General features: G+C 25.8%; 55 protein-coding genes (1 of these 55 running past the window's edge). 29 read left to right on the top strand and 26 right to left on the bottom strand.

The window, feature by feature from the left end; all coding sequences use genetic code 11:
- The 11 genes from atpA to CQA44_RS05820 form a co-directional block, all read right to left on the bottom strand.
- A protein-coding gene (atpA, locus tag CQA44_RS05870) for a F0F1 ATP synthase subunit alpha (RefSeq protein WP_115546351.1) crosses the window boundary here: on the bottom strand, window positions 1-993 show its 5' portion. Its footprint begins 522 nt before the window's first position; 993 of the gene's 1,515 nt are visible here — the first part of the coding sequence; it begins with the start codon at window positions 991-993; the stop codon falls past the left edge of the window.
- Window positions 994-1,008: 15 nt separating this feature from the next.
- Window positions 1,009-1,542, bottom strand: coding sequence for a F0F1 ATP synthase subunit delta (locus CQA44_RS05865; protein ID WP_115546350.1), 534 nt, complete (start codon window positions 1,540-1,542; stop codon window positions 1,009-1,011).
- Window positions 1,542-2,072: a F0F1 ATP synthase subunit B gene (locus CQA44_RS05860; protein WP_115546349.1), complete on the bottom strand. Its 531-nt coding sequence runs from the start codon at window positions 2,070-2,072 to the stop codon at window positions 1,542-1,544. The genes CQA44_RS05865 and CQA44_RS05860 overlap by 1 nt, the downstream gene beginning before the upstream one ends.
- A 14-nt stretch (window positions 2,073-2,086) precedes the next feature.
- On the bottom strand, window positions 2,087-2,512 hold the full coding sequence (locus CQA44_RS05855) for a F0F1 ATP synthase subunit B' (RefSeq protein WP_115546348.1): 426 nt from the start codon (window positions 2,510-2,512) through the stop codon (window positions 2,087-2,089).
- Between the two features lie 67 nt (window positions 2,513-2,579).
- Window positions 2,580-3,437, bottom strand: coding sequence for a ParB/RepB/Spo0J family partition protein (locus tag CQA44_RS05850; RefSeq protein WP_115546347.1), 858 nt, complete (start codon window positions 3,435-3,437; stop codon window positions 2,580-2,582).
- The gene (locus CQA44_RS05845; RefSeq protein ID WP_115546346.1) at window positions 3,437-4,225 is read right to left on the bottom strand and encodes a ParA family protein; all 789 of its coding nucleotides are present in this window, start codon (window positions 4,223-4,225) and stop codon (window positions 3,437-3,439) included. The genes CQA44_RS05850 and CQA44_RS05845 overlap by 1 nt, the downstream gene beginning before the upstream one ends.
- Window positions 4,226-4,356: 131 nt before the next feature.
- Window positions 4,357-5,538, bottom strand: coding sequence for a glycosyltransferase (locus CQA44_RS05840; protein WP_115546345.1), 1,182 nt, complete (start codon window positions 5,536-5,538; stop codon window positions 4,357-4,359).
- Window positions 5,539-5,540: 2 nt separating this feature from the next.
- Window positions 5,541-6,416 carry a glycosyltransferase family 2 protein gene (locus tag CQA44_RS05835; RefSeq protein ID WP_115546344.1) on the bottom strand — a complete coding sequence of 292 codons (876 nt, stop codon included), beginning with the start codon at window positions 6,414-6,416 and terminating at the stop codon, window positions 5,541-5,543.
- A 54-nt stretch (window positions 6,417-6,470) separates the two neighbouring features.
- Complete coding sequence (locus CQA44_RS05830; protein WP_115546343.1) at window positions 6,471-7,562, bottom strand: glycosyltransferase family 2 protein; 1,092 nt, start codon at window positions 7,560-7,562, stop codon at window positions 6,471-6,473.
- Window positions 7,540-9,558: a methyl-accepting chemotaxis protein gene (locus tag CQA44_RS05825; protein WP_115546342.1), complete on the bottom strand. Its 2,019-nt coding sequence runs from the start codon at window positions 9,556-9,558 to the stop codon at window positions 7,540-7,542. Before CQA44_RS05825 ends, CQA44_RS05830 begins: the two co-directional genes overlap by 23 nt.
- Before the next feature lie 258 nt (window positions 9,559-9,816).
- A complete protein-coding gene (locus CQA44_RS05820; RefSeq protein ID WP_115546341.1) occupies window positions 9,817-10,833 on the bottom strand; it encodes a cytochrome-c peroxidase in 1,017 nt (338 codons plus the stop codon).
- Window positions 10,834-11,313: 480 nt separating this feature from the next.
- On the opposite strand from CQA44_RS05820, the gene CQA44_RS05815 reads away from it, so the two are divergent.
- Entirely contained in the window at window positions 11,314-11,697 is a 384-nt protein-coding gene (locus CQA44_RS05815; protein ID WP_115546340.1) for a RidA family protein, read from the top strand.
- A 36-nt stretch (window positions 11,698-11,733) separates the two neighbouring features.
- On the opposite strand, the gene CQA44_RS05810 is transcribed toward CQA44_RS05815, so the two are convergent.
- From CQA44_RS05810 to CQA44_RS05790, 5 genes are all read right to left on the bottom strand, one after another.
- Entirely contained in the window at window positions 11,734-12,942 is a 1,209-nt protein-coding gene (locus CQA44_RS05810; protein ID WP_115546339.1) for a hypothetical protein, read from the bottom strand.
- A 286-nt stretch (window positions 12,943-13,228) separates the two neighbouring features.
- Window positions 13,229-15,832 (bottom strand): HD domain-containing phosphohydrolase, encoded by a 2,604-nt coding sequence (locus CQA44_RS05805; RefSeq protein ID WP_147289757.1) that lies wholly within the window; start codon window positions 15,830-15,832, stop codon window positions 13,229-13,231.
- Window positions 15,833-16,068: 236 nt separating this feature from the next.
- Window positions 16,069-16,875, bottom strand: coding sequence for an amino acid ABC transporter ATP-binding protein (locus CQA44_RS05800; RefSeq protein WP_115546379.1), 807 nt, complete (start codon window positions 16,873-16,875; stop codon window positions 16,069-16,071).
- Window positions 16,862-17,563 carry an amino acid ABC transporter permease gene (locus tag CQA44_RS05795; RefSeq protein WP_258864916.1) on the bottom strand — a complete coding sequence of 234 codons (702 nt, stop codon included), beginning with the start codon at window positions 17,561-17,563 and terminating at the stop codon, window positions 16,862-16,864. The genes CQA44_RS05800 and CQA44_RS05795 overlap by 14 nt, the downstream gene beginning before the upstream one ends.
- Before the next feature lie 38 nt (window positions 17,564-17,601).
- Entirely contained in the window at window positions 17,602-18,432 is an 831-nt protein-coding gene (locus CQA44_RS05790) for a DUF5718 family protein (protein WP_115546336.1), read from the bottom strand.
- A 169-nt stretch (window positions 18,433-18,601) separates the two neighbouring features.
- On the opposite strand from CQA44_RS05790, the gene CQA44_RS05785 reads away from it, so the two are divergent.
- The 8 genes from CQA44_RS05785 (at window position 18,602) to CQA44_RS05750 (ending at window position 24,509) form a co-directional block, all read left to right on the top strand.
- A complete protein-coding gene (locus CQA44_RS05785; RefSeq protein WP_115546335.1) occupies window positions 18,602-18,928 on the top strand; it encodes a YraN family protein in 327 nt (108 codons plus the stop codon).
- 66 nt (window positions 18,929-18,994) lie between these two features.
- Entirely contained in the window at window positions 18,995-19,312 is a 318-nt protein-coding gene (gene trxA, locus CQA44_RS05780; RefSeq protein ID WP_115546334.1) for a thioredoxin, read from the top strand.
- 13 nt (window positions 19,313-19,325) lie between these two features.
- Window positions 19,326-19,757, top strand: a complete 432-nt coding sequence (locus CQA44_RS05775) for a hypothetical protein (protein ID WP_115546333.1) — start codon at window positions 19,326-19,328, stop codon at window positions 19,755-19,757.
- A gap of 54 nt (window positions 19,758-19,811) precedes the next feature.
- Window positions 19,812-20,747, top strand: a complete 936-nt coding sequence (trxB, locus tag CQA44_RS05770) for a thioredoxin-disulfide reductase (RefSeq protein ID WP_115546332.1) — start codon at window positions 19,812-19,814, stop codon at window positions 20,745-20,747.
- Window positions 20,748-20,757: 10 nt separating this feature from the next.
- Window positions 20,758-21,528: a 4-hydroxy-tetrahydrodipicolinate reductase gene (gene dapB, locus CQA44_RS05765; protein WP_115546331.1), complete on the top strand. Its 771-nt coding sequence runs from the start codon at window positions 20,758-20,760 to the stop codon at window positions 21,526-21,528.
- An 11-nt stretch (window positions 21,529-21,539) separates the two neighbouring features.
- A complete protein-coding gene (gene purF / locus CQA44_RS05760; RefSeq protein WP_115546330.1) occupies window positions 21,540-22,919 on the top strand; it encodes an amidophosphoribosyltransferase in 1,380 nt (459 codons plus the stop codon).
- 7 nt (window positions 22,920-22,926) lie between these two features.
- A complete protein-coding gene (locus CQA44_RS05755) occupies window positions 22,927-23,886 on the top strand; it encodes a TIGR01212 family radical SAM protein (protein WP_115546378.1) in 960 nt (319 codons plus the stop codon).
- Window positions 23,886-24,509 (top strand): thiamine phosphate synthase, encoded by a 624-nt coding sequence (locus tag CQA44_RS05750; protein ID WP_115546329.1) that lies wholly within the window; start codon window positions 23,886-23,888, stop codon window positions 24,507-24,509. The genes CQA44_RS05755 and CQA44_RS05750 overlap by 1 nt, the downstream gene beginning before the upstream one ends.
- 6 nt (window positions 24,510-24,515) lie before the next feature.
- Here the strand turns inward: CQA44_RS05750 and ruvA are convergent, their stop codons facing one another.
- Window positions 24,516-25,064: a Holliday junction branch migration protein RuvA gene (gene ruvA, locus CQA44_RS05745; RefSeq protein ID WP_115546328.1), complete on the bottom strand. Its 549-nt coding sequence runs from the start codon at window positions 25,062-25,064 to the stop codon at window positions 24,516-24,518.
- Window positions 25,065-25,088: 24 nt separating this feature from the next.
- Entirely contained in the window at window positions 25,089-26,888 is a 1,800-nt protein-coding gene (locus tag CQA44_RS05740; protein WP_181881800.1) for a flagellar assembly protein A, read from the bottom strand.
- A gap of 68 nt (window positions 26,889-26,956) precedes the next feature.
- Here CQA44_RS05740 and murJ point away from each other — a divergent pair, with 68 nt between their 5' ends.
- From murJ to CQA44_RS05695, 9 genes are all read left to right on the top strand, one after another.
- On the top strand, window positions 26,957-28,408 hold the full coding sequence (gene murJ / locus CQA44_RS05735) for a murein biosynthesis integral membrane protein MurJ (protein ID WP_115546326.1): 1,452 nt from the start codon (window positions 26,957-26,959) through the stop codon (window positions 28,406-28,408).
- Entirely contained in the window at window positions 28,395-29,798 is a 1,404-nt protein-coding gene (gene cysS / locus CQA44_RS05730; protein ID WP_115546325.1) for a cysteine--tRNA ligase, read from the top strand. Before murJ ends, cysS begins: the two co-directional genes overlap by 14 nt.
- 70 nt (window positions 29,799-29,868) lie before the next feature.
- Window positions 29,869-30,072: a 50S ribosomal protein L31 gene (gene rpmE, locus CQA44_RS05725; protein ID WP_115546324.1), complete on the top strand. Its 204-nt coding sequence runs from the start codon at window positions 29,869-29,871 to the stop codon at window positions 30,070-30,072.
- 2 nt (window positions 30,073-30,074) lie between these two features.
- Window positions 30,075-30,899 (top strand): 16S rRNA (cytidine(1402)-2'-O)-methyltransferase, encoded by an 825-nt coding sequence (gene rsmI / locus CQA44_RS05720; RefSeq protein WP_181881799.1) that lies wholly within the window; start codon window positions 30,075-30,077, stop codon window positions 30,897-30,899.
- On the top strand, window positions 30,886-31,578 hold the full coding sequence (gene rlmB, locus CQA44_RS05715; RefSeq protein WP_115546322.1) for a 23S rRNA (guanosine(2251)-2'-O)-methyltransferase RlmB: 693 nt from the start codon (window positions 30,886-30,888) through the stop codon (window positions 31,576-31,578). The genes rsmI and rlmB overlap by 14 nt, the downstream gene beginning before the upstream one ends.
- Entirely contained in the window at window positions 31,575-32,519 is a 945-nt protein-coding gene (locus CQA44_RS05710) for a hypothetical protein (RefSeq protein ID WP_115546321.1), read from the top strand. Before rlmB ends, CQA44_RS05710 begins: the two co-directional genes overlap by 4 nt.
- Window positions 32,513-33,331 (top strand): hypothetical protein, encoded by an 819-nt coding sequence (locus CQA44_RS05705; protein WP_115546320.1) that lies wholly within the window; start codon window positions 32,513-32,515, stop codon window positions 33,329-33,331. The genes CQA44_RS05710 and CQA44_RS05705 overlap by 7 nt, the downstream gene beginning before the upstream one ends.
- Before the next feature lie 24 nt (window positions 33,332-33,355).
- Window positions 33,356-34,567 (top strand): LL-diaminopimelate aminotransferase, encoded by a 1,212-nt coding sequence (locus CQA44_RS05700; RefSeq protein WP_115546319.1) that lies wholly within the window; start codon window positions 33,356-33,358, stop codon window positions 34,565-34,567.
- Window positions 34,564-35,829, top strand: coding sequence for a homoserine dehydrogenase (locus CQA44_RS05695; protein WP_115546318.1), 1,266 nt, complete (start codon window positions 34,564-34,566; stop codon window positions 35,827-35,829). Before CQA44_RS05700 ends, CQA44_RS05695 begins: the two co-directional genes overlap by 4 nt.
- Window positions 35,830-35,831: 2 nt before the next feature.
- Here CQA44_RS05695 and CQA44_RS05690 read toward each other — a convergent pair whose 3' ends face one another.
- Together CQA44_RS05690 and CQA44_RS05685 are read right to left on the bottom strand one after the other, a co-directional pair.
- Window positions 35,832-36,965, bottom strand: a complete 1,134-nt coding sequence (locus tag CQA44_RS05690; protein WP_115546317.1) for a hypothetical protein — start codon at window positions 36,963-36,965, stop codon at window positions 35,832-35,834.
- A 55-nt stretch (window positions 36,966-37,020) separates the two neighbouring features.
- Window positions 37,021-37,884 (bottom strand): radical SAM/SPASM domain-containing protein, encoded by an 864-nt coding sequence (locus CQA44_RS05685; RefSeq protein WP_115546316.1) that lies wholly within the window; start codon window positions 37,882-37,884, stop codon window positions 37,021-37,023.
- A gap of 85 nt (window positions 37,885-37,969) precedes the next feature.
- On the opposite strand from CQA44_RS05685, the gene CQA44_RS05680 reads away from it, so the two are divergent.
- The 4 genes from CQA44_RS05680 to CQA44_RS05665 all read left to right on the top strand — a co-directional run bounded on the left by CQA44_RS05680 (window position 37,970) and on the right by CQA44_RS05665 (window position 42,784).
- Window positions 37,970-38,353 (top strand): GtrA family protein, encoded by a 384-nt coding sequence (locus tag CQA44_RS05680; RefSeq protein WP_258864915.1) that lies wholly within the window; start codon window positions 37,970-37,972, stop codon window positions 38,351-38,353.
- Window positions 38,354-38,418: 65 nt separating this feature from the next.
- On the top strand, window positions 38,419-39,015 hold the full coding sequence (locus CQA44_RS05675) for an NAD(P)/FAD-dependent oxidoreductase (RefSeq protein WP_115546315.1): 597 nt from the start codon (window positions 38,419-38,421) through the stop codon (window positions 39,013-39,015).
- Between the two features lie 287 nt (window positions 39,016-39,302).
- Window positions 39,303-41,105, top strand: coding sequence for a hypothetical protein (locus CQA44_RS05670; RefSeq protein ID WP_115546314.1), 1,803 nt, complete (start codon window positions 39,303-39,305; stop codon window positions 41,103-41,105).
- 5 nt (window positions 41,106-41,110) lie between these two features.
- Window positions 41,111-42,784, top strand: coding sequence for a WD40 repeat domain-containing protein (locus CQA44_RS05665; protein WP_115546313.1), 1,674 nt, complete (start codon window positions 41,111-41,113; stop codon window positions 42,782-42,784).
- A 449-nt stretch (window positions 42,785-43,233) separates the two neighbouring features.
- Here CQA44_RS05665 and purU read toward each other — a convergent pair whose 3' ends face one another.
- Genes purU through CQA44_RS05635 form a run of 6 tightly spaced genes read right to left on the bottom strand, consistent with a single transcriptional unit; the run spans window position 43,234 to window position 48,962 of the window.
- Window positions 43,234-44,049, bottom strand: coding sequence for a formyltetrahydrofolate deformylase (gene purU / locus CQA44_RS05660; protein WP_115546312.1), 816 nt, complete (start codon window positions 44,047-44,049; stop codon window positions 43,234-43,236).
- Window positions 44,046-44,918 carry a signal peptide peptidase SppA gene (sppA, locus tag CQA44_RS05655; protein ID WP_258864914.1) on the bottom strand — a complete coding sequence of 291 codons (873 nt, stop codon included), beginning with the start codon at window positions 44,916-44,918 and terminating at the stop codon, window positions 44,046-44,048. The genes purU and sppA overlap by 4 nt, the downstream gene beginning before the upstream one ends.
- Entirely contained in the window at window positions 44,905-46,137 is a 1,233-nt protein-coding gene (locus tag CQA44_RS05650; RefSeq protein ID WP_115546311.1) for an aminofutalosine deaminase family hydrolase, read from the bottom strand. The genes sppA and CQA44_RS05650 overlap by 14 nt, the downstream gene beginning before the upstream one ends.
- A gap of 14 nt (window positions 46,138-46,151) precedes the next feature.
- Complete coding sequence (locus tag CQA44_RS05645; RefSeq protein WP_115546310.1) at window positions 46,152-47,036, bottom strand: mechanosensitive ion channel family protein; 885 nt, start codon at window positions 47,034-47,036, stop codon at window positions 46,152-46,154.
- Window positions 47,037-47,067: 31 nt separating this feature from the next.
- Complete coding sequence (locus tag CQA44_RS05640; protein ID WP_115546309.1) at window positions 47,068-48,213, bottom strand: amidohydrolase family protein; 1,146 nt, start codon at window positions 48,211-48,213, stop codon at window positions 47,068-47,070.
- Between the two features lie 8 nt (window positions 48,214-48,221).
- On the bottom strand, window positions 48,222-48,962 hold the full coding sequence (locus CQA44_RS05635) for a cytochrome c biogenesis CcdA family protein (protein ID WP_258864913.1): 741 nt from the start codon (window positions 48,960-48,962) through the stop codon (window positions 48,222-48,224).
- 173 nt (window positions 48,963-49,135) lie between these two features.
- Between CQA44_RS05635 and CQA44_RS05630 the strand changes: the two genes are divergently transcribed.
- From CQA44_RS05630 to CQA44_RS05600, 7 genes are all read left to right on the top strand, one after another.
- On the top strand, window positions 49,136-50,530 hold the full coding sequence (locus tag CQA44_RS05630; RefSeq protein ID WP_115546308.1) for a DEAD/DEAH box helicase: 1,395 nt from the start codon (window positions 49,136-49,138) through the stop codon (window positions 50,528-50,530).
- Window positions 50,527-51,645 carry a succinyldiaminopimelate transaminase gene (locus tag CQA44_RS05625; protein WP_115546307.1) on the top strand — a complete coding sequence of 373 codons (1,119 nt, stop codon included), beginning with the start codon at window positions 50,527-50,529 and terminating at the stop codon, window positions 51,643-51,645. Before CQA44_RS05630 ends, CQA44_RS05625 begins: the two co-directional genes overlap by 4 nt.
- Window positions 51,636-52,964 (top strand): UDP-N-acetylmuramate--L-alanine ligase, encoded by a 1,329-nt coding sequence (murC, locus tag CQA44_RS05620; RefSeq protein ID WP_258864912.1) that lies wholly within the window; start codon window positions 51,636-51,638, stop codon window positions 52,962-52,964. Before CQA44_RS05625 ends, murC begins: the two co-directional genes overlap by 10 nt.
- Window positions 52,965-52,995: 31 nt before the next feature.
- Complete coding sequence (locus tag CQA44_RS05615; protein ID WP_115546306.1) at window positions 52,996-53,331, top strand: hypothetical protein; 336 nt, start codon at window positions 52,996-52,998, stop codon at window positions 53,329-53,331.
- Between the two features lie 5 nt (window positions 53,332-53,336).
- On the top strand, window positions 53,337-55,544 hold the full coding sequence (locus CQA44_RS05610) for an endonuclease MutS2 (RefSeq protein WP_115546305.1): 2,208 nt from the start codon (window positions 53,337-53,339) through the stop codon (window positions 55,542-55,544).
- Between the two features lie 106 nt (window positions 55,545-55,650).
- Window positions 55,651-57,114 carry an O-antigen ligase family protein gene (locus CQA44_RS05605; RefSeq protein ID WP_115546304.1) on the top strand — a complete coding sequence of 488 codons (1,464 nt, stop codon included), beginning with the start codon at window positions 55,651-55,653 and terminating at the stop codon, window positions 57,112-57,114.
- A partial coding sequence (locus CQA44_RS05600) for a glycosyltransferase (protein WP_147289756.1) occupies window positions 57,111-57,671 on the top strand: 561 nt, incomplete at its 3' end. The genes CQA44_RS05605 and CQA44_RS05600, both read left to right, overlap by 4 nt.

The following is a 57,671-nucleotide window of genomic DNA, read 5'->3' as shown; positions in this document are numbered from 1 at the left end:
ATACGCAGCAACATCACCTGCTTGTGTTTCAATTATAGGAAGTGCTGTTAATGAACCTGCACCTAATTCATCACTTAACTTTGCTGCTCTTTCTAGAAGCCTAGAGTGTAGATAAAATACATCACCGGGAAATGCTTCACGACCTGGAGGACGTCTTAAGATGAGAGACATTTCTCTAAATGCAACAGCGTGTTTGCTTAAATCATCATAAATAATAAGTGCATGTCTTGAATTATCTCTAAAGTATTCACCCATTGTAACTCCAGAATATGGTGCTAGAAATTGCATAGTAGCAGAATCTGAAGCAGGAGCATTAACTATGATGGTATATTCCATTGCACCGTGTTCTTCTAGTCTTCTTACTACCTGTGCAACTGTTGATTCTTTTTGACCTATTGCTACATAGATACAAATAACATTTTGTCCTTTTTGATTTATAATAGTATCAACAGCAAGTGTAGTTTTACCTGTTTGTCTATCTCCTATAATCAATTCTCTTTGTCCTCTGCCAATTGGAACAAGTGCATCAATAGCTTTTATTCCTGTTTGAAGTGGTTCATGGACAGATTTTCTTGCCATAATTCCTGGTGCTTTTACTTCTATAAATCTATGTTCTTTTGCTTCTATACTACCTTTTCCATCTATTGGTTCACCTAGTGCATTTACAACCCTTCCTACTATTTCATCTCCAACAGGAACGCTCATAAGTGTTTTTAGTCTTTTTACAGAAACACCTTCTTTTATATTTTTACCAGTTCCTAATATAGTAATACCAACACTATTATCTTCAAGATTTAGTGCTAATCCTTTATCACCAGTTTCAAATTCGACCATTTCATAATACATAACATTTTTTAATCCATAAACCCTAGCAACACCATCTGCATAATTGATAACAGTTCCTACTTCATCTATATCAATTTTTAAATCAAAGTTTTCTATTCTTTGTTTAATAATTGAACTTATTTCATCTACTTGAATTTTATTTGACATAATTCCTCCTTTGCTTTAATTAAATGCTTTTAAAATATGATTTTTAATATTATTTGAAAAATTATTTTTCAAAAATGAAGTTTCAATACCAATACCATCAACAAATAACTTTATACCATCTATTTCTGTTCTCTTTTGTGTTACATATAGTGATGTTTTAAGCTTATTTTCCATAGTAGTTTTAATATGTTCTAAATCTTTTGAATCTAACTCAAATGATGATGAAACCATAAGTTCAAATTCATTATTTTGTGATCGAACATGGCTACTTAACTCATCATATATATTTGGAATCTCATTAAGTCTATTTTTTTGACTTAATAATTTTATAAAATTTGATAGCTTTTCATCTTTTATCTCTAAGATTGATAAAATAAAATTAACTTTTCTTTCTCTTGATATAGTTGGAGAATTAATAATACTATTAAAATTTTTATTACTAAAGCAGTTCGACAAAATATTTAAAGATTCTAGTGCTTTATTAATTTCTAATTTGTTTAGTGCATTTACTAATGCTTTTGTATATTTTTTAGAAGATGCAGAATTCATTAGGCAACCTTTTTAGTTATAATATTTATATAATCTTTTTTTTCTAAATCTATATCATTTTTTATTAAAAGCTCATCTAATATCTCATTGATTACAGCTTTTTTTGCCTTTTTTTGCTCAAAAATTAATAATTCTTTATGATTCTTTTTAATTATTTCTATATCATTTTTGCATTGATTTTCTATATTTTTTACTATTATTTCAGATTCTTTTTTTGCATTTAATATTATATCATCAGCTATTTGTTTAGATTTTTCTAAGTCTTTTAATGCTTCTTCTTTTTTTCTTCGAGATTTTGATAGTTTATTCTGAACAGCATCTAGTTGTTCTGCAATTTTATTTTGTCTATCTTTTAGAGCTAATTTTATTTTATTTGCAAGTAGATACCATAAAATAGCTACAAATATTGCAAAATTTATTGTCCTTTCAATTATATCAGTGTTATTTATGTTAATTTCAGCACCAGCTCCAAATAAAAATAATGGTAATAGAAATGGCAAGAAAGCTATTTTTATTAATTTAATATTCATAATCTTTAAGCCTCCTAAATTTGCTTTAACTTTTTTGATATGGTTTTTTGAAGCTCTGGTATCTCTAAAAGAAGAGATTTTTTTAAATCATCTTTTTGAGATTTTAAAGATTCTAAGAATGCCTCTAAATCTTTTTTGTTATCATCTTTTAACTTCTGTATATTTTTTTCATATTCTAATTTTGCCTGAGTAATTGCTTTTTCTTTTATTAGGATGGCTTCTTGTTTAGCTTTGTCTAAGGTAGCATTAATTTCATTTTGTATATTTTCTATGCTATTATCGTTATTACTTGCATTTTCTAAGTCATTGTTTATCATATCATTTCTAGAATCCATAAAGTTTAATATAGGTTCATAAAGCCATTTATTTAAAATAAATATAGACAATATAAATAAAACAAACACTAATAGCATTAGTTCTAAATTGAGACTTATTCCCATTATTTCACCTCCTGAAGTTAAACTTATAATTGATATTGATATACTAACAAATTAATCTTTATTTTTGTTATAAATCCTTAAAATTACTTAAAATTTTTATTAATCTATTTACTTTTTCTTTATTTTCAAATTTAATTATTAGAGAGCTATTATTTATCTTTGCATTAATATTAATTTTTTTAAAGTAATGTGATAGTGTTTCTAACTCATTATCAAAATCGTTAATATTGCTTTTAGTATTAGATGTTTTTAATTTTTTTACTAGATTTTCAGTATCTCTTACTGAAAGTTTTTGTCCTAATATAGAATCTATTACTAATCTTAAATCATTATCATTAAGATTTACTAAAACTTTTGCGTGTCCTTGAGAGATTCTACCTTCAATTAATAGATTTTTAATATCTTTTGGTAGTTTGAGGAGTGCAAGAGTATTTGTTATTTGTGTTCTACTTTTTTGAACTTTTTGTGCTAATTCATCTTGTGTAATATTATAATCTTTTATTAACTGTTCATATGATATTGCTAGATCAATAGGATTTAAATCTTCTCTTTGTATATTTTCAATTAATGCTAGTTCTCTTAATCTATCTAATTTTATATCTTCTACAACTATGGCTTTTATTGATGATAGATTTGCTAATTTCGATGCTCTAAGCCTTCTTTCTCCTGCTATTAAAAAAAAATCATTATTATCTTCATATACTAATATTGGCTGTAATATACCATATTCTTTAATAGAATTTGAAAGTTCAATAATACTAGATTCATTAAATACTTTTCGTGGTTGAAGTGGATTTGGCTTGATTAAATCAATATCAATTTCAACTACTAATTCTGAATTATCGCTCAAGTTTGTCTCATAAGCTTTTTCGATTTCTCCAAATATCGCACCAAGCCCTCGTCCCAAAGCTTTTTTCTTAGCCATTATGCTCCCTGCAATATTGCTTCGGCGAGGTTTTGATATGCAATACTACCATTTGATCGGATATCATATTGCAAGATTGGCTTACCAAAGCTAGGAGATTCTGCTAGTTTAACACTTCTTGGTATAATTAAATTTTCTGAATTTATATTCTTAAACATATATTTATCAAAATGTTGCGATAAATCATATACTACTTGTTTTGCTAAATTATTTTGTGAAGCATACATAGTAGGAAGAAAACCTTTTATAGTTAATGATGGATTAATTTGTTCTTTTAATAATTTAATTGTATTTAATAACTGTGCTAAACCATCTAGTGCAAAAAATTCACATTGTATAGGTATAAGAACAGAATCTGAAGCACTCAAAGCATTCATAGTAAGAGGTCCTAATGCTGGTGGAGAATCCAAAATTATAAAATCATATTCTTCTTTTACTTCTTGAATCTTTTTCTTTAATATTAATTCTCTGCCTTGTGTTTTTTTATTGTAATATTCCTTTTCAAAACCTACTAAACCTATATTTGATGGTGCCAAGAATAAATTTTTTGTGTCAGTTTTTTTAATTATCTGAGATAATTTTTTAGAATCTGTAAGAACATGATATAAATAAAATTCAATATCATTTCTAGATATTCCTAAGCTGGTTGTAGCATTTGATTGCGGATCTGCATCTATTAATAATACTTTTTTATCCTTGTATGATAATGAAGCTGCTAAATTTACAGCCGTTGTTGTTTTACCAACGCCACCCTTTTGATTTGCAATAGTAATTATTTCACATTTCATAATTCAATAGCCTTCAAAATAATTATTCTCTAACATTTCAATTGAGTTATTAAAATATTAAGATTGAGATTTTAACTTTTTTTGTATAAATTAAATCTTAGTAGTAAAAAGTTAATTTTTTAAAAATTAACTTAGTTAATCTTTTGAATCATCTTAGCGGCTTCAACAAACTCACCAATTCCCTTATCCCAAAGCATTCTTGCAATCAATAAAAAGACTATTTTATTATTATCTCTTGCTTTTGTTTGTTTAAAATTTGGATTGAAATGCTTTGTATCAATACCCTCACTATCTAAAATAAATGCTTTATCACTGCTTATGATATTATAGTTTAAGAATTCTTCTTTATCATCATTATTTAAAAACCACACTTTATTAGTATTTTTTAGAGATATTTTATACATTTTACACACTATTATTTTTAATAATCTTTTAAAGATTCCACCATTTGTAAAAACATATCCTAGCCCTGTTATTACAGCAATATTTGGAATCTTAAGAGAGTTTGCTATAAATGAGCCATAAATTACACATTTAATTGTGTAGCTAAATATCATTAGTGGTTTTAAAGTATTTAAAATTTTATTTATTTGATATATTGTTTTTAAATCTTTGATAGGATTCTTGCTTTTACTATCAATAAAAATATTATGTAGTATAAAGCCCTCTTGTTTTAACTTAATGCTTGTATTGTCATAGGGGGCAATTATATGTATCTCATAACCTTCATTTTTTAATGCTTGCAATACTTTTAATCTAAAGTTATACATTCCAAAGCAAGTATTTGATATAAAAGCAATTTTTTTAAACACTTGTGCAGATTGTATATCACATCTTGTAGTATTTTTCAAATTTGTTTTATAAGTGTTAATTGTATGATTTATATCAAACCTAGTTTTAGCAATTTTTATAGAATATTTGCCCATTTTAGATAATAAGTTATTATTATTTTTTAAAAACTCCATAGCTTCTTTTAATGCAATAGCATTTCTTGGTGGAACTAAAATGCCATTTTTGCCAACTAATAAATTTTCTTTTTGTAAATAAGGCTTTTCTACGCATTCTTTACAACCAGAAACATTTGTAGTTATTATAGGCTTACCCATTGCCATTGCCTCTAGCAAACTTCTTGGTAGCCCCTCTTTATAATAACTTGGTAAAACTATACAAGAAGCATTTGCTATTATTTCTCTTACATCTTCTACACTACCTAAATATTTTATTATATTTTCTTTTTCCCAAAGTGAAATTGTCTTAGTATCTATTTTTTGTGGATTATTAATATTGCTTGCCCCTAATAGATAAAATAGCATATCTATGCAGCTTTTTGCTCATTAAAACTATTGTTAAAGTTTAAATAATTAGAGCAAGAATAATTAATGTATAAAATATTATAACTAGGTTCTACCCCCCCCCATCTAAATATATTTTTATATCTAATGCTTTGTAATTTTGAAACAAGTTTTAAGATAATAAAAATTGGAAATCTTGATAAGTTGTTATCTCTCCAGCTTTTAGCACACTCAATATTTGCTTTTATGATATTTTTTATATTTCTATTTGAAATCCCACCAACCTTCATTTTTACAAAAGTTTCATCAATATAAAGACTACTTATATTATTTTTATAAAGGAATCTAAGCATTAGTTCATAATCAGCAGATATTTTATAGTTTATATTAAAATTTCCATATTTATTAAAAACTTCTTTTTTTACATAAAAGCTGGGATGAGCAGGGTGGAATCCAAATTTAAAGGATGCTTTATTATATGACTTTCCTTTTAATTTTCTTATAACTTGAAAATTATTATTGATATAACATATATCTGCATAAATTATTTGGGGTTTTGTAGGTTTTGCAAATCCCCACGCAATAATACTAACTATATTACTATTAGCAAAGAAATCATCAGAATTTAAAAACCCAATAATATCACCACTAGATAAGCTAATGCCTTTATTCATAGCATGATAGATTCCACTATCCTTTTCGCTTACTATTTTAAATGTATATTTTTTATTGTATTTATCTTTATATCTTTGTAATAGCTCTAATGTTCCATCATTGCTTTTATTATCAATGATTATATGTTCAATAAATTTATAATCTTGTGATAAAACAGAATCTAAATTTAATAAAATAGTTTCTTTAGAATTATAGGATGGAGTGATAATACTAATTTTAAGCATTAAATGCACCTAAGTTAGTATTATAAAAGTTTGTTTTATTTAAATAGATATTATTTAGAGTTTGATTTTTCCAAAGCTTAATATATAAACGATAATTCTTATATATGTAAGTGAGCGATTCCAATATTTTAGTGATGCTATGCAAGCACCTAAATAAGAGTAGTTTTTGAGATAATCTAGCGAGTTTGTAAATACTATATCTACCCCCCCCATATTATCTAAATCATAAAATCTTTGTTCTAGTATTATCAATGATTTTAAATTTTTGCTCATTTTTTGTGTAACTTCTTTAGTATATTTATAATTTAATAATTTTTTTTGAACTATTGGCAAAATATTAATAATATAATTAATATCAAATATTCTTTTATTTATATTATTAATATTTTGTGTGCTAGAATTATTATTTAAACAATAAAAATAAAGTTTCTCATTGATACTTAAATAACTTTTAGAAATTGAAGCTATAACAAAGAATTTAAGCATATCTTCTGCCATAGTAATATTTGCTGTAATTGGTTCTAATATTTTATTAACCTTGATTAAAATATTTCTTTTATAACATTTATCCCATAATGTGAATTTTGGAAAATGGTTACTTCTTAAAAAGAAATTATACACAATTTTATTATCTTTAAGAGGTTTTTTACTAAAGCAGGTTGGCAGTATATATCTAATCTTATGTTTTATATTTTCAAGCTTTGTAGAATTTTTATTTCCTAGATAATGAGCTTTAAAGTGTATAATATCAGCCTTATTATTAGATTCCTCTTTATTATGAATTTTACAATAAATCTTCTCACAAGCTTTAAAATCTAAATAATCATCAGCATCTAAGAATAAAACATACTCTCCTTTAATCTTTTTAATTCCCTCTAGTCTTGTTTGAAATGTCCCTAAATTCTTTTTATTATGAATTATTCTTATCCTTAAATCTTTTTTTGCATAATCTCTAGCAATATTTATAGAATTATCACTTCCACAATCATCAATAATTAAAATTTCAATATTTTTAAAATTTTGATTAATGCAAGATTCTATGGCTCTAGCAATGTATTTTTCTACATTATAGGTAGGAATGATGATAGAAAAGAAAGGGTTTTTATTAAAGCCATATATGGCTTTAGAATTGTTTTTTATTAACATCTTCAAGTATTTTACTAGCTATTTCATCAACAGCAATACTAATTTGCTTAGAATGATTTGCTATATCTACATTGTTGGCAGTGATAGTTTCTAATTTATTAACAGTATCGTTTATTTCAGTTATATTATTTGTCTGTTCCTTAATAGATTCTGCCATATCATTTATACTTTGGACTAATATATTTGTATTATCCTCTATCTCTCCTAAGTTTTGTTGAGTTCTCTCTGCTAGTTTTCTCACTTCATCTGCAACTACTGCAAATCCTCTTCCATGCTCTCCTGCTCTTGCTGCTTCTATTGCTGCATTTAGAGCTAGGAGGTTTGTTTGATCTGCAATATCTCTTATCATTCCAATGATATTTTTAATATCTTCGCTTTGTTTTATAACTTCTTCTGTTCTTTCGCTTACATTTTGCATAGAATCTGTTATTTGATTAATTGATTTTGTAGTTTGTTTTAAAGATACACTTTGATTATTTGAGCTTTTTGAGAGATTATTTACAGCATCTTCTAATTCTTTACTTTTATTTTCTAACTCCTTTGCAAAAGAGCTAGAAGTATTTAGCATTTCCCTAATAACTTTTCCTAAAGTGTTTGTAACAACCTCAACCCTACCTTTTGCATTTTCAATTTCTGTTGTAAAATTTAAATTTGTATATGAATTAAATACTTTTGCAATTTTATTTGTATCACTACCAATTTTATATTCTAAGGTATCTAGCATATTATTTAATACATTCTTTAATTCTTTTAATTTAGGATTATATGGCTCTTTTGTAATTCTTGCAGTTAGATTGCCATATTCTATTGCCTTTGCTGTTTCTACGGATTGTTCTACGGCTTTAGCATCTTGCTCTAGGCTTTGTTTAATAATTTTAATATTCTCATTAACCATATGTGCAATTTGACCAAATTCATCATTAGACTTTATGTTAATTTGTTTAACATCATTGTTTTCGTGATTTAAATATTTAAAAAAATCATTTAACCCATTTGTGATATTTTTGATGGGTTTAAGCAATAAATTTGCCATAATATACATTATTATGCTTCCAATAAGGGCAAAAATTCCTCCTACTGCTAATTGAATATAATTTATTTTATCAGATTCACTTTTAAGTTTATTTAGTTCTTCTAGTGAACATAATGTATATTTTGCAAATTGTTTATTATTGGAAGTTTCACATTGAGCTAGTTTTTTTATACCATTATCGATGATTTCAAATGGTTCAAAACTATATTTGTTTTCAGAGGCTTCCCCAATAGTTTTATATAACTCATTTTTCTTTAGAATTATAGATTTATCAGTAGCGGCATAAGGGATATACTTAGAATCTAATACAAAAATACTTCTGTCATTTTTTTCCTTTATATAATCAAAGTTTTCTTGAAACTTATCAAGAAAAACATCTATCCCAATTACGCCTATTAATTTACTATTTTTGTATATTGGCATAGAATAACTAAATGTTGCTTCTCCTGTTATAGAATCAGGATATACTTCAGATTGATACAATCCCTTATTATTAATAGCACCTATATACCAATCTCTTTTATTTGCCATATAATTACTTCCATCATTCCTATACCCCCCCCCTATTATGTCAAAAAGCTTACCATCTTTGTCAGTCTCTCCATTGCTATATATAACCTCTCCACTAGGAAGCCCGATGTAGCTTGAGGATATTCTTGCTGAATTTTTATGTTGCCTCAGCATTTTTCCTATATTTGAAATAACTTTTTCCTTAGTATCCAATGAGGAGCTAGGAATATTATTTATTTCTATATTTAAAGCTTCAAGTGAAGATTGTGCCATATTGTTACCGTTTTGTATAATTAAATTTACTATCCTTAAATTATCTGTTTGTGATTGAATAATATTTTCTAATGAACTACTTTTATTTATTAATGTGTTGGTTATTCTAACTAATACTACAACACAGATTATAATAATAATCGCACATAATGCAATCTTTGTTTTTATATTTAATCTCATTGTTTTCCTTTATATATTAAATATTTAATAAATATTACTTATTTTAAAATCGTATTTTATAATAAAACTTATAATTTTTTATTCATAAATCTCCCCATATATGATGTAAATTTATTATTTTGATACTAAAAGAACACCTATTTGATTAGGTATTTTTTTATATCAAACTCTTATTTTCCTTACATATAAGCATTTTAGAAATATTAACTTTTGAAATAAACTCTATCTTACCCTAAATAAATTTAGAGTATATTTTAATTAAAAGCTAGGTTTTGGAGTATTAGTAGTCTGCGTAGGAAGCATAGGATATAAAATATCTGGCTTTTTACCTGTTAGAGATTCAAAAAATATTGCAATTTTTTTTGAATCTTCATCACTAATTTCATCTCCTAATTGAATATTTGCCATTTCTTTAATAGCATCTTTTATATCCCAATATTGCCCATTATGAAAATATGGCATTGTTTCTAATATATTTCTTAAAGTAGGTGTCTTAACCATACCATCTGCATTACCTTTAAATCCACCTACATTTGCAAACTTATATTCCTTTACTACACCTAGAAGTTGCATTGTTCCACCTAGGTTTATATCATTATGACAAGCAACACATCCCTTATCTATAAATATATTCAATCCTTCTTGTTCATCTTTACTTAGAGCTTTTGTATTACCTCTTAAAAAATCATCATACCTAGAGGGCGTAACTAAAGTTTTTTCAAAAGTAGCAATAGTATCAGCAATTAAATCAAAATCAATTTTTACATTATTACCATAAGCTTTTTTAAACTCTATTACATATTCAGGAATCGAAATGATTTTTTCTATTACTATTTTTGGATTAGCATTCATTTCTGCACTAGATTGTATAGGACCTTTTGCTTGATCTTTTAAGTGAGCACTTCTACCATCCCAAAATTGAGATGAATTAAACACAGAATTATATACTGTTGGTGAATTAATCAACATTGGATTCATAGTCCATTTATTTCCTATGGCTGCTGGAATGTTATCTGTTCCTCCTAATCCTAGATTATGACAAGTATTACAAGAAATTAGGTTTGAACTAGAAATTCTTGGGTCAAAATATAGTTTCTTTCCAAGCTCAATTTGCATTTTACTAATTCCATCTAATCCTGTTAATTTTTCTAGCTCTCTTCCTGTTGGAATTGGTTTTAATCCAGAATCTAGAGCCTTTTTTACAAGCTCATCACCCATAGAAGCAAATAACCCATTAATACATAAAACAATAAAAAATATCTTTTTTTTAATCATTAAACATCCTTAGAATTTTTGATTCTTGAATTATATAGTATTAACAATTTTTTTGATTATCTTATTAATTCTATTTTTTCAACTTTTTGTTCATAAATAATTTTTTTCTTATTCCATTCAGTAATATTACTCTTTTTTTGTATCTTAGAATCCATTTTATATGGCTTAGAAGATATAGTGTATTTACTAGAATTTGCAGTATTGATTTGTTTTTCTAAAATTTGCTTTTTTTCTTTATCTAAATATTTTTTAATTATTTTTCCATCTTTTCGAATTTCTAAAATATAATTTATAGTATTTGTTTTTGCATCAATTACTAAAGCCTCATTTTCTTTTAGAATCTTACTTGTATCAAGTATGGTATCTTGTGCTAATATGATAGATACTGCATATATGATTAATACTATCTTTTTTATTTATAAATCCTAATAATTTTGTTGTTATAATTTTAACTTATTTTATTAAATTTAAGGATTAATAATGAAAGAAATTATAACAATTTCAACACAAAATGCCCCACAAGCAATAGGTCCATATTCACAAGCAAAACAATTTGAGAATTTAATATTTGTATCAGGTCAGATTCCACTAAATAACAAAGGTGAATTTATAAAAGGAGATATTAAAGTTCAAACAAAACAAGTTTTAGAAAATCTATCAGCAGTATTAAAAGAAGCTAATTCAAGCCTTAATAATGTAATTAAAACTAGTGTTTTTCTTACAAACATGGATGATTTTATTGCAATGAATGAGGTATATGAAAGTTATTTTGGTGAAAATAAACCAGCAAGAAGCACTATTTGTGTAAAAGAGCTTCCTAGAAAAGCATTAGTCGAAATAGAATGTATCGCAGTTAGATTATGAGTTTTAAAGAGAGAAATTTCTCTCTTTAATTAAAGATTAATATGATAATTTAGCAAATACTATTAAATTATCACCTTTTCCATAGTTATTTTTATTATTGAAATAAACATATCCACCGCCAATATCTGTTTTCATAGTGTTGCCCTTCCAAGCTGTATATTTTAATATAGCTGAAAATTCTGTGTAATCACCGCCTGCAAGCATAATATCAATACCTAGTCTATTATTTATCAAATCAAATGAGCCAAATAAATATGCACTCCAATTATCTTTAGCAAAATAATTATTATTTAAAGCATTTGTCCAGCTACCATAGAATCTAGAATTATCATTTATATACCAAATACTTTCTCCACCAACAAAGTAGAATCCAAGCCCAAATTTAAGCCAATTACTATATTTAAATTCTTGATCTACCCATGCTAAAAAGCCAAAATCATCATTTAAAGTTAGATAATTTGGAGCATATTGAAACATAGCACGAAGTAATGTGCTTGACCTCCAATCTCTAGCAAAATCTATGATATAACCAAATTTTGTCCCAACTTGCACCAATATATCATTGCTATGTGCAACGCTATTGTTAAATAAAATATATGGGTCTAAAACAAAACCTGCTAGATTCATATTTAATCCACCAGCTACGACATTTCCTCCATTTTGACCTACAAAATTATTTCTTCCACCTGGGTGGTAAGCATACATAGTGCCTAATTCAGAACCTATCCTATTTGGTTGGTATCCTGTTGTTAGTATAGAATTAAAATAAGTAAGCCACAAATCCATTTTTTTTACTATTCTATTTTTATATAAATCCTTATAATTAAAGCCCACGCCTTGAATGCTATTTGCTAACCAATCAAATTCTAAGAAAGAAGCATCAAATCTACCACCAGATATTGACCAAGAATCACCAATATACCTTATAAATGCGTCTGAAACATCACCTGTATTTGGATATTTAGAGCTATTAAATCCAAGAAATAGGTTATTTTTTTTATTATCTAAAGCAGCCCAAGCTCCAGTAGCAGCTAATCCAACAGATAAGCCATAATCGAAATAAAAATTAGCTCCAGCTCTAGCAGTTAAACCAATAACAGAGTGATTTTTATTAGCTCCAATAAAGCCTTGATTATAAATTGCTCCTACATATCCATAACTATCTATTTTAATTTCAGTAGCATTTATATTTGATAACAATATGACACTTCCTAATAATATACTTGATTTAAGACTAAGTCTCATTAAAATTTTCTCCTCACATTAAATAATACTCAATTTTTGAGTGCGAATTTATATCATAATTTAAACAGATTGTAAATGACTTTTGACAATTAATTTCTAATTGTTTTTAGCTAGAATAAGTTATATAGTTTAACTATTTTATCAATGAAGAACTAGATGAAGATTTAGATGCTTTATATTTATATACTTAGCCTAGCTTCTAAGTAATAATTAGGTGAGGAGTATATGTTTATACTTAAATAAGCTAGGCTAAGTATATAAATATTTAAAAGGTTTTTTATAATTATTAAAAATTATCCTTAAATTTAAGACTAATATTTAAAAAATCATTCAAGTTATTAACCAATAAATCTACAATTTTCCCATCAAATTGCACATCTCTATTTTTAATCATATGATTTACTACTTCATCTATGCCCCATGCTTTTTTATAACATCTATCATGACTTAAAGCATCAAAAACATCTGCTACTGCTGTAATCCTCCCATATAAAGGAATATCTTCTCCTTTAAGTTTATTTGGATAACCATTTCCATTCCACCACTCGTGGTGAGTTAGTGCAACTTCTGCTGCAGTTTTTATAACTAGCTGGTTAGATACATTTAACATTTCAAAACCTTTTTGTGCGTGTGTTTTCATAACTTCAAATTCATTATTATCTAATTTTCCGGGTTTATGGAGGATAGAATCTGGGATTGCAAGTTTGCCTATATCATGCATTGGTGAGACTATTTTTAAAAGTTTAGCATCTCTTTCTTGTAGTCCATATAAACTTGCTAAAAGATATGAATATTCTGCTACTCTCCTTACATGGTTGCCTGTTTCTTGACTACGACCTTCACCAATTTGCCCCATAGTAAAAATTACTTCTTTTTGGATATTTTCTAATTCTTTTTGAGATTCATAATAATCTGTTAAACTATTTAACACACCTATCACTTCATCTGTATTACCATAAATATTTTTAATAACCATAAATGAAGCCTGAAGATATAATGTTTTACCTAGTCTATTTTTACAGGTTATCATTTGTCTTGCAAAACCTGTTTGTGCTAAATTTCTTTTTATTTGCTCTATTTGATTTTGATCTCCTAATAAAAATGAAATATGCCTACCTAAAATCTCATCTTTTTTATATTTAAAAACATCTACACAAGCATCATTGACATCTATAAAAATTTCTTTTTTAGTCTTTATGGTAGGGGAAGTCTTATTAATCAAATCTTCATATTCACTTATAATAAAATCTTTATCCATATTATCTCTATGCAACATATTTAGATTTTCGTGAAGTTTTCGCACTTCCATAGTTGTATCAGTTATATCATCCATTGCTACCATATATGCTATAATAGCTTTGTTATGGTTTGTTATTGGCAGTATTACAGATTTTGCATAAAGTATATCATTATCTTTTATTAAGATTTTTAATTTTCCACGCCAAGAATTATTATTCTCCATACTATATTTTACATCATCATTTTCTATATCATCTAATATGAATAATTCTTTGTAATTTTTACCTATAATTTCATTTTCGCTATATTGAGTGATATCTAAAAATCTATCATTTACTTTTATAATATTTTTTGAGTAGTTCATATAAATTATATAGGCAAATTTATCTAAAAATTCTTTATATTGATTTGCTAGATGCATTGCTTGTATATAATCTAAATTGATAGCCTGTGCTAAATTTATCATTATATTAAATGGGCTATCTTCTTTTAATTCATCAACAATTTTAATATCTCTTTTTGTATTAATTTGCTCTTCTGTAATGCTTTCTTTTAGTGTTATAAAGGTATTTGATAGGTTAAATATATGATTTCCATGATTATTATGATAAAACTCACCATAAGTAAAATGTCCAGCTGTTGGGGCAATATTATTTAGTGTGATTAATTTATAATCAAGTAGTGATTTTTGAAAATATTGATATCTTCCTGCACAATCATACAAAAATATAGAATCTATATCTTGTTTTATAAGCTTTGTTGATATCAAATCTACTCTTTGTTTTACACTATTAGGAGAACAAGTGCTAAATCTAACCTTAGTTCCCTCTTTAACTTCACCACTATATACTATTGAACCATCTGGCAATACATTTTTTGGAACTCTTGCTATTGATAGATTTTTTACTTTGAAAGTTATTGGGAATTGCATACCTGAATTAGGAAGATTATTTGCTACATATTCTCCTAAATATTTTCTATAAATTTCTATTGTTGGAATGTTATTTATACTTTTTACAACGCAACCCTGTGATTGTGTAACTATCAACTCAATTCCAATTCCACTCCATTCAAATATATAATCACTATTTACTTGCAAACTAGAAGAATCTAATGCAGCTATACTTAATATTTTGCCATTAACTCCACTTTTATCTCCTACAAAAGTATTTTTATAACTTAAATGAGAGCTATTATTATCTGTAATACTACTATTTCCACCTGTTATACTTAAGTTTGGATATTTTTTATATATTTGACTAAGCATATTTTGATAATTAGAATTTAAATAATCATTAAAAATGATTAAAAGTTTAGTGTTATCTTTAATAAAACTTTCTATGATTTCTTTATTTATATCTTGTTTATTAGAATTATCAAAGCTAATACTTCTAACGATAGTTTCTTTAAAAGTGCTAACACAAATCACAATATCATTTTTTACTATTTCTCCATCAAAAATAGCACCAAATGAACTAGTTAAGATTATTTCTGCTTGTGGTAGTATAGATGTGATTTTTTTAATAACATTATTTGCAACTTCTTTATCTGTTACTCCACAAAATATCTGAATAAGAATGCTAGTTTCTTGTTTTAAATCTTTTAATTTTGCTAAATTATCACTATTGTAGGTGAAGCTTAAAGTTTTCACTGAAATACTCCTTGGCTTCCCCCCCCCCCCCCGATAAAATGCAAAATATAAATGCAAAATATATTTATATTTAATTTTTTAAAATTAAATATAAATATTAATATTTTAACGAAGAGGGAGGAAAATTCTCAATTTTTACAATATATTCATTTTTATTGAGGTATTATACAACAAAACTTATTATAAAAATTTAAAAAATTCTTATAAATTATAAATTATTTTATAAAATCAATTAGCTATTTTTTGATTTTACTTAAAAAATTTATTAATCTAGCACTCTTAGGGTTAGCAAAAAAATCATTTCCATTGTTTTGTTCAATGATTTGACCATTTTCCATAAAAATTGCTCTAGTTGCAATATCTCTAGCAAAACCCATTTCGTGTGTTACGCAAACCATAGTCATACCTTTATTTGCTAACTCCTTAATTAAATCTAAGACTTCACCTACCATTTCAGGGTCTAATGCAGATGTAGGTTCATCAAATAGTAATATTTCTGGGTCATTCATCAATGCTCTTATTATTGCTACTCTTTGTTTTTGACCACCTGAAAGCCTACTAGGATATTCATTTTGTTTATCTTTTAGCCCAATTTGAGATAAAAAATTGATAGCCTTATTTACTGCTTCTTCCTTAGTGTATTTTTTTAAAATTACAGGAGCTAGGGTTAGGTTATCAAGCACATTTAAATTATTAAATAAATTAAAATGTTGAAACACCATTCCCATTTTTACTCTAGCTTTATCGAGATTCCACTTAAATTTAGAATCTAATTCTTGAACTGCTAAGGTTTGTTTTGCCTTAGGGAGATTCATTAATTCATCATATAAATTTATATCAATATTTGATATTCTTTTATCATCTAACCATATCTCACCACTTGTAGGGACTTCAAGAAGATTCATACATCTAAGTAAAGTGCTTTTCCCGCTTCCACTAGGTCCTAATAAAACTATATGCTCTCCTTTAAATATTTCTAAATTAATAGAATCTAATACTAATTTTTCATTAAATATCTTTTTTAGATTCTTAATTTCTATCACTTTCACGAAGTTTCCTTTCAAGTTTTTTAACAAAATAACTAGCAATTAAAACTAAAACTAAATATGATATTGCAAGGAATAAATAAGGAATCATATATTCATAACTAGAACTTCCTATGGTTTTAAAAGCATAGGTTAAGTCGTGAACCGTTATATAGTTTGCTATAGAGGTTTCTTTAAGCAAAGTTATAAATTCATTGCCAAGTGAGGGTAGGGCATTTTTTAAGCTTTGAGGAAATACAATAAACCTCATAGTTTGTTTATGATTTAACCCCAAAGCTCTTGCTGCTTCATTTTGACCTATATCTACACTTAAAATTCCACTTCTCATAATCTCACTTACATAAGCTCCACTATTTAATCCAAAAATTATTATTGCTACAAATAATGCGTTAATACCGCCTAGACCAAAAAGTGGTAAAATCACAAAATAAATAAATAATAATTGCACAACAATAGGTGTTCCTCTAAAAAATCCGACATAAGACTTTATTATAGGAGTTAAAATCTTATCAAATAACTTATATTCTTTTTTAGTTAGTAAAATTGCAATGAAAGTTCCTATTATAAGACCAATGCTTAATGCTAGGATTGATAAAATTATAGTAGTACCTAAACCCTCAAGAACTAGCTTATATCCTCCTTTTATTATAAATTGATTATAAAAAATATCTAATTTTGTATCCAAAATAATCCTTTATTTTTTGTAAATAACAATTTTATCACTTACTTTAGATTATAATCTAACATAACTTTTTGCCTAGATATTGAAGCATCTTTTAGATTCCTAACCCCTTCTTTAAGAAATTTTTTAATATCCTCATTTGTATATACATTATGATTATACGCTACTACACATATTTCATCATTTTCTTTTAAAAATCTATTTTCAGCAAGTGGGGTATAACTAGTTGCTCCTATTGCCATAAGTATATTTTTAGGATAATTACATTGTTCAAAAAAAATGCTTAAATTTTCTAAAACAGAATGATCTTCTTGTGTATTTAGTTTTTTTATTATCCAATCAATTAATTTTTGATTAAAATAACTATAATTTATAACCTTAGTATTATTACCATATTGGTGGATATCGCTTTCTGTAAGTAAAAATGAAGTAAGAGAATAATTATCACAGATTCCATTAATATTTAAATTATCTATTAATATTTTTTCACCACAACCCTTTGAGGCAGTAGAAAAATTCTTTTTTTCACTAAGTTTTTTTGCATTTTTATTATTGCGAATAGATGCATCATTAAAAGCCATAAAATACTTTGGAATAATATTTTTTATTATTTTGTTTTCATATATTATATGAAATTCTATTGCTATTTCAGCCTCTGCTTGAATATTAAAATTACTAGGAATGATTAATTTAGCATTATCAATGCAGAATCTTCCTAAATATCCGTTATTATTTGGAATATAAAATGGAAAAATACCTTTTGGAGCTCCTTCTTCATCACTAGCTATATTAGCAAAGTCATTTGCTTCTCCTGCTTGTTTTAAATGATTTGCAAAATTACCTGCAATTCCAAACCCTAAATAATTTTTCATAATTTAACTCCTAAAATTTAGAACCTCTAAACTTATTTTTTATATTTCAAAGCTTTATTTAAAAAAGAATGAAATTTTACTCTAAAATTTAAAGTTATATTTTTAAATTAAATTTTTAATAGATGTCATTTTTATTAAAAATATTATTTTTAGATTTTAAGGATTATTTATGAGTAGAAAAAAAGGAAATATAGCAGAGGATTTAGCAAAAAATTATTTAATAGATAATGGTTTTAAAATAATAGATAGAAATTATTATACAAAATATGGCGAAATTGATATTATTGCAATCAAAGATTCTATATACCATTTTATAGAAGTAAAAAGTGGAAAAAATTTTGAACCATTACAAAATGTAACTAACAAAAAACTAGAAAAAATAATAAACTCTATCTATATGTATCTTTCTAATAATGAGCTTGATGTGTTATTTTGCATTGATATAGTAGTAATTAAGAATGGTAAAATAGATTTTATTAGCAATGTAAGTGTATAAAAAATAATTTTATTTATGTTACAATCCAAACTTTAAATAATTAAACCTTGATTTAAGGAGAAAACAATGGGTAAATATATGGAGCTTAACAATGATAATTTTGATAGTATTACAAATAAAGGAGTTTCTCTTGTAGATTTTTGGGCTCCTTGGTGTGGTCCTTGTAGGATGTTAAATCCTATTATTGATAAATTAGTAGATGAATTTGAAGGCAAAGCTAATATATGCAAAATTAATGCTGACGAGGAAAAAGATTTAGTTACTAGATTTGGTATAAGCTCTGTTCCTACAATTTTATTTATAAAAGATGGTGAGATAGTTCAACAAATGATTGGTGCTACTTCAGAACAAGCTTTAAGAGATAAAATTAATTCATTATTATAATTAATTATAATTATTGAGATTTTCAATCTTAACACCATTTTTTGCTACGCTTTTTATGGCGATAGTATTTTTTTATTTTCAATACTCTTATACAAAATTAAAGATTATTGATTTTAGTGATGTAGTTTTTTATGGTAAAGATTATATTTTTTCTCCTTCAGAGAAAGAATATATTATTATTTTATATAATTCTAAATCTAGTAATTTTTTAGATATTGCAAAAAAAGTTCCAAATGATAGTAATTTAAAGATACTAGCAATCGATTATTATCAAAACACAAAGCAAGAAATTATTAATAACATAATACCTCTTAGTGCAGGTATAAACACTCTTTTAAAATTTAATAGAATTTTTAGGATAGATAAAATACCTATGTATTTTAAAATTAAACAAAAAAATGCATATAAATTTACGCAAGATAGCAAGATGTTAGAAATCAATTAATATGATTGAAAATTTAATTTATTTAATATTATATATTCAAAAGGAGAATTCTTTATGATTAGTTTGGCAATTATTGGTGGAGGACCTGCAGGTCTTTCAGCTGGTTTATATGCTACTAGGGGTGGTATTAAAGATGTGGTATTATTTGAAAGAGGTATGCCCGGAGGGCAAATTATAAATAGCAGTGAGATAGAAAATTATCCGGGTGTTAAAGAGGTTGTTAGCGGAATCGATTTTATGGAACCTTGGCAAGAGCAGTGTTTTAGATTTGGATTAATTCATAATATGAATGAAGTTATTAGAGTTTCTAAAAATGGTAAATACTTTGATATATTATTAGCAGATGGAAAAATAGAACAAGCAAAATCTGTTATAGTATGTACGGGAGGAACTCCAAGACGTTCTGGTATAAAAGGTGAAACAGAATTTTGGGGTAAAGGAGTAAGTGTTTGTGCAACCTGTGATGGATTTTTCTATAAAAATAAAGATGTGGCTGTTTTAGGAGGTGGTGATACAGCATTAGAAGAAGCAATATATCTAACTAGAATGTGCAATAAAGTATATTTAATCCATAGAAGAAATGAGTTTCGTGCAGCACCTATAACCATTGAGCATGTAAAAAATAATCCAAAAATAGAAGTTGTAACACCAAATATTATTGATGAGATAATAGGTAGTAATAGTGTAAATGCTATAAAGGTAACAAATATAGATACGAAAGAAAGTAAAGATATAAAAGTTGATGGATTATTTGTATTTGTTGGTTATGATGTCAATACTAGCGTTTTAATGCAAGAAAATAATCAGCCTCTATGTGATTTAACTAGTTCTGGTCACGTTAAAGTTGATTTAAATATGAAAACTTCAATAGAAGGGCTGTTTGCAGCAGGCGATTTAAGAGAAAGTGCATTAAAACAAGTTGTTATTGCAGCAGGTGATGGTGCGGTGGCAGCATTAAATGCAATAGAATATCTAGAATCTACAAAATAGAAGGTTAGTTATGATAAAAGTTGGAATTTTTGGTGCAACAGGAAGAATTGGTAAGCTTTTAATTGAGGCTTTATTTAATGATAATGAAGCTAAGCTTTTTTGTGTGTTTGTTAGAAATGAACTTCAATATTCGATACCAAAAGGAGTTTTAGTAACAAATGATATAAAGGTTTTTTTAGAATCTAGTGATTTAATTATTGACTTTTCTTCTCCAGAAGCAACACAAATTCTACTAGATTGTGCTATTGATGAATGTAATAAGCCAATAGTTATAGGAACTACAGGTTTAAATGATATGCAAAAAGACTTATTAGTAGCAGCATCTCTTAAAATGCCAATACTCTATTCTTCAAATATGTCTCGTGGAATTGTAGTATTAAATAATATTAGTAAGATTGTTTCTAATGTTTTAAGAGATAGTGATATTGAGATTACTGAAATTCATCACAAACATAAAAAAGATTCCCCATCTGGCACAGCACTTAGCATAGCAAACAATGTAGCTAAAGCAAGGGGATTGGATATTTCTAAAGTTAGAGTTAGCGGAAGAGATGGTATTATTGGAGAGAGAAGTAAAGATGAAATAGCAGTAATGTCTCTTCGTGGTGGTGATGTAGTAGGTAAGCACACCGTTGGCTTTTATATGGATGGAGAATATATTGAAATCACTCATAATGCAACAAGCAGAATGACTTTTGCAAAAGGTGCGATAAATATTGGCAAATGGCTAATAAATCAAAAAAATGGATTATATAATATAGAAGATGCTCTAACTCTATAAAGGTGGTTATTATGGAATCTTGGAATGAGAAATGTGCTGTTGTAGGTGTTTTTAATTCAGAGCGTTCAGCTGCACTTTGTTATTACTCATTATTTGCAATGCAACATAGAGGACAAGAATCTAGTGGAATCTCAACTTCAAATGGCTGCGATATTTCCACTATCAAAGGAGAGGGTTTAGTTACTAGTGTATTTAAAAATGGAATAGAAAACCTAGTTGGAAAAGCAAGTATAGGTCATAATAGATATTCTACTGCTGGGGAAGATTCTAAATGTGATGTTCAGCCTATTTCTGCTAGATATTCTTTAGGACAAATTGCAATAGCACATAATGGGAACTTAGTTAATGCAAAAGAGTTACGTGATAACCTAATTTCAAAAGGTGCAATTTTTCAAAGCTATTTAGATACAGAAAATTTAATTCATCTAATAGCACAAAGCAAAGCTGCAAAATTAAAAGATAGAATAATTGAAGCACTAGGGATAATTAAAGGTGCTTATTCTTTTGTTTTTTTAAGTAGGGGTAAGCTGTTTGCCATAAGAGATCCATTTGGGTTTCGACCTCTATCATTAGGCGAAATAATTAATGATGATGGAAGTAAAGGATATATAGTTGCAAGCGAAACTTGTGCATTTGATTTAATAAATGCAAAATATATTAGAGATATAAATCCAGGTGAAATGCTAATTTTTAGTATAAAAGATAATGAAGTTTTAATTGATAGTATTGAAGTTTTTAAACAAGAGCCAAAAAAATGTATATTTGAATTTGTGTATTTTTCGCGTCCAGATAGCTTTGTATTTAATAAATGTGTATATGAAGTTAGAAAAAATATGGGAATTGAACTTGCAAAAGAGTATAAAATAAAGGCAGATTTAGTTATCCCTGTGCCAGATAGTGGGGTTATTTCTGCTATTGGATATTCTCAAGAAAGCAAAATTCCATTTGAACTAGGCATTGTTAGAAATCACTATATTGGACGCACATTTATCGAGCCAACGCAATCAATGAGGGAGTTAAAAGTAAAATTAAAACTTAATCCAATAAAAGAAATTATACAAAATAAAGATATTATAGTAATTGATGATAGTATAGTTCGTGGAACTACAAGCAAGCAAATAATAAGCATTTTGCGTAAGGTTGGAGCTAAAAAGATTCATTTAATCATAGCTTCTCCACAGACTATTTCACCTTGTTATTATGGAGTTGATACACCAAATACTTCAGAACTAATATCTTCTAAAAAAAATATTGAAGAAGTAAGAGAATTTATTGATGCAGATTCCTTGTATTTTTTATCACTTGAGGGATTATATAAGAGTATAGGCGATGAGGCTAAAAATGGTATAGGGTATTGTAAAGCTTGCTTTGATAAAGAATATGTTATATAGGGTTAATATGAAGCAGATACTCACAGTAGGAAGATATTTTAAATCAAAATATAAACAAAGAGTTAGAAAAATACCAATTTCATTACAAGGTTTTACTTGCCCAAATATTGATGGCAGTGTTGCAAAAGGTGGTTGCACATATTGTAAAAATGAGACATTTTCTCCATCATTGCAAAATTTACCAAAGACAAATATAACTATGAATTTTCAGTTAAAAGAAAATACTATTATAAATGAACAATTAGAAACATTAAAAAATCAATTTAATATGCACTCAAGCCATCATAAAGATAAATTTGATACCAATAAATATATGGTTTATTTTCAATCTTTTAGTAATACTTATGCTCCATATAATACTCTAAAAACTTTATATGATGAAGCTTTGAGACTTCAAAATGTAATTGGATTATCTATTGGAACTAGGACAGATTGTGTAGAGGATAATGTATTAGAATTATTAGGAGAATATGTCAAAAATGGAAAAGAAATTTGGCTTGAATATGGGATTCAGTCAATTTTTAATTCTACATTGAAGCTAATTAATAGAGGACATGGTATAGAGGGAGCTAAAGAATTGGTAGCTAAAACTAGATCTTATGGCATTAAAGTATGTGTTCATTTGATTTATGGATTACCAAAAGAAGATTCTAATATGATGCTAGAATCATTAAATGAAGTGATAAGCTGGGGTATTGATGGAATTAAGATTCACCCACTTTATATTGTAAAAGATACTATTATGGAAAAAATGTATGATGTAGGTAAATATACTCCAATTACCTTACAAGAATACACTGATTTGATAGTAAAATCTTTACAAATAATGCCAAATAATATTGTAGTGCAGAGAATTTCAGCTGGAGCACACGATGATAGTCTCGTTGCACCACTTTGGTGTTTTGATAAAAATATACAAATGTCCTATATTAGAGAAAAATTACTTCAAGCAAAGATTGTTTATTAATGCAAATTTATGCAATAAGCCATAATGAACTAACACCATATAATAAACTTCCAGATATGCTTGATATTGCACTTAAAAGTGGTGTTAGTATTTTTCAATTTAGAGATAAAAATTTAAATGATAATGCTATTTTTAACTTATGTTGTGAATTAGGTGAAATTTGCAGTAAAAACAATGCTTCATTTATAATTAATGATAGAATAAATCTTGCTCTTAGACTTCAAGATAGCAAAATATCTTGTGGGCTTCATCTAGGAAAAGGTGATTTAAATATGCCTTTTTATGATATTTGTTCTATATTTAAAGGGAATATTGGGGTTTCTTGCTATGGTGATATAAGTAAAGCTTTAGAATATCAAAATTTAGGGGCTGATTATGTTGCCTTTGGTAGTATCTTTCAAAGTCCAACAAAAACAAAATCTATTGTTATAGGATATGAAATATTAAAAGAAGCAAGAAGCAAATTAGATATTAAAATATGTGCTATTGGTGGGATAAATGCCTCTAATGTAAGGTTTATAAAAAATATAGATATGATAGCTATGATAAGCTCAATTTGGATAGGAGATATAAAAGAAAATATATATAAAATTAAAAATATAATATATGAAAATAAATTATAATATAATTTATTTTTGAAGTTTTTTCAATGCTTCTTTAATAATTTCTTCTGTATTATTAGATTCTATATTTTCTAATGCTTTTAAAATATCTGTATTTTTAAACCCAAGAATCTCCATAGCATTTATTGCATCTCTTTTGTTGCTAGATAAATTACTATCATCCACCACTATTTTACCACTTATCTCAACAATAATTCTCTTTGCCATTTTCTCGCCAATGCCAGGAACTTTTTTAAGAGTATTAAAATCATTACTATTTGCTATACTAATAAATTCATTTGGATTAAATGAACTACAAATACTAATAGCCACCTTTGGTCCTATGCCATTTATTTTTATTAGATTATCAAATAAGTTTTTTTCATCTTTGTCTAAAAATCCATATAAATTTATACTATCTTCTCGAATTATTTGAGTAATTAATAAAGTATCATTTTCTTTTATCTTAGAAATTGATTTTAAAGACATATTTATCTCATAAATTACTCCATTTACATTAAATAATACATTAGAAATATTTTTTTGATACACATTTCCAATAAGTCCTGCTATCATATTTAACCTCTCAAATAAAAATTTTTAGAATCCTTGATTCTTAATCTTTTTTTCATTATTTTTAAAGATTTTTTGATGAATGATTTTTTTTTCTTCGACATTAAAATAATATCTTCCTATACCTTTTATAATAGTCGTTGTTTGTGATAATTTAGGAATAACTAATTCAAAAATAATATCATTATATTTCAACCAACCATCTTTACATAGAAATTCTGCATCAAAAATAGTTTTTTGATAGTCTTTTATCGTATTAGTAATGTAGTTTTTATCTTTAGATATTTTTAATATTTCTTTTTTATTGATTTTTATAGATTCTACTATTTGTAAAAATATATTGTAATTTTTTAATATATAGCTTGGTATTTGTTTATCATTTTTATTATTTTCATCTATTTGATTTTTGAGATTTTTTGCAGTTTGTTGGTATTTGTTATATTTATATATAAGTGTATTTAGCTTTAAAGATAGCTCTTTTTCTTTTAATATTTGAGTATCTAAATCTTTTAGTAGCTGTTCTATTCTTTTTTTATTACTTTTATTTGCAAGTGGAGTGAAGGTTATTTTATTACCTCCACCTTTTAGTGTATCAATTATCAATTTATTTGCAAATCTTATATTAGTATTAGAATAAAGCTCTAATATATTTATATTATTAGATTCTATTTCTCCACCATTTGCTTTTAATATTTCTAAATCATCACTTATAATATTACCTCCATCAAGGCTATTAATTTTGGCAAATGATGACACTAAATTTCCCTTATGCACATTAATATTTGCATTATCTGCAATAATAGTGCTTTGTTTATGTGTTTGTCCTTTTATATTAAGCTCTCTTGCATATATACTTGTATTTGTAGCAATATTACCATTAACATTAACTTTATTTGCCCTTATTGTTACTCCATTTTTTATTGCATCTTCAAGCTCATTTTTTGCAACTATTGTTAGTTTTGTATCACTATCTAAATCTCCTACAAAATTATAATTGTCTTTAATTTCTATATTTTGCAAACTTAACTCATTACAAAATGAAAAATTATTATTCTCAAATATTATAAATCCACTTTTTTTAGCTATATATTTATTTAATAAATCCTCTTGTATCTCTTTAATATTTTCACCAAATGAAGGAGGATTTGAAGTTTTTTCCTTGGGAATTATATATTCTCCTCTTAGATTCCTACCAGACTTGCCGTTACTTGCAAGATAAAATTTACAAATTAATTCATTTTCTTTTACACATATAATATTTTTTTTAGCTATATCAACCTCTTTTATACTAAAGATCAATTTAGAATCTTTGGAGTCTATAAAGTTTTTCGCACTAGATAAAGTAAAATTATTAGATTCTTCTATTGGAGATTTCATAGTTTTTATATATTCTAAAAGTGCATTTTTTTCTTTATCTAATTCTTTTAATAATATTTTATTTTTCAGTTTAAATGAATTGATTTTAGTTACTAAAGCTTCAAATTCACTTATATTTTTTGGTGGAATAAAACCTTTTAAAAAAACTATATCTAAACTTTGTGCATTATCTTTTATTTCTAAACTAAACTTGTTATCTTCATTTGATACTTTATGAATTACAATATCATAAGTTTGTTTAAAAATATTTTCTTTATTCTCAAACAAAGTATCATTTATTAAATTATTTTTCAATGATTGAAAAGTAGTAGAATCCTTACTTTTAACAAAAGTTTTATAACTAACAATTGCAATTTCTAAATTTTGCGATGGAGTATTTATCTTAAGACTTATATTATCAAGCAATTCAGGGATGTTTTCAATATCCTTAATTAGTTTTGTTTGTTGCAAAATTTTTCCTTAACATTATTTATTGTAGAATCTATTTTTAAAATTTTAATATCAAAGGGCTTAAAAAATTGTTTAAAAAAGCTTTTTTAACAAATAGCAGTGGAATCTTATGTTCCCGTATATTTGGCTTTATTAGAGATTTATCAATGGCTTTAGTTTTAGGTGCTGGAGTTTATAGTGATATTTTTTTTGTTGCCTTTAAATTTCCAAATTTATTTAGGAGGGTCTTTTCTGAAGGAGCTTTTACTCAAAGCTTTCTACCAAGTTTTATTAGTGTTAAAAAAAAAGCTCAATTTAGCGTTGCAATATTTTTAATATTTTTTATTTTTCTAGTTTTTTTTAGTATTTTAGTTTGTATTTTTAATGGATTTTTTACAAAAATTTTAGCCTATGGATTTAATGATGAGACTATAAAACTTGCAAAGCCAATTGTTGCTATAAATTTTTGGTATTTATGTTTAATTTTTTGTGTAAATTTTTTTAGCTCTCTTTTACAATATAGAGATAATTTTTGGGTTAGTGCGTATAATACAGCACTTTTAAATATTACAATGATAGTAGCATTATTTATAGCAAAGGATAAAGATACCTATGTAATAGTGTATTTTTTGAGTTATAGTGTATTAATTGGTGGAATCTTACAAATTTTACTGCATTGCTATTCATTATATAAGTTAAAATTTATAAAGCTTTTTATTTTAGGATTTAGGGAATTATATTTAATTATAAAATATAAAGATAAATTAAAAATCAATAATATTAAAAAAGATATTATAAGTTTTTTCGCTCAATTTTTCCCTGCACTATTAGGTAGCTCTACTGCACAGATAGCCTCATTTATCGATACACTCTTAGCTTCATTTTTAATAAGTGGTTCAGTTTCATATTTATATTATGCAAATAGAATCTTTCAGCTTCCACTTGCACTTTTTGCCATAGCTATTAGCACAGCATTGTTTCCTATGGTTGCTAAAATGATAAATAATTCTAATGAATTTGAAGCATTAAAATTATTAAAAAATGCCTTTTTTATACTTTTATTTAGCCTTAGTATTTGTGTTGTTGGTGGGATTGCCTTAAAAAATGAAATAATTTATTTGTTATTTGAAAGAGGTAAATTTTTAAGAAAAGATACTCTTGAAGTTGCAAATATATTTGTAGCATATTTAATAGGGCTTTTACCTTTCGGATTAGCTAGGATTTTTTCTTTGTGGTTATATTCTTATAAAAAACAAGCCTTGGCAGCAAAAATTTCTGCAATATCTTTAATATGTGGGGTTGTATTTTCATTAATCTTAATGAAACCTTTTGGTGCATTAGGATTAGCACTTTCATCTTCTATTGCTGGTTTTATTTTATTTATCCTTACAATTTTTTATTTTGGGATAAAAAAGTTTAAAATTATTATTAATAATAAAAAAATGTTAATTTTACTTATAGTTATTCTTTTTGTAGAATATATTATTTTGTATTTTTTAAAACATTTTATTAATTTTGGGGGATTTTATGTTCATATTTGATAGTGTGAAAAAGAAAAAAGTAAAGTTTGAATCAATCATTCCAAATGAAGTTAGAATCTATCTTTGTGGTCCAACAGTTTATGATAATGCACATTTAGGACATGCTAGAAGTGCTATTACATTTGATTTACTTAGAAGAGTATTAAGTGCTAATTCATATAAAGTAATGTTTGTTAGAAATTTTACAGATATTGATGATAAGATTATTCAAAAATGCAAAGAAAGCTCTAAAGATATTAATGAAATAACCCAAACTTATATTAAAAATTATTTAGATGATATGGAGGCATTAGGAGTTAAGAGGGCAAATTTAGAGCCAAAAGTAAGCCAAAATTTAGATGCTATTTTTGCAATGATTAAAAAATTACTAGACTCTTCTAAAGCTTATGTAGCTAAAAATGGAGATATTTATATGAATGTTAATAAAGATTCTAAATATGGTAGTTTATCTGGTAGGACTAATATAGAATCTTTTAGTAGAATTAATGAGAATGAGTATAAAAAAGATATTAGAGATTTTGCATTATGGAAGATAATTGATAATGAAATAGCCTATGATTCACCATTTGGTAGAGGTCGTCCGGGTTGGCATATAGAGTGTAGTGCAATGATTGATAAACACTTATCATACAAAAATGAAAAATTTTCTATTGATATTCACGCTGGTGGCAGCGATTTATTATTTCCTCATCATGAAAATGAAGCTTCTCAAAGCCGTTGTGCTAATAATATTGAATTATCAAAATATTGGATTCATAATGGATTTGTAAATATAAATGGTGAGAAAATGAGCAAAAGTTTAGGAAATAGCTTTTTTATTAAAGACGCATTAAAAATTTATGATGGTGAGATTTTAAGATTTTACTTACTTAATACTCATTATCGTGCTCCACTTCATTTTTCAAATGAAGATTTATTGCAGAGTAAAAAAAGATTAGACAAAATTTATAGATTTAAAAAAAGATTAGAGCAGGTAAATATCACTGAAAATATTATAGATTCTAATTTTAAAGAAGAGTTTTTACAAGCATTAAATGATGATATGAATATTTCAATTGCTCTTAGTATTGTAGATTCTATGATTTCTACTTATAATGAAATGCTAGATAAGAATCCAAAAGATAATCTTATAAAACAAAAAGCAATATCAAATATAATATTAATAAATGAAGTTTTAGGAGTTGGACATAAGAATGCAATAGATTATTTTCATTTAGGTGTAAATGATAAGATGAAAAAATACATTAATGAGCAAATAGAGTTAAGAAATCAAGCAAAAAGAAATAAAGATTACGCCTTAAGTGATAAAATTAGAGATGAATTAAAATCTAAAAATATATTTTTATTAGACACAAAAGATGGAGTAGTTTGGGAGTATCGCCAACAATAAAAGTTTTATTTAAAATTAAAGTATTTTTAAATACAATCCTAAGTTTCAATTTAATATTAAGGTGTAATTAATGAAAAAAGGAATCCACCCAGAATATATACCTTGTAAGGTTACTTGTGTTACAAGTGGAAAAACAATTGAGGTTTTAAGCAATAAAAGTGAATTAAAAATTGATATTTCATCATTTTGCCATCCATTTTATACAGGTAGTGATAAAATTACTGATAGTGCAGGAAGAGTAGAGAAATTTAAACAAAAATATAAAATGAAGTAATTTTGCTATATCTACTTGCAGCTCCAATAGGAAATATTTCTGATATTAGTATTAGGGCGTTAGAAATACTAGAATCTTGCAAAGAGATTCTATGTGAAGATACTAGGGTTACAAAAAAACTAATAAATCTTTTATATTCAAGAGGTTATATTAAGAAAATAGATTTTAATTATACTTCGCTTCACTCACATAATGAAATTTCTAGGATTTATGCTTTACCAAAGGACTATTTTCTAAATGATGTAATTTATATGAGCGATGCAGGAACTCCTTGCATTAGTGACCCGGGTGTAAAGCTAATTCAATTTATGCAACAAAATAAACTTCCATATACCATATTGCCTGGTGCTAATAGTGCAATTTCTGCAATGGCATTAAGTGGATTTGAAGGTGGGTTTAGATTCTTAGAATTTATTCCACATAAGCTTCAAGATAGAATTAAATTCATAAATTTTGCATTAGATTCCACTCTTAATACAATTTTTTTTGAATCTACGCATAGAATCTTGGATACTATGGAATTATTAAATAAATTTTCTCCACAAAGAAGGATATTTCTTGTAAAAGAAATGACAAAATTACACGAGAAATTTTATTTTGGCAGTGTTAATGAAGTATATAGTGAACTTAAAAATAAAAATATTAATGGGGAATGGGTAGTTATTGTTTCTAGTGGAAAAATAAAGCAAAAAAGCTTAAATATTAATGATATTAATGAATTATCTTTACCACCAAAAATAAAAGCTAAATTATATTCAAAACTTACAGATAAGAGCATACAAGATTGTTATAACGAAATTATCAATAAAACAAATGAAAGAAAATAAATTAATAATTTTTGGTAAGCAAACCTGCTTATACGTTTTAGATAGTCATAGTGATATTATTGAAGAGATATATTTTTGCAAAGAAATAAATAAAATTTTATTTAATAAATTTGCAAAATTAAATAAGCCAATTATAAAATTAGATTCTAAAAAGATGCAAGCTTTAGCTAAAGGTGGCAATCATCAAGGATTTATATTAAAAGTTAATTTAATAAAATCTAGCTTTAATTTTTTAAAAGATTCTAGTAAAATAATAGTTCTTGTTGGGATAAGTGATATAGGCAATATTGGTTCAATATTCCGCTCAGCCTATGCTTTTGGAGTGGATTTAATAATCTCTACAAATTCATTTAATGAAAGTGGGGTGGCAAGAACTAGCAGTGGCGCATTCTTTGATATGCCATATATTATTTATAAAAACTCTTTAAGTCTAATAAATGAGCTTAAATTAGGAGGTTTTAGCATTTTTGGTTCTGATATGAAAGGTAAAGATATATTAGATTTACCAAATTTAGGTAATAAAAAATGGGCATTATTTTTAGGAAATGAGGGTGAGGGTCTATCAAATAGACTTTTAGCTAAAATGGACTTAGTTTTATCAATTAGTATGAAAAATTTTAATTCTTTAAATGTATCTGTTGCAGCAGGAATTTTAATGTATAGGATGGTTAGAAAATGAAATGTATTGATGAGTTAAAGAGTATAGGTATTGACAAAATAAGTACTAGAACGAGAATTACACAAGACAAGATAAAAAATATTGTTGAATGTGAATTTAATAGTTTTGATAACACCAGAGCAAAAGGATTTATTCAAATTATACAAAGAGAATTTAATATTGATATGAGTGAATGGACTAGTGCGTATGAAGAATATCATAAACAAAATGAGTTAAAACAAGATGAAATTAAAGAAGATTCTAGCCAAGATAATATTAACAATAAAATTAGTATTCCAATTGATAGCAGTAAAAAAGATACTTTATACCCAAAATTAGTGATTTTATTATTCATTTTAATATTATTATTTGTTTTATATTTTGCATATAATAATTTTTTATTAAGCAAAGCTAAAAAAATATCCCCCGCAACTAATAATTTAGACAATAAAGAAGTTTTTTATGAAAATAAAGAATATAGTGATGATAATTCTACTTTAGAAAATAATTCTACTATTGTTGATAATAACTCTAATTTAGTAAATAATGATGAGATTGAGAATGAAATAGAAAATACTCTACAAAAAGAAGATAACCTAATGGATAATGCTAATAAAGATGATAAAGAAGAAACTTCTAATGATAACCTTAATATTGCAGAATCTAATATAATAAATACTAATGAAATTACAATAATTCCAAAAGAGCCTCTTTGGATAGGTGTAATTGACTTACAAACATATAAGAAAAAACAAATCTCAACATCGGATAAATATACAATAAAATTAGATGAAAATAAAATAATAAGGACAGGTCATAGCTATTTTGATTTAAAAGGAAATAATATATCAAAACAATATATCGGTGGTGATAATAAATATTTCTTATATACCGACCAAAGTGGATTTAAAGAAATAAGCAAACAGGAATTTTTAGAATTAAATAGAGGTGAAGAGTGGTAAGAATATTCATATTTGCATTATTATTTGTAATAGTATATGCTGAAAATAATCTAAGTGCCATAGACACTAAAGTTATTAACCTAATAGGTGAAAATTCTTATATTAGAAATAAAAGTTTTATTAATAAACTATTCTCATCAAAAGATAGTTTCTATAAAAATGGAAATCTTGATATATACAAAGTTATTTCTACGCTAAAAAATAATGGATTATTAAAGTTAAAATTTAAAGCTCCACAGGAATTTAATGCAATATTTATTGCTCAAACTAGCCCAATATTTTTACTTAAAGCAATAAATCAGAGTTTATCTTATATGGGATATTCTTATTGGCTTCCAAGTGAAGTAGAATATATAGAAGATATATCAAAAATAAAAATATCTTTAACTACAGAACATATAATAGATCCGTTAATAATGCTAAATGAACTTGCTAAAAGTGGATTTGCTAGTATAAATATTGCTCAAAATACCCAAAATGAATGGGAATATAATTTAGTATTAACAGATTCTAAAATACCAGATTCTACTTTTATAGCAAATGGAAATAGCCTAGATATTTCTGAGGTTACAGGACAATATTGGTTAGAAGTTGGAGCTAAGGGTAGATTAGAAGTATCAACTCTAAATAATAAGTCTTTTAATCCTAAGATAATATTTTTTGATAGGAATCTAAATATACTTGATGTGCAAGAGCTTAGTAAAAGAAGTAGCTTTAATGTAAGTATCATTAACAATACAAAATTTATTAAAATTAAAGATTCTATATCTGATGTTAATCTAAAATCAGGTATAAATGTTAAATTAAGATAATAAAAAAATAATAAAAGAGATAAAATGTTTGATGAAATAGAATTTAATAAAATAAAAAGGCTTCCAAAATATGTCTTTGCGAGTATTAATGAAATAAAATTGCAAATGAGAAGAAATGGTGAAGATGTTATAGATTTTAGTATGGGAAATCCAGATGGTCCTACACCCGAGCATATTATTAATAAATTATGTGAAGCAGCAAAAAAACCTAAAAATCACGGATATTCTGTTAGTAAAGGAATTTATAAGTTAAGGCTCGCAGTTAGTAATTGGTATAAAAGAAAGTATAATGTTTCATTAAACCCAGATACTGAAGTGTGTGCTACTATGGGTTCAAAAGAGGGATATGTGCATTTAATTCAAGCAATAACAAATCCCGGTGATAACGCCATAGTATGTTCTCCTGCTTATCCAATACATTATTATGCTTTTATTTTAAATGGTGCAAATGTAATAAATCTTCCTATAAAATGGGATAATGAAATGTATTTAGATATAGAATCTTACTTTAATGATTTACAGAAAAGCATTAAAAGTGCTTTTCCAAAGCCAAAATTTGTAGTTGTTAATTTTCCACATAACCCAACTACTACTATTGTTAAAAAAGAATTTTATGAAAGATTAGTTAGCATAGCAAAACAAGAAAGGTTTTATATTATTAGTGATATTGCTTATGCTGAACTTTGTTTTGGTGATTTTAAAACCCCTTCTATCTTTGAAGTAGATGGTGCAAAAGATGTTGCTGTTGAAACTTATACACTTTCTAAAACTTACAATATGGCTGGTTGGAGAGTTGGTTTTGTAGTTGGAAATAAAAAGATGATTGAAGCTTTACAGAAAATTAAGAGTTGGATTGATTATGGTATGCATAATCCAACTCAAATTGCAGCTACCATAGCATTAGATGGAGAACAAGATTGTGTAGAAGAAATAAAATCTAAATATGAACATAGAATGGAAGTTTTAATTAAAAGCTTTAATTCTATTGGTTGGGAAGTAAATAAACCAAAAGCTAGTATGTTTGTATGGGCTAAAATTCCTAATGATTATTTACATTTAGGAAGTCTAGAATTTTGTAAAAGGATTTTACAAGAAGCAAAGGTGGCATTTAGCCCTGGAGTTGGCTTTGGAGAGAATGGGGAAGGGTATGTTAGAATTGCATTAATCGAAAATGATAAAAGAATTAGACAAGCTTCTAAAAACCTTAAAAATTTTTTTCAAAAATTTAAAAAATGAAAACTATAAATATAGGCATTATTGGTATAGGCACTGTTGGTAGTGCTACCATTTTATTACTTGAAAAAAATAAAGACCTTATATCTGCTAGAGCAGGTGCAAATATAATAATAAAAAAAGGTGTTGTTAGAGATATTAGTAAAACCAGTAAAGATATAAAGATTCCACTAAGCACTAATATAGATGATATTTTAGAAGATGAAGAAATTAATATAGTAATAGAATTAATGGGTGGTATAGATACTGCTTATGAAGTAGCAAAAAAAGCCCTAAAAAATAATAAAGCACTTATAACTGCAAATAAAGCAATGCTCGCTTATCATAGACTTGATTTACAAAATATATCAGATAATATAGGATTTGAAGCAAGTGTAGCAGGTGGAATCCCAATAATTAAAGCATTAAAAGATGGGCTTAGTGCAAATCATATCTTAAGCATTCGTGGTATCTTAAATGGAACTTGCAATTATATATTAACAAAAATGACAAATGAAAATATAACATTTGAAGAATGCTTAAAAAAAGCACAGAAATTAGGCTATGCAGAGGCTAATCCAAGCCTTGATATTGATGGATTTGATACAGCCCATAAGTTAATTATATTATCATCTATTGCTTATGGAATTAATGCTATGCCTGAAGATATATTAATAGATGGTATTTCCAATATTTCTCAAGATGATATATTTTTTGCAAATGAATTTGGATATAAAATTAAGCTTTTAGCAATAGCAAAGAGGATTGATAATGAGGTTGAACTAAGGGTTCATCTTGCTATGATTAATCAAAATGAAATGATTAGCAAAGTATCTGGAGTAATGAATGGAATTAGCGTTATAGGTGATAATGTAGGAGAGACTATGTATTATGGTGCTGGAGCAGGTGGAAATGCTACTGCTAGTGCTGTTGTAGGAGATTTAATAGAAATAATAAGAAGTAAATCATCTCCAATGTTAGGCTTTAAAAAATCACTTGAAAGTGGGCTTGTTTTAAGAGATATAAATAGTATAGAAAGTAGGTATTACCTGCGTCTAAAAGTATTAGATAAAGCAGGTACATTAGCTAAAATAACATCCACTTTAGGAGAAAATAATATTTCAATTAAAATGTTAATACAAAAAGAATCTAATGATAAAAGTTATGCTACTTTATTATTATCTACCCATAAAAGCAATGAATTAAATATGAAAAAAGCTTTAGATTCTTTATATAAATTAGATGTTGTTAATAATAAACCATTTATGATAAGGATAGAGGAGTAAATTTACCAAACAGCTTTTATAAATGCTGTAAGGTAATTTCTTTTATTATCTCCTATATTTGCTAAATCTACATATCCACCACCAAATTCAAGATGATTAAATAATATGATAGAAGCCAATACAGATAATTCTTTATATCCACCACCAGCATATAAAATATCAATCTTAAATCTTTTATGTCTAGCTCCTAAGAATACATACCAAGTAGATTGATTTGTCCCGAAATACTCTCCACTTGCTTTATTATCATTATTAGGAGTAATTACGGATCCATAGAATCTAGAAGTATCACCATAATAAGTTAATGCTTGAACTCCATCTTGTAGTGTTTTATAATATCCACCACCAAATTTAAACCAATCATATCCAAACTCTTGATCAATCAAAAATAATTGTCCTAATAGCTTAGGACCTTTAAAGCTATCTAAAAAAGTATATTTAAACATAGTATTAGAATAGAACTTGGAAGTATCACCAAATATTAAATTAGAGGTAAATCCTGTAGCTCCAAAATTATTGGTCACAAAATAAGCATAGGGTGAGAAATGAAAATATTCGCTAATAGTAAAATCAAATCCAAATGCTATTAAGTGCTCATCTCTTTTAGAATCTATATTTGAGCTATGTTTATCGTAGTTCCATAGAGCATTTATTTGTCCATAAGTCTCTCTATTGGTTTTTCTAAATTGCAATGTTTGCTCGTAAGAATATAAGCCCCATATTTTCATAAAATCAAGTATATTTGCTGATATTGATAAGCCTTCATTATAACCACTAAACCATTCATATTTTAGATTGCTTGTATCATATCTTCCTATTGCCATTTGATAGTTAATATCAGAATATGCAAAATATAAATCACTAATTATTCCATATGATCTATATATATTTTTTTCTACATTATTTTGTCGATATACAGGGTATGCTCCCCATGCTCCAAACCCAAAAGAAATTCCATTACTAAATACTGCATCAAAGCCAATAGATGCACTAACTCCTGAATAATTTTTATTGTTTTTACCACTTAACTGCCATTGACTAGAAATGCCAGCGTGTCCCCAAACATTAATATCTCCAGCTTGCAGTAACGATGCTATTAAGATAAGGCTTAAAAAAAGATTTTTAAAGATTTTCAAGCTAATTCCTCTGCAAAATAAAAAATGAAAAATATAAATCGACAAAAATAATATATTAATCAAATTTTCTTCTATAATCACATATTTTACATAAATCTTCTATTATTATATTTTTCTTAAAACCCTCTTTTATGTCTTTTACTTTTTTTGTCTGTAAAATATCATAAATAGAGCTATTAGCAATATTACCTAATGGTATATTTCCGCCTATATCAATGCAACAAGGCACAACAATACCATTTGATAATATTCCAATATGACTATCTAAAGCAAAACAGGTTCCATTTACAGCTTTTAGATTATTATTTTGTTGATTATTGTAACCTTTAGTGTTAAGTTCTTTCCATATAAAGGTATCTCTAAAATCAATAATAATTTTATTATAAATTTTTATTCTACCTTCATTTTCATCAATCAAATTATTTTTTAAATTTTCTTCTATATTAAATTTATTTTGTAAAACTTCTAGTACATCTTTATTTCTAGCTCTTTTTTGTATTCTAAGATTTATAAATATTTTAGAATCATTTTTTATCTTAAATTTACAAAAATCTATTACTCTATCAAGTAATTCAAATTTATTTTTCAGCTCAACTATTGCATCAAGAGAAAAATTTATTTGCTTTATTGATGGGTGTAATAAAATATTAAAATCATCTAAAAATACTCCACTTGTAGTTAATTCTACTTTTAAAGAAGCTTTATATGCAATATCTAAGTATTTTATTAGATTACTAATTTTTAGTGGGTCTCCTAATATGTGAAATGTTACAAGATTTGTATGTTTTTTTGCCTCATTTATAGCTTTTTGAAAAAGCTCTAAATTCATAATTCCACGAGTTTCTTTGATAGCAGTGCAAAATGAACAATTAAGTTTGCAAATATCACTTATTTCTATATATATTTTTTTGAATTTCATTTTTAGATTCTAACTAGAATCTAGTTAAAATTACAAAATATCTTATAAATATCTCTAATTATTTAAAAATGCTCAAGGAAATAATTTGAAAAAAATCTTTAAATACTCATTAATTAAATATCTTTTAGTTGGAGTTGTTAATACGATTTTTGGATACATAATAATTTTTACTTTAATGTATTTTAAAGTTTCACCAGAAATAGCAAATTTTATTGGTTATTGTTGTGGCGTTATATTATCTTACTTTTTAAATAAGCATTTTACATTTGAAAGTAAAAATTCACATAAAAATGATTTTTCTAAATTTGTTTTTTTAATGACTATTGCTTATTTAATAAACTTAATAATATTAATTATTTGTTATAGAAGTTTTGGAGTTAATAAGTATATCTCTCAAGTAATTGCTGGGGTTTTTTATACAATTAGCGGATATTTTTTAAGTAGATTTATTGTATTTAAGAAATATTAATATTTTCTTATATTATAATTCTCCCCTTTCAAAATTAATAATTTTTAATATTTAAAGGATAAAATGTGAAAAAAAGAGTAACAATTATTGGTGGTAGTATTGCTGGTCTTACTTCCGCATTAGTTTTAGCATCTGCTAAAAACAATGAATTAGACTTTGAAATAAATATAATTGATGAGGGTAAAGCAGACTTAAATCTTGTAGCAATTTATAATACTCCATTATTTCCAAAAGGAATAATTGGTAAAGAGATAATACAAAACACAAAAGAACAAATTAATTCTTTATTAAATGTAAATTATATTAGTGGAAGAGTTGATGAAATAAGTGGTTCTAAGGGTAATTTGAAAGTCATAGGTGAGGGTATTAATATAGAAAGTGATTATATTATTTTAGCTACTGGTGCTAATTCTTTTAATATCAAAGGTTTGGGTAATATAGTAAAAGAACATACTCTAATTTCCAAGCCAAATAAAATTCGCCTTGAGTATAAAAATAGACAAGAGGTAAAAGAAGGTATTTATGTTGCTGGTATTGCTTCTGGAGTAACTTCTATGGTAACTACTGCTATGGGTAGTGCTAGTGAGGCTGCTTGTGCTTTATTAAGTGATATAAAAGGTGTAATTGTAACGCCACACGATACACCTACTTCAAGAAAATAATATTACTATTTTAGAGTGTAGAATCTAAAATTTTTATAGATAAGCTTTAAAATAAATAATAAAAATTATAAATTATTTTTATAAGTGTTAATAAATTGCTAACTTATATTGCTTTGAAACTAGAAGCTATTAAGGAAAAGTGAAATATATAGATTCTATAATTAATTTTATTTTTATAATACCTTAAAATATTTGATTTTATTGCATTGAATATTATAAATTCAGTAAATTATACTCAATAATTTTTGTATAATGGCAAAATTTAAAGATATAGGGTTTTTAGAGAATTGAATAATAAAAATAATAAATATATAAGAAATGGCAAAAATATAAAGTCTATACTTCAAAGTTTTGCATCAGAAAATAAGATAAATGTATTATCACTTGATTATTCATTAATATCATATAAAACTTATATAATAAAAGATTCTGATATTAGAGTAGAAATAGATAATATAGATTCTTATATAGATACAAACTATACTATAACACAAGATTATATAATAGAGGTGTTTCTTCGTAAAAGTTCATTTTATCCTATACTAATTCAAGTTCAATCAAATGACAATAATACCGAACTAAAAGCATTAATTTATACACAAAGGATTCCACAACACGGGAACTTGGAAGAGATAATTTATAATACTATATTAAATATTTGTGCTTATAGGGATATTATAATCAATCTTGGATGGAATGATTTAAAAAGTAGTATTTTAGAAATAGTGAATAAAATGAAGGGTAGTGAAGTTCAACCTGAATACTATACTATTGATATTTCAAAACTAAAAGAGCCTAGCATTAAAAAACCAGCAGTAAAGCTAATAATCTCAAAAAATAAAACAAACTCTATCCTATCTCACGATAGTTTATTGCTAAATGGTGGTTTTTTTAGGGTAACAAAGGGAGAGACTTTATTAGACTACAAAAAACCTGTTTATGATTCTATGTGGAGAAATGTATATGGAAATATTTATGGAGTAGGTCTATATTATCCAATAGGTATAGAAGCAGGTGATGGTATAAAAGTAGAGCAAGAAGATGATAAGATAATATTTAAAGCAGAATTAGATGGATATGTATCAATAGTTGGTGGGGTTATGATAATTTCAGATACTATTGTTTTAGATAATATAAATTCTAAAAATGCTACAAATATTAAAGAGCAGGGCATTAATTCTCTAATTATTAAAAATGAAACCCTAATAAGAGATGCCATACCATCGGGTATTAGCCTAAATATTGATAATCTAAAAATTACTGGAAATATTGGTGCAGTTGATATTACATCAAAAAATCTTTTTATTAATGGACAAGTACATATTAAGAGTAATTTAAAAGCCAAAAAAGCACAAATTCTAAATCTAAAGGGTAAGTTAATAGCTAAAGAAGCAGAAATAAGATATTGCGAAAATGCAAATATAGAATGCGACAATATATCTATCAATTATCTAAATGGGTCAAAAATATATTTTACAAATGGAAGAATCTTTAATATCCAGTCAAATAATATGCTTTTTGTCCAAAATAAATTAAGTGTTATGAATATTATAGGAGAGAATAATGAATTTATACTATATCCTTGTTTATATGGTGAGCAAAAAGAAATACTAGATTCCTTAAATAATAAACTTTTAAATATAAATAGATTAAATAATATATTTATATTAGATAAAAATATTATTTATACTCATAAAAATAATAATGAATTAATTTATAAAAATCTAGAACAAAAAAATCTAGCTAGTATAATAAATACAAATCTATATAATTGGCAAGAGATCATAAATCAATATAAAGATAAAGCAAGTTATTCTTCTTTAATTTTTGATAAATTTAATAGTTTGTTAGAAGATATAACTCAAAAAAGAATAATAGTTAGTAAAAGCATTAAGTCTAAGCAAGAAGAGATGTTTAATATAGAAATTATTTTTGAAAATAAATGCAGTGTTGGTTTTTATATTAGATTTATTAACTTTTATGGAGCTGAAAATCGTTATCATATTAATGCAAATAAAAATAATATGATTAAAAAAGTAAAACTCTTAAATAAAGATAATAATATAAAAATAATTTGCTATAAAGAGTAGGAATAATGATTCATCCTATATTTGAAATAGAAAGTGAATTTAGTGCAGATATTTTAAAATTTTCTATGAACTCTATTTTTGCATTTAATACTAAAAAGGAAGTTTATTGGATTAGCAATACTATAAGTAATAATACCGTTAAGAAAATAGCAATAAGCACAATAAAATCTTCATATAATAATAAAGTATCAATTTGTAAAACATTGCCATTATTTGCATATATTGATATAAATGAAAGTAATGTATTTATAATGAATACTCAACAAAACAAGATTATTCAAGTATTAAAAATAGCAGATTCTAAGATTGAGAGTATTAGCATTAGTGATGATGGTGAAAATATATTAATTGGGGGTAAAAATGGTGTTTTGGGTAATTGGAATATCTATAATGGACAATTATTAAACATTCCAATACGACATAAAGATTTTGTTTTATTATCTAAAGAAAGCCCAAATAAAAGATTTATTGTATCAGTTGGCTATGATAAAAGTGTTATGATATTTGATAAATATAAAGACAAATTAGGAAGCTTAGTATGTAATACTACAAGTGCCATTAAATGTGTCAATTTCTTTAAAGAATCCAGCATTTTAGTTTTAGGTGATATAAAAGGCTTTGTTTATATAATTGATACAAATACAAAGAATCTATTGCATAGATTTCAAGTAAACTATATGCAGATTATAGATATTTTTTATTATAAAGATTCTTATCTATTTATATTAAATGAGAATAAAACAATTAGTGTGGTTGATTTTAGCATACAAACAAAGATTTTGAATAGCTTTTTAAAAGATAGAACATATAATTCCTTTCTAATTGATGAAAATCAAATTATTCTCTCAAGTGATAATAAAATAATTGCATATAATTTTGATGATTTTATAAATGTTTGTAAAGATTTTGTAGATAGAGGAGAAATATCTAGTGCTTATGAGTTTATAAACCAAAATACTTTTTTGAAATCAGAGGATTTTTATATTCAATTAGAAGCAAAATTTCAATCTGATATTTTGGAAGCAAAAGCTCTTGCTTGTAGTAATAATAAAAATATGGCAATAAATATTTTAAATAATTATTTAAATATTCCAAATAAAACGCACTTAATTTCAAATATAATTAACGAGATTAAATCAATTAGTGAATTTGAACAATTAATGGCAAATAGTTTAGAGGTTCGTGCTATTCCTATGGTGCAAAAAAAACCATTATTAAAGGAATTGAAAAGTTATATTGACTTTGAAACTAGATTTTCAAAAATAATTTTACTTGCAAAAGAATTAGTTAAAAACAATAAGAAAGATGATGCAAATACTATTATTATGCAATATAAAAAAATACCATCAAAAGTAAGAATAATACAAGAAATTTTTTTATATCCATATAAAGTCGATGAGGCAATACAAGCAATAAATAATAAAGACTATAAAACTTATTTTAAGCTAAAAAATGAATATAAATTTGTAACTTATTTAAATGGTGCTTCTAATTTAGAAAAAGATGGTGAAGTCATTTATTTTAAAGCACTAGAAGCATTCTACTCTCTAAGTATAAAGGAATGTAAAAAATACACTTCCTTGCTTAAAAATTTTAAAGATTATAGAGATTTTGCACTAGATTTAGAGATAAAAATTGATGAAGTGCTAATAATAATGGAAAAAATAAATTCTAAATAAAACTAGGGTTTATAAATTATCCCTTAAAAATTATAGCTTCCAAAACTTTATTTTTTAAAAATAAAAATATTATGAATTTAGTTTTTATTTCTAATATATTAAATATCGCATTTTATATTAGAAAAATAATATTTAAATATCTTTAGATTAAAAATTAAATTTCTTAATCTTAATAAAACCTTTTTTCCATTTTTTAAAGTATTTTATTAAAGAAAAATACAAAATATAGTGCTTAAAACTTATAAAATACATCATAAAAAACTTTTTTAATTTAAAAATTTTGATTTTATTAATTATAGGTAGTTTTTAAGATTATGTAAAATAAGTTTTTTTATCATCTAAAATGCTTTTTTAATTTTTGAAAAGTATTAAGTTATAGAGTTATAAGTTTTTATTTTTTAAACTTTGCTATTTCATAGTTTATTTGCAATCTACCGATTTTAAATTTATTAAAAAATAATTGTTTTATTTTTATAAATAAAGATTCTATCATCTATGGCTAATTCAATGGCTTTTGCTAAAACTATTCTTTCTATATTTTTCCCTGCTTTTTGCATATCCTTCCAAGAATATGTATGATCTACTTGCATAGTATCTTGACATATTATAGGACCACAATCAAGTTCATCATTTACAAAATGTGCTGTTGCACCTATAATTTTAACTCCTCTATCATATGCTTGTTTATATGGATTTGCTCCAACAAATGCTGGTAAAAAAGAATGATGAATATTTATAATTCTCTCATTAAATTCTTTTACAAATTTTGGAGATAAGATTCTCATATATTTTGCTAGTATTATAAAAGAAGCATTAAACTCTTTGCATTTTTCTATCATCAACTCCTCTTGATTTGCAATATTGTGTGAAATATAAAAATATGGAATATCAAATTTTTTAACTAAAGATTCTAAATCATTATGATTTGAAATCACAGCTTTTATTTCTAGCTCTTTATTGTAATGTTTAATTAGTATATCTCCAAGGCAGTGAGATTCTTTTGTACAAAGTATAATAATTGATTTCTTTTCTTCTTTAACAATCTTAATAAAACTCTCTTTTGGCAAAATATTTTTCAATTTAGATTTAATCTCTTCTTTCGTTGTATATTCATCAGCCTTAATCTTAGTTCGCATAAAAAAGTGGCTATTTTCTTTATCTACAAACTCATCATTTTTTTCTATATTATAATTTAATAATGTAGATGAAACTTTATGTATAAGTCCGCTTCTATCAGGTATGCTAATTAAGATTATAAAATTCATTGTATATTATTTAAATGTGCAAAAACCTCACTAATAGCTTGACTAGTAAGCTTTTTAATATAAGAATCAATTACATCAGGTTTTACCCACACAGGATTTTTTACTTTACTTAATTCTTGAAGCATATTAATAGCTTGTTTTTGTGTACCAACTAAGTCAATAAGCCCTAATTGAAGTGCATTATAGGAATTAAAAATTTTTCCTTCTGCAAAATCTTTGTAATTATTTCTATCTAATTTTCTAACAATACTAACATCATTTACAAACATATTATATTGTTGGTTTATTACATTTTGTAAATATGATTTTTCATTCTCACTCCATTTTCTTGACATAGTCCCTGCTTCTTTGAATTCACCTGCTTTTAGACTTTGAGATTTAATACCAACCTTATTCATCAATTCTTCAATATTAAATCCATTAAATATTACTCCAATAGAGCCTATCATAGAACCTCTATTTGCAATAATATAACTACTATACATCCCTGCATAATAGCTTCCACTTGCCATTGTTCCTTGCACATAAGCTATTACAGGTATTTTTTCATTTAGTTCTTTAATCATATCTGCTATTTCAATAGAAGCTGCTAATGTTCCACCGGGGGAATCTATGACTAATAAAATTCCTTTTATATTTGGAAATTTTTTTAATGATTCAATTTGAGCTTGAAATAAGTCGCTTCTAAAAATTGGTCCTTCTAAATAAAGGGTAGCTAGATTTACATCTAATTTTTGTTTATTAGACATTACTGTTAATTCAATGAGAATTAAAACTAAAAATATAAATAAACAAGTTTTAAAATATGTTTGAATAAATTTAATTGGCGTTAAAATAAAAATGTTAAAAAATTTCTTAATACTTTTCAATATCTATCCTTTTTCCATTAATATATAAATCTTCCACATTTTTTGAATGTAGAATAAAATTTAATGCTATTTGACTACTTGTGGCAATATCTCTTATATTGAATATTGCAAAATCACTAGCTTTATTTTTTTCTAATATTCCGTTATTAAAGCCAAGTCTTTTTGCTGGTCTAGCAGTCATACTTAAAATTATCTCTTTTGCAAGATTATTAATATCAAATTTTTCATAAGCAAAAAGTGCTACTCTAGCTTCATCTAAAAGACTTAGTGAATTATTTGAACTCTTGCCATCAGTAGCAATTATTAGTGGAAATTTATAATCTTTAGCTTTAAAAAAATCAAAATATCTATTATTTAATAATCTATTTGACCTAGGGGCAGAAATAATATCAATATTTAATCTTGATAGCATTTCAAAGTCATCATTATTTAAATATAAACAATGCACAAAAAATCCTTCACAACTACTAAACATTTCAATAAATCTTTTTTTAGTATAAAATGGCTTTGCACTATCATTAAAATATTTTGTAAAAAAATTATTAAAATATCCTTTTTTATAATCAAGCCACATTAATTCCTCTTTAGATTCCATAAAATGAACACTTAAGAGCATTTTTTCTTTTATTGCTCTATCTATTGCGTATTCTGCTAAATCACTGTGTAGTGAGTATGGAGAATGTAATGCAATAGCACTTTTAAAATTAACATTTTCTAACATTTTTGATTTTTTCAATCTTAAATCAAAGCTATCTTTTATCTTCTCTATATTTGTAGTTCCCATAATTTCATTAAAAAACATTACTTTTAAAGGAGAGCTACTTAATGCCTCCAAGTCAAAACCATTGCTACTTATAGCACCTACACTTCCAATTCCACTTCTTAGAGTTTCTTTAATTGCCTCTTTTATACTACTATCATTTGCAAATAAAGAATCTCTATGTATCATAACAGAATCTAACCACTCTCCAAAATTACCATACTTTAAAGTAGAATTATTAGAGCTAAATTCAAAGTGAATATGTGAATTTATTAATGCTGGGGTAATTACACAAGATTTATAGAATCTTGAATTAATAGCTTTATCTTTTAATTTATTATAATCTCCAATTTTTACAATTTTTTCTTCGTTAAATAAAATTCCACCATTTTTAATTATCTCAAAATGTTCATTGCAGGTAATAATAAAATCTGCACCAATTAAATATAAATTTTTCATTTTACTTAAACTAACTATTTAATTAGATTTACATCTAATTTATTATAAGGAATTTCAATATTATTAGAATCTAGAGCTTTTTTAACATTTTCAATCATATTACACTTAGTTGAAAAAAACAATCCATTATCTATTACCCAAGCTCTTACTGCAAATTCTATTGAACTTGATTGAAGCTCATTTACGCCTATAAATATTTTCTTACTAGTATCTTCTTTTCCATTATTAATATTTTCAGTATTAACCACTGCTTTATATATAATATCTTTTACTTTATCAATATCACTAGTATAGCTTACACCAACAAGCCAATCAATTCTTCTTACTACTTCTTTATTTGATATAATCTCTTCATTTTTTGCTTGAATTCTTTTTGCGTGCATTGTAGTATAGTTTATAACTTCTGATGTAGCAATATTTGTATTTGGAGTAATAATTAACTTTCCATCTGGCATTTTCATGTATGTATGAAATAATGAAATATCCTCTACAATACCAATTTTACCATTTACTTCTATAGTATCACTTTTTGTAAAAGGACGGAACACAACTAGCATTATCCCACTTGCAAGATTAGATAAAGAATCTTTTAATGCTAGAGCTATTGCAAGTCCTGCTGCACCAAGAGCAGCTATTATTGAGGTAGTTTGCACACCCATTGTTCCTAGCGTAACTACAACTGCCATTACCATTATACCCACAAATGCCAATTTTGATAGAAAATTTGAAAGCATTTCATCTTTTAGCGTTCTTAAAAGTATTTTTCTAACCCTACCTGCTATAAAGTAAGCAAGCCAAATTCCAAAGATTAATATAAAAATTGCTTTTGAACCAACTACTATTGCGTTTATTAATTCATCTAGCATTAAATATAAAATATTAGTTAATTTTTCTTTCATAATTTTTCCTTAAGTTAAATAAATTCTGTTTTTAAATAAATTCTTTTACTATTCCATTTAATTTTTTACCATTATATGGTGAGAGTAAATCTTTTATATCATAATTAGAATCTAAGTCTATTAACATTAATTTTGCTTCTTTGCCAATATCTATTCCACCACAATTTAAGTTTAAAATTTTAGCTGGATTTTTAGCACAAATATTAATTAATTGTTCTAAACTTATAACTCTTGTTTTTACCAAATATGTGTAAAGTAGAGAAAAATAATAATAAATTGCATCAATACCGAATTCTGCATCATTAAAGACTTGCTCTTTTTTGGAGTTATAACAAGCACATTGCAATGAAGTTAATAAATCAATCTTTCCACTTTGTAAAGAATCTAACAATAAATCTTTAGTTTTATTATCTTTTAATGGAGGATTAATTTTTGCCGAGGTATTGTAATTATTGCAAGCCTCATCACTTAAAACTAAATGATGAATTGATACTTCAGCAAAAATATTTGAATTATGCCTCTTTGCAGTATTAATTAGCTCTATACTTCTAATCTCACTTATTGCACTAAATATAACTTTTATATTATAAAAAACTGCTACTTCTAGTATCTTTGCTACTTCCTTGATTTCACTTAGAGGATTCCTCGCTTGAAGTCCTAAGATAGAACTTATTTCACCATAGTTTATAACACCACCTAATTTATCATCAGCATTAACAAATATAGGAATATCAAGCATTTTTGCATATTTTGCAATTTTATCTATCGTATTTGCACATTGGATACTATCTAAGTTTATTCCAACCCCTCCAAGTGAATTTAGAATTGAAATATCACATATTTTATTCTGTGCATTATTTGATGCCATTAATGGTAGTATTTCAATATCATTATCAAGGTTTTTTATAAACTCTATTGCCATTTCATTATCTATTTTTGGGTTTGTATCGCTATTTAAAGCTATTATTCCAACACCACCATTTTTTGCTTTTTTAGATAATGAAATAAGTGAATTCCTAGATAAACTTTTATTTTTAGGGAATACATTCAAGTCTATAAATTGTGGGATTAAAGTATAATTTTTACAATCTAATATTGCTGTATCATTTGTAGAATCTGCAATTAAGCCATCTTGAATTTTTAATTCGGATATATTGTTAGCATTTTTAAGTATCATTTTATTCCTTATAAGATTATAGTGTTTAGTTTATCTAACCCACCAAATATGATAATAATTCCAATTAAAATAAGTAAAATACCACTACTTATCTCTATAAACCTATAATATTTTTTTATCTTATTAAATAAATTAAAAAATATATTAATAGCAATAGCTGTAAGTAAAAATGGCACTCCAAGACCCACTGCATAAACAATCATAAGCCAAATACCGCTATTTATATTTACAACACTTAAGGCAATAATTGAGCCTAATATTGGACCTACACAAGGACTCCAGCCAAGTGCAAATCCAACACCTAATATGAAAGGAGAAAAAATATTAATGAGCGCTTTAAGTCTATTTTGTTTATTTTCATTATAGTTGAAACTTAGTTTTTTAGTTTTATAAAGAATATTAAATCTAATAATTCCAAGAAAATGAATTCCAAATCCAATAATTATACCTCCAGCAATATAATTTACAATGCTATTGCCTAAAAATCTTCCGATAATACTATTAAATGAGATTCCAATAATTATAAATATTAATGAAAATCCAGCCACAAAAAGAATAGCTTTTTGTAAAATATAAATCTTTTTTTTATGGGAATTCTCTTTTAATTCTTCTATTGAAATTCCGCTAATATATGACATGTATGGAGGTATGAGCGGTAAAATACAAGGACTTAAAAAAGTTAGGATTCCAGCAAGAAATGCTGTTATATATGGTAGTTTATCATAGAGGTTTATTAATGCTATCTCCATTAAAATTTTAAAATCCTTAAAAAACTTTATTGATAAATTATATCTAAAACTAATTGATATTTGGCTATAATCACTCATTTTAAGCAAAATATCTTACAAAATCATAATGAAAACTTTAAAAAAGTAAAAATTATTGCTTTAAAAAATAAAATTAAACTTAATAAAGAGATACAATGAAAATTACTACCAATAATGGTTTTTTGGAATTTAAACTTAAAGCAAAGGTTCTAAAGGGAATATCTGAAGCAGGGTTTAATTCACCAAGCCCCGTTCAACAAAGTGCAATTCCCCTTATTTTAGAAAAACATGATTTAATAGCTCAAGCTCAAACAGGCACAGGAAAAACTGCTGCATTTGCTATACCCATATTAAACATGCTAACAAATAATTCTGATATAGAAGCATTAATTATTGCACCCACAAGAGAACTTGCTATGCAAATTAGTGATGAAATTTTTAGATTGGGTAAGTTTTTAAAGACAAAGACAATTTGTGCTTATGGTGGACAACCAATAAAAAGACAAATTGATTTATTAAATAAAAAGCCAAAAGTTATGGTAGCTACACCCGGAAGATTACTAGATTATTTAAAAAATAATAGAATTAAAAACTTTAATCCAAAAATTGTAGTGCTAGATGAAAGTGATGAAATGTTAGATATGGGATTTTTAGAAAGCATTGAAGAAATATTTAGATTTATACCAAGAGATAGACAAACTTTATTATTTTCCGCAACTATGCCAATTCCAATTAAAAAATTAGCAAATAAGATTTTAAATAATCCAAAAAATGTGAATATTACAAGTGTAAATATTGCAAATTCAGATATAGAACAAAAATATTATATTGTTAATGAAAATGAAAGAGATGATGCTATAACAAGATTACTTGATGCTACATCTCCACAAAAATGTATTATCTTTACTAGAATGAAAAAAGAAGCAGATGTTTTAGCTGAATTTTTAGTATCAAAGGGATATAAAGCTACAGCACTCCACGGAGATATGTGCCAAAGAGAAAGACAAGTTGCAATTAAGTCTTTCAAAGACAATAAAGTTAAAATTTTAGTTGCTACTGATGTTGCAAGCCGTGGACTTGATATAAGCAATGTTAGCCATGTTTTTAACTATCATATGCCACTTAATCCGGATAGTTATGTCCATAGGATAGGAAGAACGGGTAGAGCAGGGAAAAAGGGAGTTGCAATTACACTAGTAACCCCACTTGAATTTAAAGATTTAAAAAGAATAAAAGAGCAAATTAAAACAAAATTAGAGCTTTTTGAATTATCTGATACACAAACAAATAGTGATTTTATAAATAAAATTTTAGATTATAAAATATCATCAAAATCACTAGATTTATATCCATTATTAAATACAAAAATAGATAATGCTCAGCTTATTTGCAAGCTTTTATCTTATCTTTTTGATGTAGTTAATAAAAATATTGATATATTTGAAGAGCAAAAATCTAAGAAACTAAATAAAACTTCAAAGTCAAAACAACATAAAACAAAAATAATAGATGATAATAAAATAACTAAAAATAGAAGGTCAAAATATTGAATTTTCAACCATATCCATTTGAAAAGCTAAATAATTTAATTAAAAATATTAATCCAAAGAAAGATGTTTTCAAACTAACCATAGGAGAGCCACAATTTCCTACACCCAGTTTTATCCAAGATGAATTTATAGCTTCTAGTTCTCTTTTATCTAAATATCCTGTGAGTAGTGGAGAGAGTTTTTTAAGAAAGTCGCAAATTAATTTCATAAAAAAAAGGTTTAATGTAAAAATAAATAATGATGAAATCATACCTACTTTTGGGACTAGAGAAGTTTTATTTAACTTTCCTTGTTTTTTATTTAACTTTATTTTTAGAAATAATAGTGATAAAGTTATGGCTTTCCCAAATCCTTTTTATCAGATTTATGAGGGTGCTGCTATTGCAAGTAATGCACAAATTATTTATATGAAAATAGATTCTAGCAATAATTTTAAACCAAAACTTTCTAATAATGATTTAAAGAAAGTGAAATTAGTAATTCTAAATTCACCAAATAACCCAACAGGACAGGTTTTAAGCCTAGATGAATTAAAAGAATGGGTAAGATTAGCTTTAGAATATGATTTTATTTTATTAAATGATGAATGTTATAGTGATATTTACGAAAATACTCCACCACATTCTATTTTAGAGGCTAGTTTGGCAGTTGGTAATAAAGAATTTAAAAATATTTTTTGCATTAATTCCATCTCAAAACGATCTTCAGCCCCAGGATTAAGAAGTGGCTTTATTGCTGGAGATAAAGTAATTTTAAAGCAATATTCATTATATCGCACATATATTGGCTGTGCTATTCCACTTCCTTTACAAAGAGCCTCTAGTGTTGCTTGGGAAAGTAGTAGTGAAGTTTTTAGAAAAAAGTATGCTACTAATCTCAAATTAGCAAGAGAAATTTTAAATATTAATATTAGCGGATATACATTTTATATATGGCTAAAAATTGACGATGATTTATTATTTACAAAAAGACTTTATGAAAATGAGGGCATACTAGTTCTCCCTGGACGCTTTTTGGGTAGAGAAGGTGTTGGAGAGGGGTTTGTTAGGATTGCTTTAGTTTATGATTATCAAGTAACTAGAAATGTATTAGAGAGGTTAAAGCTTTGGATATAAAAAAAATTCATTTTGTTGGTATTGGTGGAATTGGAATTTCTGGTCTTGCAAGATATATGCAAGCTCAAGGCATTGATATTAGTGGCTCTGATATTGCTGTTAGTAGTTCTACAAACTATTTAAAAAGTTTGGGAGTTAATATTAGCATACCGCATAATAAATCAAATATTACTTCACAGGATTTAGTGATTCATTCTGCAATAATTAGAGATAATAATGAAGAATTAATTGAAGCTAAAAAGAAAAATATCCCTGTTTTATCTCGCAGTGAAGCTTTAAAAATTATTTTAAAACAAAAAAGAGTTTTTTCAGTGTGTGGAGCGCATGGTAAATCTAGCACTACTGCAATGTTAAGTTCTATTTTAAATAAATATGGTGCAATAATTGGGGCAGAGAGTAAGGAATTTGGTTCAAATGTTAGGGCTAAAAAAAACAAAAGTATAGTATTTGAGGCAGATGAAAGTGATGGTAGTTTTATAAACAGTAATCCATATTGTGCTATTGTAACAAATGCAGAGCCAGAGCATATGGAATATTATAATTATGATTTGGATTTATTCCACAGTTATTATAAAAAATTTTTAAAAAAAGCAAAAACTAGGGTAATCAATGCTGAAGATGAATTTTTATCTACCTTAAAAATTAAAGCTCTTCGTCTTTTGCCTAGTAAGGATATTAGAGATATAAAGCATTATTTGTGTGATGATGAACCATATAGTTCATTTAGTCTATATAATAATGATAAGTTTATTGGAGATTTTGAGGTTTGGGGTTTTGGATTCCACACATTAAGCAATGCTTCTTTAGCTATTCTAGCCTCACTAGATGATTTAGATTCTAAAGAAATAAAAGAAAATTTACTAAACTACAAAGGCATTAAAAAAAGATTTGATATAGTTTGCAATAATAATAGATGTATTATGATAGATGATTATGCCCACCACCCAACAGAAATAAAGAGTACTCTAGATTCTATTAAATATTATGCTAAGCTTAAAAAAATAGATAAATTAAGTGTGATTTGGCAGCCACATAAATACTCTAGAACTATTAATAATATTGATGGTTTTTCAAAATGTTTTAAGGGTGTAGATAAGCTTATCATTTTACCTGTTTGGCGTGCTTATGAAGAGCCAATTGATATTGATTTTTATGGATATTTTAGAAAGTATTCTCCACTTTTTGCAGATGAAATTAATCGTAATGGTTCAAAAATTGAAATACTAAAAGATAATAATATTTTAGATGTTTTAGACTCTGGGCTTATTGTAGGTTTTGGGGCAGGTGATATAACCTATCAAATGAGAGGTTTAATTTAAATAAATAAGAATTAGGAATTAGTTTTAAGATATGAAGATTTTAATAATTTTAATAGTATCCATTATAATAGGTTCATTTTTATATTTTACTCTTAAAGATAGAGTTGATAGAAAACGCTATATAATACTTGGAATCTTATTTGTTATACTTATTTTTATCATTGTAATTTACACACATATATCAGATAAGCAAAACCAAAAATATACAAATATAATTGCAGAGTTTAATAGAGGTGAAGATATATTATGCAGCGGCATTACTTTAAATAATAAAAATTTTACATTTACTAATGGGACACTAAGTTTTACAGGTAAAAAAGGAACTAAATTTTATAATCAAATAATTTCAATTGATGAATGTGAATAAATTTTATGGAAGAACTTATCCTAAAAAAGCTTGATTTAGAAGATTTTATATCAAAATTTAGACTATATTTTGCTAGAGAGCAATCCTTAGAAATACAAGGAGATATAAATCTTTTTAAACTTTATTTAGATGAATTAGATAAAATCGCTTTTACCCCACCAAGCAATATTTTAAAACTAGATAATGAAATGCTTTTATTAAAAAAGCAGGGTGTTTTAAAACTAGAACAAATTTTTGAATTTATAAAAATTATTAAATACTTTTTATATCTAAAGAAACTAAATTTATCAAATTTTAAATACATTCCTTTAATGCTTGAAAAAATATCAATTCCTCAAGATATTTTTAATATATCAAATTATTTTGATAATGATGGGAATATATTAGAGGGTAAATATGAAAAATTAGATTTTATTAATAAAAACATTCTAACTACACACTTAGAGATAAAAAAGCAAATTAACAAACTGCTACAAAATAGTAACTTTAGTCCCTATTTAGTAGATAAACAAATTCATTTAATAGATTCTAAAGAAAGCTTACTTGTAAGTGCTGGATTTAATAAAATCCTAAAAGGACAAATATTGCATCGCACACAAGCAGGATATTTTTATGTATTCCCAAACAATATAGCAAATATTTATGATAGATTAGAAACCCTAAAAAATGAAAAAGAAATGTTAATTTATGAGATAGAAAAAGAAATTTCTAATATCTTTTTACAAAATATATTATTTTTAAAATTTATCAATAAAGAATTTGATAGATTTGATAGCATGCAGGCTCGTATATTTTTCGCTAAAAATGGTAATTATAATTTTGTCTTACCAAATAAAAAAAATGAAATTATTTTATGTGATTTTTGTCATCCAAATATTTCTAATCCAACACCTTGCAGTATCTCTTTTAAAAGTAAGATTCTAATAATTACAGGTGTTAATGCAGGTGGTAAAACTATGCTTTTAAAGTCAATTTTAAGTGCTGCATTTTTAGCAAAATATTTAATACCATTTAGGATAAATCCATTTAAATCAAAAATTTCATATTTTAAAGATATTTATGCAATTATTAATGACCCTCAAAACTCAAAAAATGATATTTCAACTTTTGCTGGAAGGATGCTTGAGTTTAGCAAACTTTTAGATTCTTCTAATACATTATTAGGTATAGATGAGATAGAGTTAGGAACTGATGCAAATGAAGCTAGTGCTTTATACTTTGCTATACTAGAATATTTACAAAATAAAAATATGAAAATTATAATCACCACTCATCACAAACTTCTTGCTTCTAAAATGACTTCTAACCCAAATGTGGAGCTTGTAGCTGCTATGTATGATGAAAAAAGAAGGCTTCCTATTTATAAATTTTTAGAGGGTTGCATAGGTAAGAGCTATGCTTTTGATAGTGCTTTGAGATATAAGATACCACATTTTATAGTAAATAGAGCAAAAGAAATCTATGGTGATGATTTAGAAAATCTAAATGAGCTAATAGAGCAAACCTCACTTTTAAAAACTAAATTATTAAAAAAAGAGCAAGAAATAAATAAGCAAATAGAAATTAACCAATGCAAAAGTTATGAATTAGATTCTTTAATAAATAAGCAAAATAGTGATTTTAAAAATAAAATTTTGGAGTTAGAGAGCATTTATAATAAAGCTTTATATGAATTAAGAGAGGTTCTAAAAAAGAACGATACAAAAGAAATTCATAGATTCTTAAATAAACAACATAAAGAATTTAGCAAACTTCCAAAAGAAAGCGTTAATAAAAATATTAAATTTCAAGTAGGAGATAGAATCTATTATGGAAAAAATGCAGGCTCTATCTTAAGTATTAAGGCAGATATAGCAACTATTGAGCTAGATTATGGAATAAAGCTAAAAACAAAACTATCTAGCATAAAATTAGCAAGTATTAAAAAGCAAGACCAAGCCCAAAAGATTGATTTTATAAAAAATGCTAAAAGTTGTAATATCAGCCTTGATTTACATGGAAAGAGGGTAGAGGAAGCATTAGAATTACTAGATAAATATATTTCAGATTGCTTATTAGCTGGATTTGATGAGGTGCTTATTTATCATGGGATAGGAAATGGAGTCTTATCAAATGTGGTTAGAGAGTTTTTATCATCGCACCCAAAGGTAAAAAGCTTTAGCGATGCACCAAGCAATAGCGGTGGATATGGTGCTAAGGTCGTTAGATTTTAGGATTTATTTTAGAGTAGTAAAATATTTAAATTAAATGATTTCTAAATTTCAGTTATGTATAGCTATATTATGGTAGAATCACACTTTTTATTTAAGGATTTAAGTTTTGTTTAAAAAAAGTTATATTGGAAATGGAATTTTAGATTTTATAAAGACTAATAATGAAAAAATTGCTCTTATATTATTTTGTATAGGACTTTTTATCTTATCAATTGGGCTAAGTGCCATTGAAAGTGATGCTTTTATTTTAAGAGTTCAAACACTCTTTCACATAGGTGGAGTTTTATTTATACTATGCAATTATAAAAAATTTTGTAAAGATGATTTTAAGATACTTTTTATACCTACTTTATGCTGTATTGTATTAGTTATACTTGGAATGCTAACCTACTTTGATACTATTATGCCACCAAAAAGTTTTGGAAGCTTGTTTAAATCCATTAATCAACATATTATTGGTTATTTTGCTTTTTTTATTTTGTGTTATTTTTTTGCTAGATATGCAAAGAGAGAGATTATAATTATATTATTAACTTTTTTTGGAATAGTTTGTTTTATGAATGTATTTGCAATGATATACCTAGCTATAAAATATGGCTTCTATCATAATACATTTCATTATAATATTCCATTTTTTTTTCCGGGAATCTCTGTTTATAATATTTGGATTATAGCACCATTATCTATAAGTATTGCTGGAATTTGGGCTTTTAAAAATATAAAGATTAAATTTTTATTTATAATTACTTTAATTTTAAGCATACTTGCGATGCTTTCAAATGGTGAGAGAAGTTTTTTTATAGCATTTATTGTAATAATATTTACTCCATTTTTTATGTGGCAATATAAACATAAAATAAAGATTCTTGGTATTTTGTTTATTTTTTTAGTGTTATTATTTTGTTTAATCTATCATATTTCTAAAGATTTACCACCTAGGTATGATATTGCCCATATGATCGATAATATTAGCACCGTTTGGGATACAGCTCCAATAGAAATGGGAAAATATGATGAATTCTGCTTTAATGGAAAGTTAAATTGCTCTAAAGAAAGTATTCAAAATGGTATTAGTAATATTACTTGGGAGCATAGCTCACTATCTCGTATTGCTATGAATAAATCAACTTTACTTGCGTTTTTAGATGAGCCATTTAAACCACATATAACTAATATATTTGCTATATCACCATATTTATATAATTATTTTAATTTAAATAATAGCAATAATAAAGTATATTTTAATGCAAAAGGAGATATTTATAAAGATATTATAGATGATTATAATGGATATAATCATCCACATAATCATATACTAAGCTTATTGTTTATGTATGGAGCTATTGGTTTTATATTTATAGTATTATCTACTGTATATATGATATATAGTGGATATAGGGCTATAAAATTATTTAATAATAGATTTTTAGCATTAATATTTTGCTTAATGATTATTGGTATTTTTATTTGTAGTTTATTTGATATGCTACGGTCAATTATGTTAGAACCTTTATCTATTATTTTTGGTATATTATTGGGCTCTTTATATAATAAGCAAATATATAAATGAAAATTTTACTTACCATAGCAGATATTAGTATCACTGGAGGAGGAGAGAGGGTTGTAGTTAATCTAGCTAATGCTTTCATATCTATGGGGTATAATGTAGAGATTCTAAGTTTTTATAGAGCTAATAAAACATTACCATATAATATTAAGTCAAATTTAACTTTTTTATATAATTTGTCTGAATCTAGCTTAAAGAAAATATATTTTAACAATATACTTAAAAGATTTTATTTTAAAAATATATTTAAATTTTTATTAAGCTTTAAAATTAAAAATATTTATAAAGATATAGATATAATCATTGCAAATGATTGGATTTATACACCATTTTTTAAGAATAAAAATACAAAATATATAAAGATTTTACATCTTAACTTTAAATTTTACAATAAGCGAAATTCTTATTTTGATACTCTTGTTTTATTAACTAATAATGAATATCATAAATATAGACTATATCACCCAAACATAAAAGTAATTCCAAACTTTATTCCAGAAATTCCTTTAGAAGTTTCTAATTTAGATAATAATAATGTCCTTTCAGTTGGTCGTATGGAT

Source organism: Helicobacter sp. MIT 14-3879, from assembly GCF_003364125.1.
The sequence above is the reverse complement of the archived record's forward strand: the minus strand, read 5'-3'. Positions and strand labels throughout refer to the sequence as shown.

Excerpts from the sequence above, each read along its gene's own strand:
- CQA44_RS05830 (WP_115546343.1), bottom strand. The coding sequence starts at position 7,562 with ATGTTAATAAAAAACAATTCTAAAGCCATATATGGCTTTAATAAAAAC.
- CQA44_RS05650 (WP_115546311.1), bottom strand. The coding sequence starts at position 46,137 with ATGAAAAATTTATATTTAATTGGTGCAGATTTTATTATTACCTGCAAT.
- purU (WP_115546312.1), bottom strand. The coding sequence starts at position 44,049 with ATGAATTTTATAATCTTAATTAGCATACCTGATAGAAGCGGACTTATA.
- rlmB (WP_115546322.1), top strand. The coding sequence starts at position 30,886 with ATGAAAGAAAATAAATTAATAATTTTTGGTAAGCAAACCTGCTTATAC.
- rpmE (WP_115546324.1), top strand. The coding sequence starts at position 29,869 with ATGAAAAAAGGAATCCACCCAGAATATATACCTTGTAAGGTTACTTGT.
- dapB (WP_115546331.1), top strand. The coding sequence starts at position 20,758 with ATGATAAAAGTTGGAATTTTTGGTGCAACAGGAAGAATTGGTAAGCTT.
- CQA44_RS05610 (WP_115546305.1), top strand. The coding sequence starts at position 53,337 with ATGGAAGAACTTATCCTAAAAAAGCTTGATTTAGAAGATTTTATATCA.
- CQA44_RS05865 (WP_115546350.1), bottom strand. The coding sequence starts at position 1,542 with ATGAATTCTGCATCTTCTAAAAAATATACAAAAGCATTAGTAAATGCA.
- trxB (WP_115546332.1), top strand. The coding sequence starts at position 19,812 with ATGATTAGTTTGGCAATTATTGGTGGAGGACCTGCAGGTCTTTCAGCT.
- trxA (WP_115546334.1), top strand. The coding sequence starts at position 18,995 with ATGGGTAAATATATGGAGCTTAACAATGATAATTTTGATAGTATTACA.
- CQA44_RS05850 (WP_115546347.1), bottom strand. The coding sequence starts at position 3,437 with ATGGCTAAGAAAAAAGCTTTGGGACGAGGGCTTGGTGCGATATTTGGA.
- CQA44_RS05700 (WP_115546319.1), top strand. The coding sequence starts at position 33,356 with ATGTTTGATGAAATAGAATTTAATAAAATAAAAAGGCTTCCAAAATAT.
- CQA44_RS05790 (WP_115546336.1), bottom strand. The coding sequence starts at position 18,432 with ATGAAAAATTATTTAGGGTTTGGAATTGCAGGTAATTTTGCAAATCAT.
- CQA44_RS05815 (WP_115546340.1), top strand. The coding sequence starts at position 11,314 with ATGAAAGAAATTATAACAATTTCAACACAAAATGCCCCACAAGCAATA.
- ruvA (WP_115546328.1), bottom strand. The coding sequence starts at position 25,064 with ATGATAGCAGGACTTATTGGAAATGTGTATCAAAAAAATATTTCTAAT.
- CQA44_RS05835 (WP_115546344.1), bottom strand. The coding sequence starts at position 6,416 with ATGCTTAAAATTAGTATTATCACTCCATCCTATAATTCTAAAGAAACT.
- CQA44_RS05820 (WP_115546341.1), bottom strand. The coding sequence starts at position 10,833 with ATGATTAAAAAAAAGATATTTTTTATTGTTTTATGTATTAATGGGTTA.
- CQA44_RS05860 (WP_115546349.1), bottom strand. The coding sequence starts at position 2,072 with ATGAATATTAAATTAATAAAAATAGCTTTCTTGCCATTTCTATTACCA.
- CQA44_RS05615 (WP_115546306.1), top strand. The coding sequence starts at position 52,996 with ATGAAGATTTTAATAATTTTAATAGTATCCATTATAATAGGTTCATTT.
- CQA44_RS05785 (WP_115546335.1), top strand. The coding sequence starts at position 18,602 with ATGAGTAGAAAAAAAGGAAATATAGCAGAGGATTTAGCAAAAAATTAT.
- CQA44_RS05695 (WP_115546318.1), top strand. The coding sequence starts at position 34,564 with ATGAAAACTATAAATATAGGCATTATTGGTATAGGCACTGTTGGTAGT.
- purF (WP_115546330.1), top strand. The coding sequence starts at position 21,540 with ATGGAATCTTGGAATGAGAAATGTGCTGTTGTAGGTGTTTTTAATTCA.
- CQA44_RS05665 (WP_115546313.1), top strand. The coding sequence starts at position 41,111 with ATGATTCATCCTATATTTGAAATAGAAAGTGAATTTAGTGCAGATATT.
- CQA44_RS05855 (WP_115546348.1), bottom strand. The coding sequence starts at position 2,512 with ATGGGAATAAGTCTCAATTTAGAACTAATGCTATTAGTGTTTGTTTTA.
- CQA44_RS05630 (WP_115546308.1), top strand. The coding sequence starts at position 49,136 with ATGAAAATTACTACCAATAATGGTTTTTTGGAATTTAAACTTAAAGCA.
- cysS (WP_115546325.1), top strand. The coding sequence starts at position 28,395 with ATGTTCATATTTGATAGTGTGAAAAAGAAAAAAGTAAAGTTTGAATCA.
- CQA44_RS05810 (WP_115546339.1), bottom strand. The coding sequence starts at position 12,942 with ATGAGACTTAGTCTTAAATCAAGTATATTATTAGGAAGTGTCATATTG.
- CQA44_RS05640 (WP_115546309.1), bottom strand. The coding sequence starts at position 48,213 with ATGATACTTAAAAATGCTAACAATATATCCGAATTAAAAATTCAAGAT.
- CQA44_RS05840 (WP_115546345.1), bottom strand. The coding sequence starts at position 5,538 with ATGCTATTTTATCTATTAGGGGCAAGCAATATTAATAATCCACAAAAA.
- CQA44_RS05710 (WP_115546321.1), top strand. The coding sequence starts at position 31,575 with ATGAAATGTATTGATGAGTTAAAGAGTATAGGTATTGACAAAATAAGT.
- CQA44_RS05825 (WP_115546342.1), bottom strand. The coding sequence starts at position 9,558 with ATGAGATTAAATATAAAAACAAAGATTGCATTATGTGCGATTATTATT.
- CQA44_RS05750 (WP_115546329.1), top strand. The coding sequence starts at position 23,886 with ATGCAAATTTATGCAATAAGCCATAATGAACTAACACCATATAATAAA.
- CQA44_RS05635 (WP_258864913.1), bottom strand. The coding sequence starts at position 48,962 with ATGGAGATAGCATTAATAAACCTCTATGATAAACTACCATATATAACA.
- CQA44_RS05685 (WP_115546316.1), bottom strand. The coding sequence starts at position 37,884 with ATGAAATTCAAAAAAATATATATAGAAATAAGTGATATTTGCAAACTT.
- CQA44_RS05645 (WP_115546310.1), bottom strand. The coding sequence starts at position 47,036 with ATGAAAGAAAAATTAACTAATATTTTATATTTAATGCTAGATGAATTA.
- CQA44_RS05845 (WP_115546346.1), bottom strand. The coding sequence starts at position 4,225 with ATGAAATGTGAAATAATTACTATTGCAAATCAAAAGGGTGGCGTTGGT.
- CQA44_RS05755 (WP_115546378.1), top strand. The coding sequence starts at position 22,927 with ATGAAGCAGATACTCACAGTAGGAAGATATTTTAAATCAAAATATAAA.